The organism is Halobaculum saliterrae (assembly GCF_009831625.1).
Taxonomy (GTDB): Archaea; Halobacteriota; Halobacteria; order Halobacteriales; family Haloferacaceae; genus Halobaculum; species Halobaculum saliterrae.
Genome location: NZ_WUUS01000001.1, coordinates 221,738 through 277,337 on the forward strand (window position 1 = coordinate 221,738; position 55,600 = coordinate 277,337).

Genomic DNA, 55,600 nt, shown 5'->3' on the forward strand with positions numbered 1-55,600 from the left:
CCGTCATCGACCCGCGAGTCACCGCGGGGGGTGAAGGCTGATGGCGGCAGAGACGGAAACCGGGTCGGCGCGGGTCCTCGACCGGTACCAGCGCGAGCGCCTCGTCAAACTCGCTCGCAGCATCCGGCGTAACACGAAGGCGCTCGTCGGACTCGCCCTCATCCTCGGACTGGTGGTGCTCGCCATCGTCTCCCCGATGCTGATCTCCGAACAGGCGGCCAACCAGATGAACGTCCAGGACCGGTTCGCGGCGCCGAGTCTCGAACACCCGTTCGGGACGGACAACTTCGGCCGCGACATGTTCTCGCGGACGCTGTTGGGCGTCCGGATCAGCCTCTACGTGGGCATCACGAGCGTCGCGATCGCGTCGTCCGTCGGCGTCCCGCTCGGCGGGCTCGCCGGCTACGCCGGGGGAGCGGTCGACGACCTCATCATGCGGACGATGGACATACTGATGAGCTTCCCGCCGATCCTGGTCGCGATGACGATCACCGCGGTGATCGGTCCGACGCTCAACAACGCGATCCTCGCGCTCGGCCTCGTCTACATCCCCTACTTCGCCCGGGTGACGCGGTCGGAGGCGATATCGGTCTCGCAGGAGGAGTTCGTCGAGGCCGCACAAGCGCTGGGCGAGCGGGACTCGTACGTCCTCTTCAGGGAGGTGTTGCCGAACGCGGCCGCGCCGATCATCGTCCAGGCGAGCATCAGCATCTCCTTCGCCATTCTCGCGGCGGCGGGGCTGTCGTTCCTCGGGCTCGGCGCGCAGCCGCCGACGCCGTCGTGGGGACTGATGCTCCAGCAGGCGAAGCAGTACCTCACGCAGGCACCGTGGATGGCCATCTTCCCGGGGCTCGGGATCGCGACGACGGTTCTCGGGTTCAATCTCTTCGGGGACGGCATCCGCGACATCCTCGATCCCGACGCGAACACTGAATTCGGTGTTACCGATGAGTAGCCACCCGACGCAACCCACGGACGACGTACCGGACGCGACGACGAGCGACAGCCAGGACCGGCTCCTGACGGTCGACGGGCTCGAGACCGTGTTCCGGACGGAGGAGGGAGTCGTCCGCGCGGTCGACAACGTCGACTTGCACCTCGATCAGGGCGAGATCGTCGGCCTGGTCGGCGAGTCCGGCGCCGGCAAGAGCGCCACCGCCGAGTCGATCCTCCGGCTCATCGATTCTCCCGGCGAGATCGTCGGCGGGACGGTCGATTTCAACGGGCGTGACGTGCTCGAGATGACCGAGGCGGAACTGCGGGAGTTCCGGGGCACGGAGACGGGGATGGTGTTCCAGGACCCGACCGGCACCCTGAACCCGACGATGACCGTCGGTAAGCAGGTCGCCGAGGCGGTGAAGTCGAACGACCCGTCGCTGTCGGCCGGCGCCGTCAAGGAGCGGTCGGTCGAGATCATGGAGCGCGTCGGGATCCCGAACGCCTCCGCCCGCTACGACGAGTACCCCCACCAGTTCTCCGGGGGCCAGAAACAGCGGATCGTCTTCGGGATCGCGATCGCGAGCGAGCCGGACCTGCTCGTCGCCGACGAGCCGACGACCGCCCTCGACGTGACGATCCAGGCGCAGATCCTCGACCTGCTCGTCGAGCTCCGCGACGAGTTCGGCATGAGCGTCCTGTTCATCACCCACGACCTCGGCGTCGTCCGGGAGGTGTGCGACCGGGTGATGGTGATGTACGCCGGCAGCGTCGTCGAGTCGGGGCGGGTCGAGTCCATGTTCGCGGAACCGCGCCACCCGTACACGAAGGGGTTGCTGGCGAGCAACCCGGGCCTCGACTCGGACGTGATCGAGGGCGAAGCGGCCGCCCCCGATCGCCTCCGGGTCATCGAAGGCTCGATGCCCGACCTCACCGGCGGAGACTTCCGCGGGTGTAAGTACGCCGACCGGTGTCCCGGCGCGACAGAGGACTGCCGGAGCGAACACCCCGCCCTCGAGAGCGTCGCCGTCGGCGACGAGCGCCGGGAGGTCGCCTGCTACCGTCACGAGGAGATCGACGACATAGAGTACACCTACGATCACGAACCGCGGAGCCTCTCGTGGCGTTCCGTGAGGGACGACGGCGCCGCCGGTGACGGGGCCGAACCGGGCGTCCCCGACGCCCGGCAGTCCGGTGAGCGCGACGGAGCGCCCGTCCTCTCGGCAGAGGGGCTGAAGAAGCACTTCGAGACCGGGAACATCGTCGACGATCTCCTCGGTCGCGGGGAGACTGTCAAAGCCGTCGACGGGATCGATCTGGAGATCGACGCCGGAGAGACGCTCGGACTCGTCGGCGAGTCCGGCTGCGGGAAGTCCACCGCCGCCCGAGCGATCCTCCAACTGCACAAACCGACCGAGGGAACGGTCGTCTACCAGGGTCGCGACATCACCGCCGCCTCGAAGCAGGAGCTCCGCGGGATCCGACGCGACCTGCAGGTGGTGTTCCAGAACCCGCAGTCCAGCCTCAATCCGCGGCGGACGGTCGGCCAGATCGTCCGCCGCCCGATGAAGCTCCACGGGCTCGCGGACACCGACGAGCGGCGCGAGCGAGCGAGAGAGCTGATCACGGAGGTCGGACTCGACGAGCGGCACCTGGAGCGCCGCCCGGGCGACCTCTCGGGGGGCCAGCAACAGCGCGTGGCGATCGCGCGGGCGCTCGCGGTCAACCCGGAGCTGATCGTCCTCGACGAGCCGGTCTCCGGCCTCGACGTGTCGATCCAGGCGCAGATCCTCAACCTGCTCTCGGACCTGCAGGACGACATGGGGCTGTCGTACCTGTTCATCAGTCACAACCTCTCGGTGATCGAGCACATCTGCGACCGCGTCGCGGTGATGTACCTCGGCGAGCTGGTCGAGACGGGGACCACCGAGGACGTGTTCGCACCGCCGTACAACCCCTACACGGAGTCGCTCCTGTCGGCGATCCCCGGCCGGGCCGACGCAGCCGACCGGATCATCCTCGAGGGCGACGTTCCCGACCCGTCGAACGTGCCCTCGGGCTGTCGCTTCCACCCGCGGTGTCCCCACAAGATCGGGGACGTCTGCGAGGAGGAGGAGCCGGCGGTCCACGAGGCGAGCGACGGCCACGGGATCAAGTGCCACCTGCTCCGCGAGGAGTACCGCGACCGCGTCGACTGGGACGAGATCTGAGTCGCCGGCCGCGGTCCGGCGGGCGCGGCCGCAAAGCGCCCGCGTACAGTTCCTCACTGGCGCCGCTTACAACTCCTCGCTGTGGCGAACGTCCACCGCGATCCCGCGCGTCGACGAGCGCATCTCCGCGCCGTGCATCCCCGCGCGGCCGACGGCGAACGCCCGCGGTCCCTCGACGACGACCTCGTCGCCGACGCGGATGTCGTCGTCCGCGTCGACGACACCCGGCGCGAGGACGCTCCCCTGCGGCACGAACGAGTCGATCTCCACCCGCTTGGTCGGCGCGTCGCCCTCGACCCACCGGCGGGCGCCCGCGAGGGTGAACGCCAGCGCGCCGTACGTCGGCACCATCGTCGCGAGCAGTTCCTCGTCGTCGTCGCGGACCTGGAGCTTGGGGTATCGCGAGCGCGTGTTCAGTTCGTCGAACAGGTCGTCGCCGGCGCCGTCGCCGAGCATGTAGTCGGCGATGGCGCGGACGGTGTTGTGCTGGCGCTCCCGCTTCGTGTACTTCAGCTCGCCGTCGAGCGTCGACATGAGGTTCCCGATGGACTCGGTCGTCGTCGGGTGATCCTCGACCGTGTACTCGAAGGGCACGTCGACCCGTTCCTCGACGCGCTCACAGATCTCCCGGTAGCCGTCCGCCGGAACGTGGGCGATGACGCGGGGATACTCGTTACGCTCCAGGTACCGCCGGAGCACCTCGGCGACGAACTGCTTCTCGTCCTCGGACCACCGGCCTGTCACCACCGTGTCGTAGTGTTGGGCGGGGTAGGTGAGTTCCAACTCCTGGGGAACGACGCCGATGGGCGAGGTCATCGACGCGAGGTGCGCGCGGAACTGGATGGCGTCGTGGAACTGCCCGTGGCTCTGGCTCTCGGAGTACGGCTTGCGGGCCGAACACGGAACCAGTACGAGCGGGTTGCGGAAGCGGTTGACGTACCGCTCGCTCACGCGCTGGGCGAACCGCTGGATCTCCGGCCGGCGGATCGTGTCGCTCGTCGCCGCCGCGAGTTCGTTGTTGCGGGCGACGGGCGCGCGCTCCTCGACGTACGCGTACTGCTGGTCCAACTCGCGGAACGCCGCGGTGAGCCACTGCTCGTGGCGGGCCTGCCCCTCGACATAGTCGCGGAGCCGGCCCTCACGGATGCGACGGCGGACGCGCCGGAGTTCGGCCTCCAGCGCGTTGACGTTGTGTTCCTCGCAGGCGGCGCGGTCGAACTCCTCGCGCGGCACCTGACAGGCGGGGCACGAGCAGGGGAGCTCGTCGAGATCCTCCAGAAACCGCTCCCCCTCGTCGGTGAGGTACTTCCCCTGCGATCCCTTCACCCGAGCCCGCTTCGCGTCGACGAGATCGACGCCGGCGTACACGAGCGTCGCGACGTTCAGCGGGGTGGCGACGCCCGAGAGATAGAGCGCGGTGTCGGCGGGTACCGCCTCACGCACGTCGATCACCGCGTCGGCGAACGCCGAGGCGTGGCCGACGACCCCCTGTGCGTTCGAGAGCACGTACGCGTCCACGGAGGCGTCGGCGGTGCCACCGGCGTTGGGTGCGTCGCCGGAGATCACGGCGGCGGTTGCCCCGTCGACGGCGGCGGCCGACTCGGCGTAGTCGGGGGCGAACGCGTCGACGACCTCCTCGCGGGTTCCGGCGGGGTACGCGCGGTGCGGGAGGATCGTGAGCGCGGCGTCGTCGTCCGCCGGAACGTCGCGCTCGGCGTTCCACAGCGACCCGGCGTCGCGGACGACGTCGTCCGCGAGTGCCGGGGTCGTGAGGGGCGTATCGAGGCGGAGTTCCCCGAGACGGGCGGCCCCGTCCCGCTCGTGGACCTCGAAGTAGTCGGTCATGTCCCGAGGTGTGCGGCCCGGGCGTTATTCGCTTTCGCTTCGAGATTCGGCGGGTTCGTCCGCGTCGGCCTCCGGGGAGTCCGCGTCCCCACCGGCGTGTGTGTCGGCGTCCGCCCGGTCCGCATCGGCATGCAAGTTCTCCAGCGTCACGGACTCGGGAACGGCACCGAGCGCGTCCGCGTCCCAGCCCTCGTGCGCGAGCGTGACCTCCGTTCCGGGGTTCGCCTCGACGAGCGCGCGGATGCCCTCGGCGGCGGCGCGCTCGGCGGCCGCGTCGGTGCGGTCGGGCACCTCGGCGGTCAGCGGGTACGTCTCCGAGAGCGCACGGGGGAACGGCCCGAACGGCGGCACGACGCGCCAGACCTCGTCGTAGTCGTGCTCGGAGGGCGTGCCGTACTCGGTGCACAGCAGGGAGTCGGGCACCGACAGGCGCGCGAGCCGGTCGTGGTGGCGGCGAACCTCGGGTCGCCGCGCGGACTCGTGGGAGAGCCCGAAGAACGTCCCCTTGGAGGCGCTGTCGATGCGCTCCAGTTGGTCGGCGTGGTCCAGCAGCGCGCGGTAGCCGTCGGCCATCGCGGGGTGACCGCGGGCGCGCTTCTCGACGAGTTCCAGCAGGTCGCCGTCGCGGATCGCCTGCTTCACGCGGCGTAGTTCCTCGAAGGTGACGTGGAGGTTGTGCTCGGCGAGCAATGCCTCCTGTTCGTCCGCGTCGACCGCCCGGAGCTCATCGGGCGTGTACTCGTGACAGATTGGGCACGAACACGGGAGGTAGTCGAGGTCCTCCAACTGCTCCGTTCCCGAGACCGTGAGGTAGCGGCCGTCCCGCGCCATCAGCGCGTACGCGGCCGAATCGAACAGGTCACAGCCGAGCGCGACCGCCAGCGCGAACATCATCGGGTGGCCCGCGCCGAACAGGTGGACCGGGCAGTCCTCCGCGAGCCCGCGCTTGGCGGCGGCGACGGCGTCGACCATGTCGTCGTAGCGGTAGCTGTTCATCATCGGAACGACCGCGCCGACCGGGAACACGTCGAGGTCGGTCGCCGCGGCCTCTCGTCCGGCCTGTTCGCGCAGGTCCGGGTACGTGCTCCCCTGCACGGGCGCGTTCACGAGCATGTCGCCCACGTCGACCGCCTCGGCGTCGGCGAGGGCCTGACGGGTCACGTCGAGGTCGGACGCGGCCTGCTCGCGGCTCGCGTCCGGCGGCGTGGGGATGTCCACCGGGGTTCCCACGTCGCTGCCGATGTCCCGCTGGAACTCCAGGATCTCGGTCGTCGTGGTGTCGATCTCGCCGTACTCGGCGAGCTGGAAGCTCCCGGAGTCGGTCATGATCGCGCCGTCGAAGCCGAGCATGTCGTGGAGGCCATCCTCCAGTGCCCGCTCTCGCACGTCCTCGGTCGTGCGGATGATGTAGGAGTTGGTGATCAGCATGTCGGCGCCGAACTCCGAGCGGAGTCGACTCGGATCGATCGTCTCGATGTTGGGATTGATCACCGGGAGGAGCGCGGGAGTCTCGACGGTGACGCCCGCACGGGGGACGGTCAGCTCCCCGATGCGACCGGCCGCGTCGTGGTCCCGGATCTCGAAGTGGTCGCGCATGGCCGGGGTTCCCGGGGCGCGCGAGTAAGGGTTCCGCTCGGCGGTCGCGGGTCTCCTCTCGCCCTCGACCGTGGCGGTTGTGACGGTTGTGGCGAACGGACGACACGCGATCAATCCGGTGAGGCGGTCGGCGGCGATCGCCGGAGACCGGCGGCCACGGGGCGGGCGTGTCGTCGCGTCGCGGCACGCCCCGCGGCGGTTCAGTGCACGGGCGCCCCGGAGTGGCCCCGGGATCACGGAAGAACGTTCGGACGATCCACGGCTCCGAGCGACGAGGTAGCGCCCCCGGGCAGCGAGGGAGAGGTGCGCCGGCGATCAGATCGCCGGGAGCAGCGTCAATACGTCCGCGAGGACGAGGGACGCGGTCTCGCTGGGAGAGCCCGCCTCGGGACCGTACACGACCACCACGTACAGTCCCGCGAACAGCACGGCGTCGTAGGCGCCGTGGATGAACGACGGGACGACGAGGTTGTCGGTGTACTCGTACGTCGCCCCGAACACGAGCGTCAGCGTCGAGAGGATGCCGATCGTGACGATCCGGCCGGAGGGCGCGCCGGTGAGCGCGACGTAGTGAACCGCGCCGAAGATGACGCTCGCGAGCGGGATCGCGACCCACGGCGAGAACGCCTCCCGGAGGCGGCTCTGGACGACGCCGCGGAACAGGATCTCCTCGCCGGGCCCGATAAAGATGAACGCCGCGGGGATGAGCAGCAGCAGCACCTCGGGGTTCTCGGCGCCGAACTGTGCGATCTCGTTTTCGGCGGTCGGCGCGTCGGCCTGCTGGGCGAGCGTGCTCGCCGCGACCAGGATCAGCAGCGACCCGAAGAAGCCGCCGACGGCGACGACGACGTCGCGAAGCGTGGGGACGCCGAACAGCGACAGCGGCGGGCGCCCCGTCCGGATCAGGTAGGCCGAGGCGACGCCGCCGAAGGAGATCCCCTGCACGAGCACGAGCGACAGGCCGATGAGCACCAGCGGCGACGGCTGATAGCCGACGAGGCCGAGCGCGAGGAACACGACGAGGACGATGACTCCCGCGGCGACGATGCCGGAGAACCCGATCGCGGGCGCGACGACGAGGGCCTGTATCCGCGGGTCCAGCGACCGGAACCACGCGGTCAGCGTCTGGAGCGGGCCGAACGAGACCATACCCGACCTCCGGGTGCCACCCTGAAAGACCTGACCCAGCGACGGCGGCCACGTCGCCCCGTCGTGGTCGGCTCGATCACCCGACGTCGGCACCTCGAATCGGCTTCCCCGTGCCGATCACTCCGGGCCGGTCCCGTCGCGTGCGTGTTCGTACATCGACACGCCGAGGACGCTCCGGCCGTCGCGGACGTCGCCGGTGAACACGGCGTCGCGGAACCGAGCGTAGTCGGCTGTCGTCGGGCGAATGCTCTCGTTGAAGTCGAGATCCGCCGTCGCCGACGGGGTGCACCCGCGCGCGAGGAAGTAGTGGTGCACGGAGTTGGCGAAGCCGTTCGCGGGTTCGACCGCGTGGAACTTCTCGATCGACTCGGCCTCGTAGCCGGTCTCCTCGCGGAGTTCCCGTCGCGCAGTCGCGGCGAGGTCCGCGTCGTCGTCCTCGACGCCGCCGGCGGGGAGGCCGCGATTCACCCGCCCGACGGCCTGCCGCCACTCCTCGACGAGCACCACGTCGCCGTCGGGAGTCAACGGGAGGATCACCACCGCCGGCGGTTCCTCGAGGTAGTGGAAGTCCGTCTCGGTGCCGTCGGGGAGCCGTACGTCGTCGCGTCGGACGTCGAAGCCGGGACACGAGTAGTCGATGTCGCTGTCGAGCGTCTCCCACGCGAGGTCGTCGTCGGGGTCGTCGCCCATGGTGTACCTTCGCGTTCACGCGCGCCGGCAAAAGCGTGGCAGAACTCGCGTCGTCAGCGACCGAGGCGCGTCCGGACCGCGGAGGCGCCGCCCGCCAGCACGAGCGCCAGCGACACGAGCGTGAGCGCGACCTGCGTCTCACCGAACCACACCGGCGCCCACGGCGCGGCCGCGCGAACGCCGACAACGAGCGTCGAGAGGACGGGGATCCCGGACTCGCTCGACCCGTCGTCGAGGTTCACGCCGTCGCTCGTCGCCAGCGGGAGGTCGCGCTCGGTCCCCTGGAACTCCCGCGGGACGCGGTCGGCCTCGTACGGGATACGCTCGGTCGGGTACGTCCAGACGGCGGTGCCGTTCTCGTCGATCTCGACGACCCGCTTGTTCAGCGTGTCCGTGATCAGCGTGTGGCCGTTCTCCAGTCGGTCGGCGTCGCGCGGCCAGTGGAGCGAGCGGCCGTCGACGCTCCTGACCACCCACGCGATCTCCCAGTCGCCGTCGTCGCTCCGGTGGAGTTCGACGACGCGGTCGTTGTCGGAGTCGGCCACGAGAACCGCGCCGTCGCCGAGCCACTGCGGGTTGTGCTGGTGGTCGAGGACCGACGGGTCGCCACAGCGCACGTCGCCGTCGCCGTCGGTGTCGCGCAGTTGTCCGTTGCCGGTACAGGACTCGTCCGAGGAACCCTCGGCGTCCTCGTTGACGATCTCGACGACCTCGCTGCCCCCGTCGTCGGTGCGCTCGACGATCACCAACTGGTTCGCGTTGCGCACGGAGACCAGGAATCGATCCTCCCCGATACGGTCGATGTCGTTGATGTGGAGCCAGTCGGTCCGGGTGGGATCGTCGGGGGCGTCGTAGATGGTGGAGGCGTTCCACGTCCACGTCACCTCGCCGTCCTCCACGACCATGATCCGCTCGTTGTCCATGTCGGTCATGGCGAACCCGCCGCCGGGAAGGGGCTCGGCGTCGTGGATCTCGCTGTTCGACTGCGAGCGCACGGGGAAGCTGTACTCCTCGACGACCGCCGCGCCGCCGTCGGCGTCGGGATCGATCAGTCGAACGCCCGTGTGGGCGCACGGCGACTCGTAGGGGCCGCACTCCTCGTAGCCGCTGTCCATGAATCCCGCGAGCACGCGGCCGTCCGAGAGCCGCTGCACGTCGAAGTAGCTGTCCGCGGAGTCCTCACGCCACTCGATGTCGGTGCCGTCGAGCAGGTAGGCGCTGCCGTGTTCGTGCCACCCGGGCCCACCGCCCTGCGATCCCACGAGCGTCGCACGCTCGGCGCCGTCGTCGACGGCGGCGGTCGAGCGATCCGGGGCGACCAGCGCGCTTCCGGCGACGGTCAACCCGAACAGGAGCACGCCCGCGAGGACCAACTCGACCGCGCGTGTTCTCATCGGTGAACGCGAGCCATGCGCCGAGCAAAAGCCTTCGGTCTCGCGGTGTCGTTCCGGGCCGTCAGAACAACGCCCGCACCCGATCGAGCGTCGAGTCGAGGTCGCCGGAGTTGTCGACGACGACCGGGTCCTCGACCGGCTCGAACTCCTCGCGGAGCAGATCGTACACGCCGACGTCCGCGTCCGACGGATCGTCCGCTCGCGACCGGATGCGATCCTTCGCGGTCTGCTCGTCGCAGCTTACTCGCACCAGCCGGAGCGCGGCGTCCCGGCGCTCGGCGAGATCGCGCGCCTCCCGCCGGCGGACCGCGCGACGGAACGTCCCGTCGAGGACGACCGGGTCGCCCGCCCCGAGGCGCTCACTCGCGCGGTCGAACACGGCCTCGTACGTCAGGCGCGACTCCTCGTCGGTGTAGGACGGGTCGGGGAACAGATCCTTTCGAACCACGTCGGTGCGGACGATCGCGGCGTCGAGGCGGTCTGCGATCGCCGCCGCGACCGTCGATTTCCCGGCACCCGGGAGCCCGCAGACGACGACGAGACGCGTGGTGTCCGACATCGATGTCCGTTCGACGGGTCGGCGCTCGGGACCGAGTATCCGTCGGTTCACGCTCACAGAGAAATCATCGTTGATATCTGGAGGTGTAGATACTATACGACGATCCCGGTACGTGTCGATATCCCAGAGCTGGGAGCAACCGAAGACACAATGTTCGAATTCATCACGGACGAGGAAGAGCGCGGGCAGGTTGGTATCGGGACGCTCATCGTGTTCATCGCGATGGTGCTGGTGGCGGCGATCGCCGCCGGCGTCCTCATCAACACCGCCGGCTTCCTCCAGAGCAAGTCGCAGGAAACGGGACAACAGAGCAGTAAACAGGTCAGCGACCGCGTGCAGGAGGTCGCCACCGTCGGCAACGTCAACAGCGCCGGAGACGCAGTCAATTTCGTTAACGTGACGGTGACGCAGGCCGCCGGCGCCGGCGAGATCGACCTGCAGAACACGACGGTCACCTGGATCGGTCCCAGTGGGACCTACCAGCTGATCGCCGCCGCCGACTTCGACAACACACCGGCTGCTACCGGCGAGACGTTCACCTACGACATTATCAAGGACAGCGACGGCAGCGCGCCCGTCCTGAACGACAACGACGACCGGCTTCAGTACATCTTCGACGTCGACCAGTTCGCCGGAGGCAACCTCAACGAGGGCGAGGAAGTGACCATCAAGATCAACACGAGGGCCGGCGCGACCACCGAGATCCGGTTCTCGGTCCCCGAGTCGCTCGGCAACAAGGAAGCCGTCGAGCTGTAAGTCGGCTCACTTCCTTTCTCTCGATTCTCCTCGATGGGTAGTGGCGACGACGGCCGCTCGGTCCCCCGCCGTGTGGTGAGGATCCGACCGGTCGGTCGTCGACGGCGCGTTCGTCCCGCGAACCCATCGGCGTCGCAGGCGCCGGCTAACGAAGTATGGCGTCCCCGTCCCCGGACGGGAGATGAGCGAGGACGACGACGGGGGCGGCGGTCGAGCGTGGTACAGACGGGACGCCCTGCGAGCGACGGGAGCGCTTGCCGCCGCAGCGGCGATCGGCGAACCGACGGCGGCCGTGGACCCGGCGGCGGAAACGTCGTACGTCGTCGAGCAGGGGTCGACGTGCGTTCCGGTTCGTCCAGTACAGGGGTCGCTCACGGCCGAAGAGTTCTACGAGTACCGGCTGCCGCCGCGGTACGTCTCCGAGGAGAACGGCGCGGTCGTCGGTGACGAGGACCGATACAACTCGGCGGGAACGCGCGATCTTCAGCGCCCGGACACCAGCATCCTCCTGCTGTACGACGGTCCGGGAGGCGTGAGCTTGGTCGTCGTTCACGGCGGCCCGGACAGTCGCGACGGCGGGTCGGCGACGTTCACCTTCGGCGGCATTCCGATCACCGGCGAGTGGGCCGTCAGGGACGACCAGTACGACGGGTCGTCGAACTACGACCGGTGGAGCGTCGACGGCGAGCCGCAGCGTATCGACTGGACCTGGGCGGCCGGTCGCACGGACGGCGGCGTGTTCCGCCCCCTCGGCACCGAGGTCGACGTGACGATCGATCCCGCGTTCAACGAGGCCGCCGAGCTGTTCGGCGTCAACTACGAGGGCACCGTGACCGACTGGGAGCTCCTCTCCGCGACCGAATCCGGCATCGAGCGCGCGGCGCTCGCGCTCGATGAACCGATCCGCATCAGAGCCGGATCGTGCGGCTCCGATGGGACGACTGACAGCGGGGGCGACAACACCGATTCGGACACTCCGGACGACAGCGAGGGTGACTCCGACGAACAGGACGAAAGCGAGGACGACGAGACGGGAGACGGGAAATCGGGCCCCGCGGACGACAGTGGTCCGCCCGAGGACGCCGGACCGCCTGACGACGCGGGTCCGCCTGACGACGCGGGACCGCCCGATCACTCGAACGCACCGGACGATGCCGGTCCGCCCGACGACGCCGGCCCGCCCGACGATGCCGGACCACCCGACGACGCCGGTCCGCCCGGTAGCGACCCCGAAGACGATCGGGATTCGGACGAGGACGACGACGAGAACGATGACGACGATGGGAGTGACGACGACGAGCACGAACGTGAGAAGGGAGACGACGAAGAGGGGGATGACGACGAAGACGACGACGCCGAGGAAGAAGACGACGACGAGGACGATGAGGACTGAATCACGCGGTTGAGTCGACGGATCGAGAGAGTTCCGCACTCACGGACCCGTCGCCCACGACAGCTCGACGGAAGCAGCTGCCGGTTCCGCGGTCGTCTCGAAACCGACGGTGACGACTCTCCGAAGCGTAGAATGCGGGAAGTGGGCCGGCGCGAATTTGAATCGCGGTTACGGCCACCCGAAGGCCGAAGGATACCAAGCTACCCCACCGGCCCGCATCCCGAGGAACGCCGGGCGTTCTGTTAAGGCTTCCGAACGCGGGGCAGTCCCCCGATCGCGTGCCCCCGCCGGAGACCGACTCCGGACCGACGCTCAGTACCGCTCGTAGCCGTCGGTGTCGAGATAGTTGTTGGCGACGCTGATAGCGTGATCCGCGTGGATCGCCTCGGGGCCGAGCCGAACCCGGCGGTCGGCGCGGTCGGCGAGGAGATCGGCCTCCTCGGCGGTGAAGTCCGAGTGGTCCGAGAGGACGAACACCGGATCCTCGGGCGGTTCAGTCTCGACGATCGGATCCCCCTCCTCGTGCAGTTGGACGAGCGTACCGTCGATCGCGTCGAGCGTCTCGGCCACTCCCATCCGGTACAGTTCGACGCCCGGAGACACCTCGGCCGGCATGTGGCCGATCGCGTTCTCGCGTGCATCGAGCGCGTCGCGAACCCGTGCGGCGGTCGTGCGCTCGTCGGGATGGAGCCCGCGGGCCGTCGCGCCCGAGAACCGGACGGTGTACTCGTCGCCGAGCACGAGGTGGACGCGGCTGTCCTCGCGGATCCCGTGCGAGAGGAACAGCCCGGCGTTGACACAGCGACACAGCAGATCCAGTCGCCCCGCCCCGCCGGCGAGGTCGTCGAGACTGAACTCGGGCGTCGTGGGGGCGTCGTGACCGCAGACGACGAACTGGCGCATGCACGGCGTCGATCCGCGGAGACAATCGGCGTTCCGATCGGGGTCGGTCCCCTCGGTGGCGGACGTTACCGACACCAACAGCAATAAGTATAAATAGTGTTGTAAGCCATGGATCCATATCCCGCTTTGGGTAGAAAAACCATGACAAAAGACGACATCACTCGCGTATTCGACCGAATGAACCGGCGCACGTTCCTAACTGGAACCGGCGCGGCGGGCGTCGCGGCCGTCTCCGGCTGTCTCGGCGGCGACAGCGGCCAGAGCGACGACGAGACGACCGACTCGGGCTCCGACGGCGGCTCGGACACCGATTCCGACACCGACTCGGGCGACGACTCGGGAGGCTCGAGCGGCGGCACGCTCAACCTCGCGCTCGTCAAGAGCCCGCTAGAGTTCGACCCGATCGTGCTCAACGACGTGCCGTCCGATCAGGTGGCCAGCCAGATCTTCGAGGGGCTGTACACGTACGACGAGGGGACCGGCGTCGTCCCCGAGCTCGCGACGGGCGAGCCCGAAGTCAACGACGACGGCACCGTGTACACGGTGACGATGACGACGGACGCGACGTTCTCGAACGGCGACCCCGTCACCCCCGAGGACGTGAAGTACAGCTTCGAGGCCCCGGTCGACGAGGAGACCGAGAACGCCTCGGAGTTCAACATGATCGACTCGATCGAGACGGAGGGCGACGACACGATCGTGTTCAACCTGAAGTACCCGTACGGGCCGTTCATGAACACGCTCGCCGCCGGCCGTATCGTCCCGATGTCCGTCCGCGAGGACGACAAGGACGCGTTCAACACCCAGAACCCCGTCGGGTCGGGGCCGTTCGTCTTCGACGGCTGGCAGGAGGGCGACTACGTCGACCTCGTGCGCAACGAGGACTACTGGGGCGAGCCGATGGCGAACCTCGAGAAGGTCCACTACACGCCGATCACGGAGGCGACGACCCGCGTCACCACGCTCCGCAACGGCGAGAACGACGTGGTCGAGGAGATCCCGCCGAAGCTGTACTCGACGGTTCGCGACATCGACGACGCGAGCATCGACGAGGTGCCCGGGATCGGCTACTTCTACCTCGCGTTCAACTGTAACGAGGGCCCGACGTCGGACCCGATGGTCCGCGAGGCGATCGACTACTGCTTCTCGATGGACAGGGCCGTCGAGCAGTACGTCGAGCCGACCGGCGTCCGCCAGTACGCGCCGACGCCCGCCTCGATCACCGAGGACTGGGGCTTCCCGATCGACGAGTGGGAGCAGATCCCCCACGACAAGAACATCGACGAGGCGACCGCCCTCTTCGAGGAGGCCGGCGTCTCGATGGACTACAACTGGAAGATCATCGTCCCGCCGGACGACAAGCGCGAACAGATCGGTATCTCGGTCTCGAACGGCCTCAAGGAGGCCGGCTTCAACAACGTCTCGGTCCAGCGGCTCGACTGGGGCGCGTTCCTCGAGGCGTACGTCACCGGCAACGAGGACGACTACAACATGTACACGCTCGGCTGGTCCGGCACCCCCGACCCCGACGCGTTCACGTACTACATGTTCGGCCGTACGGACGACACGCTCGGCGTCACCAACGGGTCGTACTACGGCGCCAACAGCCAGCGGGGCAAGGACGCCGCCCAGAAGATCGTCGACGCCCGACAGTCGGCCGACCGGGAGGAACGCAAGCAACTGTACACCGAGGCGATCACCACGATCCTCGAGGACCGCGCGCACCTGCCCGCGTACAACCTCAAGAACAGCTTCGGCGTGAAGGACTACGTCAACGACTTCACGTCGCACCCGGTGGACTCGTTCCACCTGGTCACCGACGACAACAACGTCTCGGTCGACAAGTAGATCGAATTCCCGAACCGGGCGTAAACTGACGGGAGCGGCCTCGAACCCCGCTTCCGCGAACTTATATATCCCCGTGCGAAACGAAGCCACACGACACTAGAGACATGGGACGCGCACAGTACACGATCCGACGGGTCCTGCAGGCGATACCGGTCCTGCTCGGGGTCGTCACGATCACGTACTTCCTGATGGAGGCGATGCCGGGCGACCCCGTGAGCATCATGCTCGGGCCGTCGCCCAGCGCCCAACAGGCCGCCGCCATCAGAGCGAAGTACGGACTCGACCAGCCGCTGTGGCTCCGCTACCTGAACTACCTCTGGGACGTGGTACAGCTCGACCTGGGAACGAGCCTGTACTACGAGGTTCCCGTCACCCAGAAGATCCTCGAACGGATGCCGGTGACGATCCTGTTGCTCGTGTCGAGTTTCACGTTCGCGATCGTCACGTCGGTCCCGCTCGGGATCATCTCGGCCCAGCGACGCAACAAGCCCACGGACCACGTCGCCCGGGTCGTGGCCCTGCTGGGCGTCTCGACGCCCTCCTTCTGGATCGGCCTGGTGCTCATCATCGTGTTCGCCTATCAGGTCAGTTGGTTCCCCGCGACCAACCTCGTGCTCCCGTGGGCGTCGCCCGCGGAGGTGGGCGTCGACAGTCAGCTCGACGTGCTCGTCACGTCGCTGCACCACCTCGTGTTGCCGACGATATCGCTCGGCACGCTCCAGATGGCGGCGCTCACCCGGATCGAGCGGTCCTCGATGCTGGAGGTGCTCGGCGAGGAGTACGTCAAGCTCGCGCGAGCCTACGGCGTCAAGGAGACGACGATCCTCCGCAAGCACGCCTTCCGTAACGCACAGCTCCCGCTGATCACGCTGTTGGGGCTCCAGCTCACCAGCGCCATCGGCGGGGCGGTGTTGACCGAGACCGTCTTCTCCATCAACGGGATGGGGACGCTCATCATCACCGCGATCAACAACCAGGACTTCGCGCTGGTCGTCGGCACGACGCTCGTGCTCGGCTTGGTGTTCGTCGTCGGGGTCATCATCACCGACCTCTCGTACGCGTACATCGACCCGCGGGTCACCTTCGAGGACGCAGACTGATGGCGACGACAACCGGATCCGACACCGACTCGCGAACCGAGAGCGACGCACAGGCCGTCGAGTCCGACCCCGAACAGCCCGCCGCGAACGTCGGGTGGCGCTACACCGTCTCGCAGGTCCGTCGCGACCCGACGGCGCTGGCGGGGCTGGGGATCATCGGGGTCGCGACGCTCGTCGCGGTTATCGCGTTCCTCGATCAGACCGTTCTCCCGATGTTCGGGATCGAACAGTACGCCATCGCGCAGGCGGTGTGGATGAGTCCCAACGCCGAGGTCGCCCCCCAACTGCTGCCGCCGGCGTGGACGACCAACGTCTTCGGCGAGGGGACGTGGGCCCACCCGCTGGGCACCGACGACCGCGGACGCGACATCCTCGCACGGGTGTTCTACGGCACGCGGATCGCCATCTCCGTCGGCGTCATCGCGACGACCATCGCGCTGGTCGCCGGGACGGTCGTCGGGTCGGTCGCCGGCTACTACGGCGGCCGCATCGACGACGTGCTGATGCGCGCCGTCGAGACCCTGTACGCCATCCCGTTCCTCGTGCTCGTCATCGTGTTCATGGTCGCGTTCGGTCGCGACCTCACGTTCGCGATGATCGGCGTGGGGATCGCCAACATCCCGACGTTCGCCCGGCTCATTCGCTCGCGGGTGCTGTCGGTACGCGAGGAGGACTACATCGAGGCCGCGCGGGCGGCCGGCGTGCGCGACCGCAACATCATCTTCAGACACGTCATCCCGAACAGCTTCGCGCCCGTTCTGGTACAGGCGACCCTGCAGATCGGCGTGGCGATCCTCATCGTCGCCGGGCTGTCGTTCCTCGGCTTCGGCGCACAGCCGCCCACGCCGTCGTGGGGACAGATGCTCTCGCAGTCGCGTGACTACATGCTGCCCGACCCGTGGTTCAGTATCTGGCCCGGGCTCGCGATCCTCATCACCGTGGTCGGCTTCAACCTGCTCGGCGACGGGCTTCGCGACGCGCTCGACCCCCGTATCAACAACTGATGTCCGAACCACTACTCACAGTCGAGAACCTGAAGACCCAGTTCTTCACCGAGGAAGGCACCGTCCGCGCGGTCGACGGCGTGAACTTCGAGGTCAACGAGGGCGAACTCGTCGGCCTCGTCGGCGAGTCCGGCGCCGGGAAGTCGGTCGCCGCCCAGTCGATCATGCGGCTCGTCGAGGAGCCGGGGCGGATCGTCGACGGCACCGTCACGTTCGACGGGAAGAAGCTGGTCGACATCGAGGAGACTCCCGACGGCCGGATGGAGGAGTCCGACGAGATGCTCTCGAACCGGGAGATGCGCGAGCAGGTCCGCGGTCGCGAGATCGCGATCGTCTTTCAGGACCCCATGGAGTCGCTCAACCCCGTGTTCAAGGTGGGCGCCCAGCTTCGGGAGTTCATCGAGTTGAACCGGGGCGTGAACGAGTCGGAGGCGAAGACGATCGCCGTCGACATGCTCCGGGAGGTCGGCATCCCCGAACCCGAGGCTCGCTACGACGACTACCCGCACGAGTTCTCCGGCGGGATGCGCCAGCGCGTGCTGATCGCGATGGCGCTGGCGTGTGAGCCGCGGCTCATCATCGCCGACGAGCCGACGACCGCGCTCGACGTGACCGTCGAGGGGCAGATCCTCGATCTGGTCAGCGACCTCCAGGAGCGGTACGACACCGCGTTCCTGTGGGTCACCCACGACATGGGCGTCGTCGCGGAGATCTGCGACCGCGTGAACGTCATGTACCTCGGCGAGGTCATCGAGGAGGCCGAGGTGGACGACCTGTTCCACGACACGAAGCATCCGTACACCGAGGCGCTGCTGCGGTCGATGCCTCGCCCCGACCGATCGGTCGAGTCGCTCGACCCGATCAAGGGGGTGATGCCGGAGGCGATCAATCCCCCCTCCGGGTGTCGATTCCACACGCGCTGCCCGGAGGCCCGGGAGGCGTGCAAGGAGTTCCACCCGGAGTACCAGGACGTGAGCGACGCCGACGAGGCGCCGCACGCGGTGTCGTGTATCAAGTACGAGCGCGTCGGCTACGAGGACAGCGACCCGCTCCAAACGGAGGCGACGGGCGCCTTCGCGGGCGGGCTCGCCGACATGCGCGGCGACGACGACGGCCGGGACCCCGCCGGCGTTCCCGGAGGTGAGGCCGATGAGTGAGGCCGACGGAACGGGCGCGCTCGGCACCGGCGCCGGCGGGACCGACGACGACACGATCCTCAGCGTTCAGGGACTGACGAAACACTTCAGCCAGTCCGACGGAATGCTGTCGGCGCTGTTCGACGAGCCGCCCGTTCGCGCCGTCGAGGACGTGAGCTTCGACGTGAAGCGCGGGGAGACGCTCGGGCTCGTCGGCGAGTCCGGCTGCGGGAAGTCGACGCTCGCGCGCACCATCCTCCGACTCGTCGATCCCACCGACGGCGCCGTGTACTTCGAGGGCGACAACCTCGCGGAGCTGTCCGGGTCGAACCTCCGCGAGCGCCGCCGCGACCTGCAGATGATCTTCCAGGATCCCCAGTCGAGCTTGGACCCGCGGATGAAGGTCGGCCCCATCGTCGAGGAGCCGATGAAGGCCCACGGCCTCTACAAGGGCGAACGCGAGGAGCGCGCCCGCGAGCTGTTGGAGAAGGTCGGCCTCGACCCGCACCACTACAACCGGTACCCGCACCAGTTCTCCGGCGGGCAACGCCAGCGGATCAACCTCGCGCGGGCGCTGTCGGTGAACCCGGACTTCATCGTCTGCGACGAGCCGGTGTCGGCGCTCGACGTGTCGATCCAGGCGCAGGTGCTCAACACGATGCAGGAGCTGCAGGACGAGTTCGGCCTCACCTACCTGTTCATCGCCCACGACCTCAGCGTCATCCGGCACATCTCCGACCGCGTCGCCGTGATGTACCTCGGGAAGCTGGTCGAGCTCGCCGAGACCGAGGAGCTGTTCGAGCACCCCGAACACCCGTACACGAAGGCCCTGCTCGATTCCATCCCGGTCCCGGATCCGCGCTCGGAGGGCGCCCGGAGCGTGCTGGAGGGGGACGTTCCCTCGCCGATCGAGCCGCCGTCGGGCTGTCGGTTCCGGACCCGGTGTCCGAGGCTCATCCAGCCCGACGAGTTCTCGATGGACTCCGACACGTGGAAGGCCGTCCGCGAGTTCGCCCGCGCCGTGGACCGGCGCACCTTCGAGGCCGACGACCGCGCCGCGGTCCGTGCGGAGTTCTTCCCCGACGGAACCCCGTCGGGACGCGCGGGGACCGTCGTCGACGACGCGCTCGATCGGGTCGCCGACGACGAGTGGGAGGACGCGGCCGAACAGCTCATTTCCACGTTCGCCGACGCGAGCATCTGTGCGACCGAGGAGCCCTCCTACTCGGTCGACCCGACGATCGGCGACGGCGAACACTTCGCCGCCTGCCACCTCCATCGCGATGACGTGGAGGCGCCCGCCCCGGCGGACGACTGAGGCGTCCCGCACGCCGACGACTGAGGCGACCGGCCGTCGGTCACGTTCCCCGCGTTCTTCGGTTCTCTCGACTCGTTCGACGACGACGCCACGGCGCCGTCGCCATCACTCGACGCGGAACGTCGTTTTCCCCTCGGGTCGCTCTCGCTCGGTCGCGACGAACGCGCGTATCTCGTGGTCGCCGCGGTCGAGCGGCGACGAGCGAAGGCCGCGGTCGTCGCGACGGGTCACCCGGCCGTCCCACGTCCACTCGCGGGTCTTGCGCTCGCGGGCGCGAAACGAGAGCGTTCCCGACCCGCCGGGGTCGCGGCGGGGTTCCTCGCTGGCCTCCAGCGCGCCGTCCACCTCCCACCCCCACAGCCGACGCGACGGGGTCGTCACCGCGACCGGCACGGGGAGGCGGTTGCGAAGGACGACTCGCACCGACACGGGATCTCCCGGCGCGTACACCTCGCGGTCGGTGTCGACGGCGATCGAGAGCCCGCGGGCGACCAGCGACGCCGGGAGGAGGGCGGCGACGGCGGCGCCGAGGTAGTCACGCGTCTCGTCGAAGCCGAGGCGATCGCCACCCTCTCGACTCCGCGGGGACTGTGGCACGGGCGTCGGAAGGGACGAGAGGCGAATGAGCGTGTCGGTTCCGTGCGATCGCACGACAGTTGCCCGTCGGCGGTCGGCGACCGTTCGGTGCCCTTCAGTACCCCTGCGCGTTGCCGTCCTTTCGAGGCTCGGTCGCGGCCGAGAGGACGCCGTCGGCGCTGCGGACGATCTGTGCCCCGCCGAACAGCGCCGGCGGGAGCGTCTTCACGTCGTGGCCCTTCCGGACCAACTTCGCGGCCGTGTTGCCGTCGAACTGCGGCTCCAGCGCCAGGCTACCATCCTCCCGGTACCGCCACCGGGCGCTGTCAAGCGCCGCCTGCAGCGGCTGGCCGTAGTCGACGACGTTCGAGATCACCTGCACGTGCCCCTGCGGCTGCATGTACCCGCCCATCACGCCGAAGGCCGCCCAGTCGTCGGTGCCGTCGTCGTCGGGCGCGAAGTCCGCCAGCGCCGGGATCAGTGTGTGGAAGGGTCGCTTGCCGGGCGCAAGCGAGTTGGGGTGGTCCGGGTCCAGCGAGAACGACGACCCGCGGTTCTGCAGCGCGATCCCGGTGTCGCCGGCGACCAGCCCCGAGCCGAAGCCGGCGAACCGGGAGTTGATGAAGGAGACGACGTTGCCCTCGTCGTCGGCGACGCACAGCAGCACCGTGTCGGCGTCCTCGGCGTTGGCGTCGGGCACGCCGAAGCTCACGTCGTCGTTGCACTCCTCGCCGACCTCCTGTGCACGCGTTGCCGCCCACTCCTTGCTCGCGAGCGGCGGATGCTCCTCGAAGTCGGGGTCGGTGATGTAGCGGTGGCCGTCGTGGAACGCGAGCTTCAGCGCCTCCGAGAAGTAGTGGACGCGCTCGGGGGAGTCGTAGTCGTGCTCCCCGGCACCGAGCTCCTCGGCGACGTTCAGCGCCTCCAGCGCGATGAGCCCCTGGTTGTTCGGCGGGAGCTCGTACACCTCTGTCCCGTTGTACGTCGTCGAGACGGGGTCGGGGAACTCCGGCTCGAAGTCCGCGAGGTCGTCGGTCGTGAGGAAGCCGCCGTGTTCCTGGACCTCGGCGGCGATCTGCTCGCCGATCTCGCCCTCGTACACCACGTCGGCGCCCTCCTCGGCGATCCGTCGAAGCGACTCGCCCAGCCGGGGGAGCGTCACGTGTTGGCCCACGTCCGGCGCCTCGCCGTCGAAGAGGAACGCCTCGCGGGCGTGGTCCGTCTCGAACAGCTCCTCGCCGTGCTGCCACTGCGCGGAGACGACCTCGGAGACCGGATAGCCGTCGATCGCGTACCGGATCGCCGGCCGGAGCAGCTCCGAGAGCGACTTCTCGCCGAACCGCTCGGCGGTGGCCTCCCACCCGCGGGCGGTGCCGGGGACCGTCACTGCGTGGGCACCCGTGGCTGGCATCTCGGCGTCGGCAGGGTCGACGTCCTCCTCGTCGGCGACGGCCTCGCGGACGTTCTCGATCGTCGCCTCGGCCGGCGACGGGCCGCACGAGCGCATCGCGCCCACCTCGCCGTCGGCGGTGCGGTACAGCGCGAACACGTCGCCCCCGAGCCCCGTCGAGGTCGGTTCGACGACGTTCAACGCGGCGGCGGTCGCGACCGCCGCGTCGAAAGCGTTTCCGCCGTCCTCGAGCACGGAGATCCCCGCCTGCGACGCGAGCGGCTGGCTCGTGGCCACGACGCCGCGCTGGCCGTACACCGTCGACCGGCGGGAGGAGAATCGATCGATATCAGGGTCCTGCATGTCCGACGAGTCGCCCCCGACGGCGGAAAAGGTGCCACCGTATATATTTGGGAAACCGGTTTTGTTGGGGGCCTTACAGCCCATGGCATGACGTTTTCACTGTGTGTTCGCGAGGAGACGCCCGCGGGACCGGCCTTCGGGGTCGGCGTCGCAACCGACGCCCCGGCGGTCGGCGCGCTCGCGCCGTACGCGAGCCATCGAGGCGCGGTCAGCACCCAGAGCTTCGTCAACGTGCGCCTGGGTCGACGCGGGATCAGGCTGCTCGACGACGTCGGGGTGGAGACAGCTCTCCCGGGCCTCCTCGAACGCGACGACGATAGCGACATGCGACAGCTTCACGGCGTCGACGACGAGGGGGGAGCGTTCGCGTTCACCGGCGACAGCTGCGAGGGGTGGTGCGGTCACCTCGTGCGCGAGGAGGAAGGGGTCACGGCCGCGGGGAACATGCTCGCGAACGGTGACACGCTCGATGCCGCCGTCGACACGTTCCTCGACGGCGCCGCCGGCGCCTCGAACGACCCCGTCCCGGACGCGGATCTCGTCCCCCGGCTCATCGACGCGCTCGAGGCCGGCCGCGACGCCGGCGGCGACAAGCGCGGCCACAGCTCCGCGGCGGTGCTCGTGAAGGCGCCGAAGACGACCGCCTACCACGACCTCCGCGTCGACGAACACGACGACCCCATCGCGGAGATACGCCGAGTGTACGAGGCCGCCGAGGACGCCAGCGGCGATTTCACCGAGGAGAAGAAAGGGCGGATCTTCGACTGACGACGCCGCTGCCGCGCTTCGACGACGGCGGGTCGGTGCCTCGATCGCGACGAACGTTTCCCACGGAGAGCGGGGCCAGCGTTCCCGATGACGTGGCCGGCCGCCGCGCGGTTCACGCGATTACACGGGAGCCGGTCGAGCGGAGCCCTCGACGCGGGCGATCGCGTCGCCTGCGGTCCCGTCCGTTCGCAACAACGGAGCCAAGCGGCGTCGAGCAGACGGGTCCGGACGGGGCCGAACCCGCCCGGGACGACCGGAGCGTTCGAGAGGAATCGACGGCGTTCGGTCCGGGATCAGTCGCCGACGCGCTCCTCGCCGGGCGCGTCGGGGTCGACCCGATGACAGGCGACGGTGGCGGCGTCGACGGTCTCGACGGTCCGCGGCGCCTCGTCGACGCAGGGGGAGGGGCACGTCTCTCGCAGCAGGGCCGCCGCGTCGTCGTCCTCGCCGGCGGCGACGAGCCGACCGGCCTCCCGGAGCGACTCGGTCACCCCGGCGGGGAACGCGTCGACGGCGCCCGGGAGCGCCGTCTCCAGCAGCCGGGCGGCGACGGTCTCGTCGGTGGCGGACGCGTCCGACTCGGCCTCGAGGCGGTCGCGGACCGCGTCGGGTTCGAGCTCGCCGCTCTCGACCCGCGTCCGGAACGAGAACGCCCGCCGGAACGACTCCTGGTCGCCGTCCCATCCCGCACCCGGAATGACCTCCGGGCATCGGGTGTGAAACCGACAGCCGGCCGGCGGGTCGATCGGTGAGGGGACCGACCCCCGGAGGACCGTCCGGTCGGATCGGTCGCCGGGGTCGATCCGGGGCACCGCCGACAGCAGCGACTTCGTGTACGGGTGGCGCGGCTCGGCGAACAGCTCGTCGACCGGCGCCGTCTCGACGATCTCGCCGAGGTACATCACCGCCACCCGGTCGGCCACCTGCCGGACGACCGAGAGGTCGTGGCTGATGAACAGCAGCGACAACCCCAGCTCCGTCTGCAGCTCCTCCAGCAGGTTGAGGATCTGCGCCTGCACGCTCACGTCGAGGGCGGAGACGGGCTCGTCGGCGACGATGAGATCCGGTTCCACCGCCAGCGCGCGAGCGATACCGACCCGCTGCTGCTGGCCACCGGAGAACTGACTCGGGTAGCGGTCGAGGTGCCCACGTTCGAGACCGACCCGCTCCAGCAGCGCCCCGGCACGGTAGCGGCGGAGGTCGGGAGTCGACGCGTCGACCGATATCCGGACCTCGTAGCCGTCGGCGGTGCGGTCGACGGTGGCCGCCAGCACCGCGCCGGCCTCGCCGAGATCGACCTCGATCCCCTCGCCGTCCGTGGCCGGACCCACCTCCACGTCGACGGCGGCGACGCCCTCCACGCTCCCGACCGCCCGGTCGACGTCGTCGTCGACGCTCACCGCGACCGGCTCCGTCACCGCTCCGTCGACGCGCACCTCGGCGGTCGTCGTCACGTCGGGGTCCGTCGACGGCTCGTCGTGGACCTCCATCGGTCCGATGACGATGTCGCCGACCGTCTTTCGCGGGTTCAGCGACGCCAGCGGGTCCTGAAACACCATCTGTAGGTGGCGACGGTACGGTCGCATCGCGGACCCGGAGAGGCCCGTGATCTCCTCGCCCCGGTACCGCACCGTGCCGTCGGTCGGCCGATGGAGGTTCAACAGCGCCTGTCCCAGCGTGGACTTGCCGCAGCCGGACTCGCCCACGACCGCGAGCGTCTCCCCCTCGCGGACCTCCAGGTCGACGCCGTCGACGGCCTTCACCGTCCCGCCCGTGCCGAGCAGCCGGTCGAGGAAGCCGTCGGACTGCTCGAAGTGTTTCTCCAGTCCCTCAGCCGACAACACCGGATCCGCGTCGTCGGCCGCCCCGTCGTCGCCGGGCGTCGCCGCATCGCGGTCGACCGAGTCGGGATCCTCGGAGTCGGGATCCTCGCTCGGCTCCGCGCCGACGGGTGTGTCCGCGCTCATAGTCGCTCACCGTCCGGACCGCGCCGTAGGCAGGCGGCCTCGTGGGTCCCGCCGTCGCCGGGAGCGTCCGAGTCGCCGACCGGGCGGAACTCCGGTTCGATCTCGAAACACTCCCGCTCGGCCTCGGGACACCGCGGTGCGAAGTGGCAGGCGTACGGAATGTCGATCAGGTCGGGGACGTTCCCCTGGATCGGTTGGAGGTCCCGATCCGGCTCGTCGAGTTGGGGCGTGCTGGCGATCAGTCCCTGGGTGTACGGATGTTGCGGATCGGCGAACAGCGCCTCGGTCTCGGCACGCTCGACGATCTCTCCGGCGTACATCACGTTGACCCGGTCACAGGTCTCGGCGACGACCGCGAGGTCGTGGGTTATCAGCAGGATGGACGTGTCGAACTCGTCCTTCAGCCCCTCCAGCTCCTCCAAGATCTGTGCCTGGATCGTCACGTCGAGCGCGGTCGTCGGCTCGTCGGCGACGAGCAGGTCCGGCTCACAGGACAGCGCCATCGCGATCATCGCGCGCTGACGCATGCCGCCGGAGAACTGATGCGGGAAGTCGGCGGCCCGCGCCTCGGGCTCGGGGATCTCCACGGCCTCCAGCATCTCGATCGCCCGGCGCCACGCGTCGCCGTTCTTCGCCGCGCCGACGATCTTCCGCTTCAGCTCGGCCGGGAGCGACACCGACTCGCCGACGTCCTGATGGAGGCGGACGGTCTCGGCGATCTGCTCGCCGACGGTCAGCGTCGGGTTCAGGCTGTTCATCGGGTCCTGAAACACCATCGAGATCCGACCGCCGCGAACCGCCTGGCGTCGGGCGTCCGACATCGCGAGCAGCGACTCGCCGTCGAAGCGCACGTCCCCCTCGACGATCTCGCCCGGCTCCTCGACGATCCCGACGACGCTCTCGGCGAGGACCGACTTGCCGGAGCCGGACTCGCCGACGAGCCCGACGATCTCGCCGGACTCGATCGTCAGGTCGACGCCGTCGACCGCCCGCACCACGCCCCGGTCGGTCGGGAACTGCGTGTGGAGGTTCTCGACCTCCAACACCGGGTCGCCGCCGTCGTCGCGCTCGGCGGCGACATCGATCGTGGCCATCTCAGTTCACCTCGCCCTCGGAGATGTCGAAGGCGTCGCGCAGGCCGTCTCCCACCGTGTTGAACGCGAGCACGGTGAACATGATCGCCAACCCGGGCATCACGGATATCCACCACGCCTGCGAGACGAACTGGCGGCCGTCGGAGATCAACAGTCCCCACGTCGGCGTCGTCGGTTTGACCCCGAGACCGAGGAACGAGAGCCCCGCCTCCGCGAGGATCGCGAACGGGATCATCAGCGTCGCCTGCACGATCAGCGGCGCGACCGCGTTGGGAAGCATCTCCTTGAACATGATGCGCGCGTCGCCCATGCCGACGGCGCGGGCGGCGGTGATGTACTCCTCCTCGCGTATCGACAGCACCTCGCCGCGGATGATCCGGGCGAAGTCGTCGATGAACGCGATCCCGATGGCGACCACGACGTTCAGCCACCCGAGGCCGCCCATCACGGCGATGATGCCGACCCCGAGGATGATCGTCGGGAACGCCCACTGGAAGTCGATGTAGCGCATGATCACCGAGTCGACCCAGCCGCCGTAGAACCCGGCGAGGATGCCGAGGGTGGTCCCCACGGTGAACGCGAACGCAACGGTCGCCAGGGCGACCCCCATCGAGATCCGCGCCCCGTAGATGATCCGGGTGAGGATGTCGTGGCCGAAGGAGTCGGTGCCGAGGTAGTGCGTCACCGTCTCGGTCGTCCCGTCGCCGTCGACGTCGGCCGTCGACTGGCCCATCGGCTCCTGCATGAAGCCGAACTGTTGTTCCGGCCCGTACGGCGCGACGTACGGGGCGAAGACGGCGACGAGCACGAGCGCCACGATGGTGACCGCCCCGGCGAGCGCCAGCTTGTTGTCGGTCAGCGCCTCGACGATCCGCTCGCCGGTCGACCGGTGGGCCGTGACGCGCTCGCCAGTCTCGTACTCCTGAGGCACCTCTCCGACGCCGAACTCGCCGGTGTTGCGAGCGTACGCGGGAGTTCCCCCGTCCGGGCGCGCCGCGTCGTCCGCCTCGGTGTCGGCCGACGCGTCGGTCGCGTCGGTCACGCCTGTTCACCTCCGTACCTGACCCGCGGATCGATCGCGGTGTATGCGATGTCGACGAGGAGATTCATGAAGACGAATATGCCGGATATCAGCAGGATGGCCACCTGCGTCACCGGGTAGTTGCGCTCCAGGATCGAGTCGACGAGCAGTCGCCCGAGCCCCTGGATGCCGAAGACGATCTCGACCGTGACGGTTCCCCCCAAGACCAGCGCGAGCTGGATGCCGGCGATCGTGACGACCGGCATGAGGGCGTTCTGCATCGCGTGTTTGTACAGCCGGACGCTGTCGCCGACGCCCTTCGCGCGGGCGGTCCGCATGTACTGCTCGTCGAGCGTCTCGATGAGCGACGAGCGCATCATCCGGGTGACGCCGGCCGCGTACGGGAGGCCGACGGCGATGCCCGGGAGGACGATCCCGCGCAGCCACGGCACGACGCCCTCCGAGATGTTCGTGTAGCCGACGACGGGGAACCAGCCCAGCCAGACGCCGAAGACGACGGCCAGCAGGATCCCGACGAAGAACGCCGGCATAGAGATGCCCAGGAACGCCGCGATCGTGGCGGCGTAGTCGGCCGGCTCGTTGCGGCGGGTCGCCCCGATGACGCCGGCGGGGATCGCGACCAACAGTCCGAGCGTGACGCCGAAGGCGGCGATCGAGAGCGTCTTCGGGACCGCCTGGGCGACGAGCGTGCCGACGGCCTCGCTCGAGGTGATGCTGGTGCCGAAATCGCCGACCAGCAGGTCCGTCATCCACTCGACGTACTGGACCGCCAGCGGCTCGTCGAGCCCGAGGTCCTCTCGCAGGCGCGCGACGGCCTCCTCCGTCGCCTCCTGACCGAGCATCCCTCTGACGGGGCCGCCCGGAACGGCCCGAAGCCCGAAGAACACCGTCGTGGCGACCATCCACATGACGAGGACGGCGTGTGCGACCCGTTTCGTGATGTACCGCCACATGAGCTACTCGTCGAGGTAGACCGTGTGGAAGTTGCGGAGACCGGGGATGTGGTTGAACCCCTTCACCTCGTTTCGGACGCCCGCGATGTCGTCCTGGTGGACCAGGTACGCGTGGGGGACGTCCTCGATGAGCTGGTCCTCGATGTCGTGGAGGATCCCCTTGCGCTCCTCCCGGTCCATCGTGCTGCGCTGCTCGGCCAGCATGTCGTGGACCTCCTGGCTCTCGTAGTCGACCCAGTTCCACACCCCGCCCTCGTCGGGGAGCCGGTAGAAGTTCCACAGCCCCTGTTCGGGGTCGGGATCGATGATGCTCCCGGAGATCGTCACGTCGTAATCGAGCTCCGCGTAGCGGCTCCAGTACGTCGAGGAGGTCACCTGGTCGATATCGACGTCGAACCCGGCGCTGTTGAGCTGCTGGCGCATCGCCTTCGCCGCACGGAGGTTTCCGGAGTTGGCCAGGATCGAGAAACTGGCGCCCTCCGCGCCGCTCGACTCGAGGAGTTCCTGCGCCTCCTCCGGGGCGTGCGCCTGCGTGTCCGGCTTGTCTTCGCGCCACGCCCAGGCGGTTCCCTTGGAGATGACGCCGTTGTCCGGCAGCGCGTTGCCGAAGTACGCGGCCTCGACGAACGCCTCGTTGTCGATGCTCTTGGCGATGCCCAGCCGGGCGTCCCGGGAGCCGAACGGCTCGCGGTTCTGGTTCATGGCGAACCCGGTCCAGTTGATCCCCGGCTGCGCGCTCGCGACCGCCTCGTCGGAGCTCTCGATCTCGCTGAGGTTCTGGAGCGGGAGGAGGTTCGAGAAGTGGATGTCGCCCGAGCGCAGCGCGTTCACGATCGACGACGGCTCCGGGATCGGCTGCACGTCGATCCCGTCGAGGTACGGGAGCGCGTTGCCGTCCTCGTCGGTCTCGAAGTAGTCGTCGTACGCGTCCAGCGTGACGCTGGTGCCGACCTCGTGGTCGACGACCTGGAACGGGCCCGTCCCGACGGGAGTGACGTTGTACTGTTCGGCCCCCATCTCCTCGATGGCGTCCTGACTGACGATCGTCGCCGCGCGGCCCGGTCCGCGGGAGAGGTACACGAGCGCGACGGCGTTCGGATCCTCGAACCGGACCGTCACCTCGTAGTCGCCGCCGACCTCGACGCCGCCCTCGTCGATCGGCTGGAGCGTGGAAAGCTTCGACGCCGCCGGCGCCTCCTCCTCGATGGTCCGACGGATCGTGTACAGCACGTCGTCGGCGGTGAACTCCGCCCCGTTGTGGAACGTGACGTCATCGCGCAGCTGGAAGGTGAACGTCGCGCCGCCGTCCTCGACGGTCCAGTCCTCGGCGAGGTCCCCCCGGATCGTCAGGTCGCTGTTGAACGTCGTGAGTCCGCTGAACACGTTCGCCGCGAGCTGGAAGTACTGGCCGACGCTGATGTACGGCGGGTCGAGGTCCTCGATGGACCCCGTGAACCAGCCCGCCTGCAGCCGGCCACCCTGCTTGTCCTCCGGCGGGGCCGTCGTCTCCTCGGTGTCGCCGCCGTCGTCGCCCCCGGAGTCGCCCCCGGAGGCGTCGGTCTCCCCGTCGCCGCCGTCGTCGCCGCCGCCGCCGAGACAGCCCGCGAGGCCGCCCAGTCCTGCCGCCCCGAGGAGGGCGGTCGTCGTCCGGCGGTCCACCACGGGACCGCTCAGCGCTTCGTCCGTGAGCTCGTCCGATGCCATACATCATTGATACAGAGTAACAAGGTTCAAGGTGACCCCAAAAGGATTCGGTGTATGGTGACGAACGTCGCCGGGGAGGGAGCCGAACAGCCGATGCGGGAGGTGACGCTTCGGATCAGACACAACGGACAACCGGAGTGTGAGGTATCCGCACGGTACCCCAGCGTGACCATGCGCTCGATCTCTTCGATGACGGGGCGGACGACCGAGCGCAAGCGGATCATCGAGCTGAGCGGCGACCCCGACGAGGTGGCGGCGTTCATCGACGACTTCCGCGACGGCGAGCCGATCATCGCCGCCGACCCGGTGACGCCGCTGGGGGAGCCGACGGTGCTCGTCGCGCTCACGTTCAACGCCGAGGAGTGGGACAGCATCGGCGAGCAGTTCGCCGAACTCGGACTCCACTATCACACCGGCACCGTCATCAGCGGCGGGTGGGAGCGCTGGACGCTGTACCTGGAGCCGGACGACGACCTCTCGGCCGTCATCCGGGCCGTCGAGGCGGACGGCAACGACGTCGAGCTCGTCCGTCAGGTGGAGATGGACGACATCGAGCCGTCCTCGCGGTTCGAGACGGTCGGCGCGCTCCACGAGCTCACCCAGCGCCAGCGCGAGGCGCTCGCGGCGGCGATCCGGGCGGGGTACTACGGCCACGAGAAGGACGCCGGGGTCGAGGACGTGGCCACGGAACTGGACGTCAGCACGACGACCGCGTGGGAGCACCTCGCGCGCGCCGAGGGGAAGGTGATGGACGACCTCGGCGAGTTCCTCGGTCGCGACGACCGGTCGGAGTGAGCGCCGGACGGAGGACCCGCACGGACCCGGCGCGTCGGCCGGACTTCGGCCTCGCCCGCTCGGGGCCCGTCCCTGCTCCAGGTCCGCGTCCTACTCCAGGTCCGCGTACGGCCAGCGCCCGCCCATCCGCAGTTCCTGTTCGTACCCCTCGTCGATGGCGTCGCGCATCTCCGTGCGGGTTCGACCCGGCGTCTCTACGTCCGCCGAGGCGACGCGCGCGACCGCCTCGGCGACCTGAACGGCCACGTCGCGCAGGTCCCGCGAGTCGAGCTTGTCCAGCGTGTCGGCGTGGGTGTGTCCCCAGCCGCGGCCGGACTGCTCGGACGTGGTCGAGGTCATCACGGCCGGGACGCCCTCCTGCACGAACGCCCACTGGTCGCCGTGCGGGGAGATGGTGTCGTCCGTCGAGAGGCTGGCGTCGAGGTCGTCGGTCACCGCCTCGAACACCGCCCCGACCTCCTCGAACTCGTTCGTTCCCACGCGGAGGTTCCGGGACGAACAGGCGCCGTCGAGGTTGACGACGCACTTCGTGTCGTCGAGATCCGTCGTCTCCGCGCAGCGATACGCCCCCCACAGGCCGATCTCCTCGGAGCCGAAGGTGACGAGGCGGACGCGCGTGTCCAGTTCCACGTCGTCGCGGGCGAGGATCCGGCCGACCTCCGCGACCAGCGCGGAGCCGGCGCCGTTGTCGTTGGCGCCGTCGGCGATGTCGTGGGCGTCGACGTGGGCGGTGAGGAGGACGTGCTCGTCGGTGTCGGGACCGACCTCCGCCTCGACGTTCACCGAGGTCGTCGGCTCGTTGCGGCAGTCCACGGAGACGGTCGCCTCACAGCCCTCCTCGGCGTAGCGCGCGAGCCGCTCGCCCACCTCGCGGGAGACGCCGACGGCCGGGATCGGCCCGGGGCGCTCGTGGTAGCCGACCTCGCCGGTCGGCGGCACCGACCCCTCGACGTGGTTCCGGAAGACGAACGCGACGGCGCCGTGGTCGGCGGCGTTGACGTACTTCTCCATCCGGTGGATCCAGCGGTCGACCGACTCCGGCGTCGCCGACGACGCCATCGCGATGGCCCCGTCCAATTCGTCGGCCCGCTCCTCGAACTCCTCGTAGGTGCCGTCGCCCACGTCGACGACGCGGCCGGTCGCCTCACCCGCGGGGCAGCCGGGGAGCGCGAGCACGTCCTGTCGCCCGTCGTGAACGCGCTCGTGGGGCTCGTGGATCGACAGCGACGAGTCGCCGCGCCACCAGCCGGGGATCTCGAACTCCTCGAGCCGGGCGTTCCGGGCGCCGGCGCGCTCGAACGCGTCGCGGACGACCTCGGCGCCCTCGCGCTCGCCAGCCTGCCCGGCCATCCGGCTCCCCACGTCGACCAGGTCGGTCAGCACGTCCCAGCCGAAGCCGCTCGTCTGTGCGTCGCCCACGGCCGCGTTCGACAGTCGCATGCCCCCGGCTTCGACGCGACCGACTTGAGTTCCCGGATCCCGGCCGACGCCGCCGGTCGATCGGCCGTACCCGAGACGGCGATCGCGATCACGGCTGCACCCACGGCGGAGGCGCCGACGGCACCCGCGACCGAGGCCGACGACCACGACCACGACCACGGCGGTCGCCCCCGAACTCGATCGCTCGGCCTGCGACAAGTTCATGTGGTGTGGTACCGAATACCGCAAAAGATGCCCGAACCCACGGACCTCTCCGACGCGGACGAACGAGTGTTGCGCCACCTGGCCGACACGAGCGCCGACTACCCGGCGCTGGTGGCCGCCAACACCGGCCTCCACATTCCGCTCGTGGAGCGGCGGATGGCGACGCTCGCGGAGCGTGGGTTCGTCGAGGTCGCGACGGCCGAACGGCTCTACCGGATCACCGAGGCGGGCCGCCGCGCGCTCGACGGCGGCTCGCCGGCCCCGTCGGGCACCCCGACCCCCGACGAGACGGTCGCCGACGGCGGGACCACCCCAGACACCGGTTGACGCCGGTCCCCTCCCGACTCACGCCTCAGTCGACGCCAGCGCCGTCTCGAACGCCAGTTCCGCCGCCCGCTCGTCGAGGTCGATCGGGAGGCTCGGCCGCACGCTCCCGCCGCGGGCCGCCTCCCCCTCGGCCGCCGTCGCCGCGGCCTGCTCGGGCGTCGCGGGGAGGTGGAGGAACCCCGCAGGGGTGCCAGTCCCCTCCAGCAGCGCGAGCGTTCGATAGAGGATGCCGTTGCAGAGGTGGGTCCCGGCGGTGTTGGAGACGCGGGCCGGGACGCCCTCCGCCAGACACGCCTCGACCGTCTCGCGCACGGGCAGCGTCGCGAGGTGGGCGTCCCGACCGGCCGGGTCCAGCGGCTCGTCGACGGGGTCGTTCCCGGCGTTGTCGGGGACGCCGACCGTGTCCGCCACGTTGATCGCGACGCGCTCGACGCACACCGCCGAGCGCCCCGCCGCGAGCCCGGTGGCGACGACGGCGGCCGGGTCGTGCTCGTCGATCAGGTCGGCCATCGCGGGTCCCGCGGCGTCGAACGCGACCGGGAGAATCCGGCCGATCACCTCGTGGTCGGCGACGGTCCGACCGTCCAACGCCTCGGCGACGGTCCCGGAGGGGTTCACGTCGTGGTCGCCGAACGGCTCGTAGCCGGTGCAGAGTACGGTCATAGCCGGCGTCGTCGCCGACGACCCCTAAGCGTTCGCGTCGCCCGAAGGGGTCGCCGGTACGGCTCCAGTCGAAAGTGCTCGCTCGCCCTCGGCCCGCCGCTACTGGGCGAAGCGGACCGGGGACCGCTCCGCCGTTCCTCCGGGACGGTCACCTCGCTCCGCTCGGTTCGCGTCTCGCCTCAGTCGTCGCCGGCGACGGCCGCCGCCTCGGCCGCCGAGTCGTCCCGAAGCGTCGTCGCGGCGACGACGCCGGCGACGATGACGAGTCCCGCGCACGCGAGGTACTCGCCCGAGAGGCCGATCTCGGCCGCCAGCGGCAGCGCCACCAGCGGGCCGAGCGTCGATCCCAGATCGCCGAAGACGTTGTAGACCCCGCCGAGCTTTCCCACGTCCCCGCCGGGGGCGATGTCGCCGAGGTACGCGAGCAGCGGCGGGCCGGTCAGACCGGCGCCCGCGCCGACGAGGCCGACGCCAGCCAGCACGCCCGGCGCGGTCGGCACCAGCGCCGTGAGCGCGAACCCCGACCCGAACACGGCGAGTCCGGGGACGACCGTCGTGAGCCGGCCCATGCTGTCGGAGAAGCGACCGACCGCGAGGTTCGACACCGCCAGCGCGACGACGGAGACGGCCATCACGAGGCCGCTGGTGCCGGCGCCGGCGAACCCGCCCAACGAGATGTCGTTGGCCTCGGTGTACAGCACGACCGTCGACAGCAGGACGCCCGCGTAGAGGAACCGGATCGTGAAGTTGACCGCGCCGACGGCCCCGATCCGGGGATCGGCGCGGACGAGCGCCGGCACGTCGCGCAGGCGGCTCTTCTCCCCGACCTCCGGCGACACGTCCGGGAGCACGCGGTAGGCGACGGCCGCCGCGAACAACCCCGCGGCGCCCGCGACCGCGAACGCCTCGCCGTAGCCGTACAGCTCCGTGACGACGCCGCCGAGGATCAGCCCCGTCGGGAAGCCGAGGCTCTGCCCGCCGCGCATGTACCCCACCCAACGGCCGCGGTTCGCCGACGTGGTCACGTGCGTCACCGTGGAGAACGCGCCGACGAACACGAACGCCGAGCCGATCCCCCACGCCGCCCGCGACACGAGGAAGACGGCCGACGATGGGACCCCGAACGGCGGGTTCAGCCCGACGAGGTAGCCGAAGGGGACGAGCCCCTGCACGACGAACCCCGCGATCATCGGCCGGCGCGTCCCCATCCGGTCGAGGATGCTCCCCGCCGGCGTCGACATCACCAGCCGCGTGAAGCGGTTGATCGAGAGGATCAGCCCGACGAGAACCGGCGCGATGCCGAGCACCGACCCCAACGCCGGGATGGTCGGAAACGCGACGCCGCCACCCACCCCCCCGAAGAACACGCCGGCGACGAGGCTGAGAACGACGGTCCGCACCTGCTGCTCGGAGTAGGCGGGCGCGTCGTTCGGGGTGTCGGTCGGGTCCGTCGTGTCGGTCATGTCGATGCTCGTGTCTCGGCTGTCGAGATCGGTCGGTGGCGCGGTCGGCGGCGTCGCACCGTCGTCCCCGTCGCGCGAGTTCGAGTCGAAGCGGAGGGTGAACCGGTACGTGAGCGATCGGGACGCCGGAACGATCCGATCAGTAGTCGGACGCACCCGACCGCTCCGACGTACCGGACTGCCTCCGACGTATCGGACGCTCCGGAGTTCGATGGGCTCCCGCTCACGTCGGTTGTCCGAGCACGTCGGTTACTCGCTCACGCCCCGTTCGGCACTGTCGCGCTCACCACGCGTACTCCTCGCGCGGGTCCACGTCGTCGCGCTCGCGGTCGAACACGACCTCGCCGTCGACGACGACGAACTGGCTGCGGGTGTCCATCTCGTGGAACGGGCCGTCCCACACGACCAGGTCGGCGTCGGTCCCCTCGGCGAGGTCGCCGACGCGGTCGCCGATCCCGAGGATCTCCGCCGGGTTCGTCGTCACCGCGTCCAGCGCCGCCTGCTCGGGGAACCCCTCGCGGACCGCGAGGCCGACGCACACGTCGAGGTGCTGTTGGGGGAGCACCGGCGCGTCGGTCTGGATGGCGACGGTGACGCCCGCCTCGTGGAGGATGCCGGGCGTCTCGAAGGTGATGTTCCGGAGCTCGTACTTCGAGGCCGACGAGAACGACGGGCCGACGATGGCGGGCACGTCGCGGTCGGCGAACTCCTCCGCGATCACGTGGCCCTCCGTGGCGTGCTCGATGGAGAGGCGGTCGATGCCGAACTCCTCGGCGATCCGGAACACGGTCATGATGTCGTCCGAGCGGTGCGCGTGGACGCGCAGCGGGAGGTCGCCCTCCAGCACGCGCGCGAGGTTCTCCCGGCCGAGGTCGCGCTCGAACGGCTCGCCGTTCTCGCGGGCGTGCTCGCGCGCCTCGACGTAGTCCTCGGTCGCCATGAGTTCCTCGCGGAGGGTGGCGGCGACGCCCGGCCGCGTGGACGGCTGTCGGCCCTCGCGCTCGCCGTGGAAGCGCTTGGGGTTCTCGCCCATCGCGGCCTTCATCCCGTCCTCGGCGATCAGCATTCGGTCGGCCACGTCGCCGTAGGTCTTCATCGAACAGATGACGCCGCCGATGACGTTGCCCGACCCCATCCGCGCGGAGACGGTGGTGACGCCGTTCTGGAACGCGCCCTGCAGCTCCTCGTCCCGCGGGTGGAATCCGTCGAGCGCGTTGACGTGCGGCGTCGTCGCGCTCGTCCCCTCGTTGAAGTCGCCGTCCTCCGGTTCCCCCCACTCCGCCATCCCGGCGTGGCTGTGGGCGTCGATCAGCCCGGGGGTGACCTCCATCCCCGTCGCGTCGATCTCCGTCGCGCCGTCGGGGGCGTCGACGTCGCCGACGGCCGCGATCTCCCCGTCGACGACGAGGACGTCGCCCTCGATCGTTCCTCGCTCGGTCTGCGTGTGCACCGTCCCGCCCCGGACGACGAGCGCGTCCGCGTCTGCGTCGCTCATTGGCTCGCGGTTGGCGAAGCGCTCGGAAAGCGTTTCGGTTCGAAACGGCCGGACCGTTGGGACGGTGACCGGGTCGAACCGCGAGCAATGGAGGACTGGGAGACGCGAGCGGGAAGGAGTCGACCGCGGCGACGGGCGGAAACCGATGCTGTCAGACGGAGCCGGACCGGCCTACAGCTGTCGACGCACCGTCTCGGCGAGGTCCGTGACCGGACCGGGGCGGAACGTCCAGACGCCGCGCCACACGTTCGGCTCCTCCTCCAGCGCGAGGAGTCCTGCGGGCGTGGTGTCGGGACCGATCGCGTCGGCCGGCGGGTCGAACACCACGAACCAGGAGTCGCTGTAGCCGTGGCCGTAGCCGGCGTGAGCGGTCACGTCCAGCCGCGGCTCGGGGTCCCAGTCCGGCTCGCCGTACACGTGTACGTCCACGTCGCCGTCGGAGAGGCGTTCGTACGCCCGCATGGTGCCGGTTTCGTCGTCGATCCGCGAGAGGCGCTGGAAGGAGGCGTGGAGTTCGCCCCGGTCCGCGCGGTGCGCGCGCAACTCGATCTGCCTGCTCATCGCGATGAGCAGGAGCTTCTCCTTGTGTGCGAGCGGATACCCCCGCAGGCGGAAGGGCACGTCCGCGAGCTCGGTCAGCACCGAGGGCAGCGCCGCGTCGTCGAGGTCGAGCGTCCCGGTGGTGTAGATGTCCGAGTTGACCATGAGGATCGCACGCTCGAGCGACGCCAACGGCGAGGTCGCGACGACCTCGTCGTTCTCGACGAGGACCGCGACGTCGTCGTCGACGCCCTCGACGTCCGACGAGTCGACGGTGACCGTCACCGACTGGTCGGCGAACAGCCGACGGAGCATGGAGTCGAGGGGCGTGCTGCCGTCGCGACGAACCACCGCGAGGCGCTTGTCGGTGGCCCCGTCGGACGCGAGCTTCTCGAACTGCGCGTCCAGCCTCATGTACGCCGGTCGAGTTCGAACCGACATATAAGCCTGATTCTGTTGCAATCAACGACGAGAACTGAGGCGACGACGTGGTGAGGCCGACGGCGTTCGTCCGGATCGCGTGTCGGTTCAGAGCCGCGACGACTGTCGCGTCCGCCACGTCGCGACCACCGTGACAACTCCTGTCACTGCGGAGGAACAATTAAGCATTGGGCCCCCATCGGCGGAAGTACGACGAACCACGGAGGCCCCCCAATGACCGACCACACCACTCCCGCACTCCGCTCGCCGCTCGGTAGCGGCGGGGACGGGTGGTCGGTCGCCGGCGCCCCCGCGGCCGTCCCGACTGTGGTCGCCGCCCCGAAGGCGACCGCGACCGGGACCGGCGTGGGTACCGCCGCGGGGAATATCGCCCCCGTGTACGGACCGTCCGTCTCCATCGCCGCGTGACCCGGCGACGCGTCTCGGGCTCGACCCGAGCGGAGGCGGACGCCGTTCTCCACCTACCGTTCAGGTCCCCGTGACCCCGTCAGCCGGCTCGCGCGGCCGACCCGCTCCCCGGGAAGGCCCGCAGTCGCGTTCGAGCCGCGCAGGGAGTCTATGTCGGTCCACCGACAGCGACTGGCCGACGCCAGCATGACCATCGCAGTGTCCAGATCCGCGCCCGGCGATCTCGCCGACGGCGCCGAATCGAAGCTCGCCCGCGCCGACGCGGTCGGCGCCGTCGAGTCGCTCGACATCCGCGGCCTCCAGCCCGGCCTCAACGACCTCACGGTCGAGGCCGAGGCCACCGTCGCGCTCGCGAGCGACGCGAGCGAGGACCGGGAGGCCGTCGCCGACGCGCTCGCCGAGACGTTCGGCGTGACCGACGTGGCGGTGACGGCCGTCCGCTCGGTCCCGCCCGATAGCGCCGACGGCGCCGCCGTCGCCGGCGAGTAGCGTCGGCGACGGCGACCGGCGGCGACAGTCGCCGTCCCGTCCGCCGGAGCCACCGTCGAGCACGACGGGGGACCGCGGGACCGAAAGTGCCTACCGCCCGCCGCGACGACTCGGGGTATGACCGACTCCGACGCTCCCGCGGACGCCGACGGCGACGACGCCGGCTCCTCCGGGGAGAGCGCCGTCCCCGACGTTCTCGACACCGCCCGGGCGCTCCTCGCGACAGGGCCGCTGTGTGACCACTGCCTCGGCCGCCCGTTCGCCGAGCGCTCGTTCGGCCTCGGCAACCACGAGCGCGGCCGCGGGCTCCGGATCGCCGTCGCCCTCGCGGACGACACCGACTACGAGAGCGGTGCGGCCGGGGACTGCTGGGTGTGCGAGGGCGTGTTCGAACGCGTCGACGAGTTCGCCGAGCGCGCTGCCGACGCGGTCGCCGACTACGAGTACGCCACGTACCAAGTCGGGACGCGCGTCCCGCCGCTGGCGGAGGAGAACGACCGACTACTCCGGGAGGATGCCGGACTGGACCCGGAGACCGGCGAGCCGCTGCGCAAGGAACTCAACCGCGAGGTGGGCAAGCGCGTGGGGCAGGTGACCGACACCGAGGTCGACTTCGAGCGCCCGCACGTCCAGTTCCTCCTCGACGTGGACGCCGACCGCGTCGAGGCCACGGTCAACTCCGCGCACGTGTACGGCCGCTACCGGAAGCTGGAGCGCGACATCCCCCAGACCGAGTGGCCCTGCTCCGACTGCCGAGGCTCCGGCCGACAGGGCCGCGAGCCGTGCGACACCTGCGGCGGCTCGGGCTACCTGTACGACGAGAGCGTCGAACAGCTCACCGCGCCCGTCGTCGAGGAGGTCATGGAGGGCGTCGACTCGACGTTCCACGGCGCGGGCCGCGAGGACGTGGACGCGCTGATGCTCGGCACCGGACGGCCGTTCGTGATCGAGGTGGACGAGCCCCGGCGCCGCGATATCGACGCGGACCGGCTGGAGGCGGACATCAACGCCTTCGCCGACGGGAAGGTCGAGGTCGAGGGCCTGCGCCGCTGTACCCACGACATGGTCGAGCGCGTGAAGGAGCTCGACGCGACGAAGCGTTACCACGCGGCCGTCGAGTTCGGCGCCGACGTGACCGCCGAGGAACTGGCCGACGCCGTCGACGAGCTCGACGGTGCGACCATCGAGCAGTACACGCCGAACCGCGTCGACCACCGGCGCGCCGCGAAGACGCGGACCCGCGTCGCCCACGACGTGACCGGCGAACTGGCGGACGCCCGCCACGCGGCCGTCGAGGTTCACGGCGCCGGCGGCCTCTACATCAAGGAGCTGATCTCCGGCGACGAGGGGCGGACGGAACCGAGCCTCGCGGGCCTGCTCGGCGTCGACGCCACGGTGACGACGCTGGACGTCCTCGCCGTCGAGGGGCGCGACGAGCCGTTCGAGCACTCCGGGTTCTTCCTCGACGACGAGGATCGCGACACCGACGCCGACGGGGAGTGAATCATGCTCGGCGCAGACGAGGCCGGAAAGGGACCGGTGCTGGGCCCGATGGTCGCCGGCGCGGTCCGCGCCGATCCCGCGGCGATCCCCGAGGACGTGGACGACTCGAAGCGCCTCTCCGCGACGAGACGCGAGGAACTCGACGCCGTCCTCCGCGACGACGACCGCGTCGGCGTCTCGGTCGCCGTCGTCTCCGTCGACCGGATCGACGACCCCGCGACCGACATGAACACCCTCACCGTCGCGGGGCAGGCCGAGGCGCTCGCGGCGGTCGCCCGCGACGGCGACCGCGCGGTCGTCGACGCCGGCGACGTGAGCGAGTCCCGGTTCGCCGATCGCGTCGCGGACGGGATCGCTGACGCCTTCGCCGACGACGGCACAACCGACGACGGTGGTGACCGCGACCGCGTCGGCGACCGCGATGGCGACGGTGCCGGCGAACACGGTTCGGGCCCGAACGTCGACGTGACGGCCGAGCACGGCGCCGACGAGTCGTACTCGATCGTCGCGGCCGCGAGCGTCGTCGCCAAGGTGGAGCGCGACCGGATCGTCGCCGGGTTGGACGCGACCTACCGCGACCGCGGCTACGACGGGATCGGCAGCGGCTATCCCTCGGATCCGAACACTCGCGAGTTCCTCCGGGAGTACGTTCGCCGCGAGGGCGACCTGCCGGAGTGCGCCCGCACGTCGTGGAGCACCTGCGACGACGTGCTCGCGGCGAGCGAGCAGTCGGCGCTCGGGGAGTTCTAGGGCGGACCGTGCGCTTCGGGGTCGGAACGACGGTTGTGCTGACCAGCATCGCCAGGGCCACAAAGCGGAGCCGCCGGCTCACCGGAACGGCGGCAGCCGCCAGCCGTAGGCGACGAGCGCCGCGGCCGCGAGCAGCGCCGCGGCCGCGAGCAGCGGGATCGGAACGCCCGCGTCGGCCAGCGCGCCGACCACGGCGCCCGACAGCGGGACGAGCACGAGCAGGCCGACGACGGCGCCCGCGAGGACGGTCCAGACGGAGCCGGAGCGGTCGTCGCGCGCGGCTAACTCCTCGCGGACGGCGCGGCGGGTGATCCGCTCGACGTCGGCCTCGGTCAGTCGGTCGCCGCGGTCGGTTCCGTCGCCGTCGCTCGATCGGTCGTCGGTCGGGCCGTCGAGGCCCGGATCGCCGTCGCCCGGACTGGCGGACTCGGAGGGCATGGTCGGCGACACACACGACGAAGCGAAAAGCGGTTCGGCGCGACGGGGGGAACCGGAAGCGCCGCGCCGCGTCGGGCTCAGCGGTCGGTCAGCAGCGCACGGAGGATGTCGCCGTACGCCGGTCGGGTGATGAGCACGCCGACGAGCACTCCGAGGATCGTGAAGATGGCGAAGCCCTGGAGGTCGCCCAGCGAGAGCCACGGCGAGGCCAGCGGAGCCATCGCGACGATCGTCGTCGCGGCCGCGGCGCCGACGACCCAGAACGCCTTCCGGAAGCGCGACTGGAAGACGCGCCGGGAGTTCACGTCGCCCTCGGCCATCACCTCGTCGGCGATGATCACGAGGTCGTCGACGCCGGTCCCGATGACCGCGATGAACCCCGCGATGACCGAGAGGTCCAGCGGGTACTGGATGAACGCCGCGAACCCGAGGAGGATCAGCACCTCGGAGAACGCGGTGACGACCATCGGCGCGGCGACCTTCGGGTCGCCGTAGCGGAAGAACACGACGCCCGCGACCGTGAGCACCGCGAGGAGTCCGATGATCAGGGAGTCGCGCTTGAAGTCGTCACCCTGTGCGGCGCTGATGGAGGTCGCGGTCCCCTCGTCGAGCGCCAGCCCCGCCGGGAGCGCGCCGGCGCGGAGGTCGACCGAGACGTCCTGCGCGCGCTCGAAGGAACCGGTGACGAGGATGAACTGCGGGTCCTGCGCCCACTCGCCGTTTCGCATCGACTGCGCGAGCGAGGGGTTCATCCCGAACGAGGAGACGACGGTCCCGTCGCGGATGATCAGGATACACGGCTCCGTGGTGCTCGGCCCGTTCTCCTGACTGAAGGTGCAGTCGGTGCCGCCCTGTCCGGCGACGCCCGTCTCGACGAACAGCCGCTGGACGCGCTCGGCCTCGCTCTGTCGAACCGAGACGGGGACGTTCGGGCCCGGACCCTGCTCTCCTTGCTGGGCGGTGCCGACCGTCTGGAAGTCCTCCTGCCGGATGACGGTCGTGTTCACGTACTCGGTCGTGTTGTTCCGCTGGACCTCGTGGTACGCCGCGATCTGCACCGTCCCGCGGGAGTTCACCAGGTCGCGCACCTCGCTGAGGTCGTCGTTGGGGACCTCGATGAGGACGAAGTCGCCGTTGCCGATCGTCCGGACGCTCCCGCCCGAGAGGCCGGCGGCGTTGATCTTCGACTCGAGCACCTCGATCGTCTGTTGGCGCGTCTCGTCGGTGACGCCGTCGCGGACGGTCTCGTACTCGTAGCCGGCGGCGTCGAGCGCGTTCCGGAGGTCGGCCTGCGTGGCGTTCTCCGTGACGAGTTCGACCGTCCCGCTGGAGTTCGTCGAGAAGCGGGCGATCACGTCGGAGCTGTCGCCGGTTTCCAGCTCCGCGGCGACCTGGCGTTCGACCTCGGCGGTGTCGCGACCCTCGAACTGGACCTCCTCGGCCGTGACGCCGACGAGGGGCGCCCGGATCCGCGACCCGCCAGACAACTCCAGCCCGTACTGGAGGTTCGTCGCGCTCTCCTGGGCGGCCGGTCCCTGGCTCCCGGACGGCTCGAACGCCGGCGCGAACAGGAACAGCGTCGAGAGGACGAGCATGAACACGAGCATGACGACCCGCCAGTTTTCCTTGATCGTCTCCCAGGCGCTCATCGTGCCACCCCCTCGAACTTGTACCAGCGAAGCAGCGACACGTTCAGCAGGTACGTGTTCATCAGGTCGGCAGCGAGCCCGAACACGAGGATCGTCCCGATGCTCGCGAGCAGCCCGATGCCGAAGAACGACGCGACGACCGCCATCACGGCCATCGCCGCGATGGAGGTGAGCGTCATCGTGACGCCGGTGCGCATCGCGCGGTACGTGGACTCATAGAAGTCGCCCGAGCGCCGGAGCACGCTGTTGTTCAGGAGGATGTCGGAGTCGACGGAGTAGCCGATGAGCATCAACAGCGCCGCGACCGTCCCGAGCGTGAGTTCGATGCCGAGGAGGTTCATCAGCGCGACCGGGATGACGATGTCCGAGAACGCCGAGACCACGACGGCGATGCTCGGGACGAAGGTCCGGAACAGCGCGAACACCAGCGCGGCCATCCCGGCGAAGGCGGCGACGACCCCGATCAGCGCGCGTTGCTGGGTCTCGGACCCGAAGGCCGCCCCGACGCCCTCGATCGACCGGACGTCGAACCCGGCCGCGTCGGCCTCCGACTCGAGCTGTCGGGTGAGCTCGCTCTGTTCGGTCTCTGATCCCTCCGTCTGGAAGGTGGCGATGTACACGTCGCTGTTCCCGACCCGCTGGATGCTGTTCGGCGTCGCGGTGAACGCCTCGCGGATGTCTTCGCGTGCCTGTGCGTCGCTCGGGGCGTCGACGGCGACACGCATCTCCGTGCCGCCGGTGAAATCGAGCCCCGGATCGACCGGCGTACCGGTCGTCACGTACGCCCCGCCGATGACGAGGATCGCGACGGCCAACACCGCGAGCGGTATCGCGGCGAGTTGCCGGTTGGTGTACCGGGTGTAATCGACCTCCGGTACCTCGAATCGAGCCATGGGTTCCGGTCCCCCCGCGCACCGAATAAGCCTTCTTCTTCGCGGCCACCGGTGTTTCAGCGGTATTCGCCGTTGAGGGTCCTGCTCCCGCCCGATCCCGGTTGGGGCCCCACACCGGTTCTCCCGTGGTCGCCTGGTCCACCGTCGAGTTCGCGCTATCGGAGTTCCGCAGACGCCCTCGCCGAGCCGGAGCGATACAGCGCGTCGTGGATACGGAGCGAGCCGCGGACCTGAACCGGCTGGGCCGCCCCGCCCTGCACCCGGAACTGACGGGGCTGACCCGCCCGCCACCCGGACCGACGCGCCCGTGTCCGCCGATCCTCGCGGCGGGGTCCGCTCCGGTGTCCCGCGAGCACACGGACGACAGACCGATGTGTCGACGGCCCGTAGTCGGCCTATGGGTGAGGACGTGACGCGCGTGGTCCTCTCGTTCCCCGACGGGTTGAGCGAGTGGGGCCGCGACCAGATCCGGACGGACCGCTACCGGAACTACCTCCGGCGGATGCTCGACGAGCCGCGGGTCGGCGACGAGCGCGAGGAGTTCGTCGACGTGGGCTGTTGCGGCGACTCGCTGGATCTCACGTTCCGCGTCGAGGCCGTCGAGGGGGGCGCCCGCATCGGCGACGGGACCGTCGTCGAGTTGGTCGAACGCACGGGCGCGGTCGATGGCGGATGGCGCGTGCAGTCTGCCGCCGGACCGAGGGAGTGAGTCGGGCACTGCGCCGCGGTCGGTCCCGCGCCCGCCGGGTCGACGCCGAACCCCGTGTCGGCGCCACTCGCGTGCCGGTGCGTCGCTCCGGCGAGTGAGAGTCAATCGTCGAGCATCGTCTCTATCGCCTCCCGGTCGATCCGTCTCGTTGCGTCCGGCGAGGACAGGATCCGAGCGATCGACCAGAACTCGACGTCCGTCGCCTCCTCGCCGGGGGTCGGGGTCCCGTCGGTCTCCGAGTAGTCGACGACGTACGTGATCATCGTGTAATGCCGATCCCGATGCGTGCTGTGGACCGCCGAGAGGAGATCGAGGGAGGACGGGTCCGCCGCGATCCCCGTCTCCTCCTCGAGTTCTCGAACGGCCGCGTTCGCGGGTTCCTCGTCGAACTCGGGATGTCCCCCGGGAAGCTCCCATTCGTCCCGGGCGACCGGGTCGATCAGGAGCACGGCGTCGTCGGCCCGAACGACGACGTCCACCGCGGGAACCGCGTTTCGAAAGTGACGGTGGCCACAGTCGGGACACGACCGTCGCTCTCGGCCGTGGATCTCCCGGCGCGTCAACTCGGCCCCGCACTGATGACAGTAGGACGGCTCGATGGCGACGATAGAGACGATGCCCGTCTCGTCCACCATAATCGTGGGGGACGGACGGTACTCGGAGCAGTGGCCGGTACTGAAGCGAGCGACGGCGCTCCGCCCGGACGGATCGTGAGCAGTGGCGTTCGCGAGACGACTCGAACGGGTTGGGCACACGCACCCGATCACAGGTCTCCGGCGAGTTGATATCGCGATATGAAATTTACGACAGGGGGCAGCGGACCCAGTGGTTCTACGGGATAAGTGCCGAGGATCGGCCGAGAGGACGGTAGCAGCGGGTTACGGCATGTACCGCACGGCGACGACTCCCGGAGCCGACCGTATCTCCACGCGGTTCACCCCGAGGCGTGCCGCGCGGGTTCGGCTGGCGTCGGCGTCGGCGAGCACGTCGGCGACCGCCCGATCGGTGTCGTCCTCGGGTACGGAGATGACGTGGATCTCGCCGGTCCCGGCGCGTTCGGTGCGGGCGAGCTCGCCGGTCTCGCGGTCGGCGGCGAGGTCGAGCGAGTGCTGCGTCGGGGGCTCCTCGCTCTCCTCGACGGCGATCTCCCGACGGTCGTGGACCTCGACGAGCTGCCAGGAGACGTTCATCGGCGGATCGGGTGCGACAACACCCTCGACGGCCTCGCCCTCGGCGACGCCGGGGTTCGAGGACAGCGTGTGCACCTGCCCGGAGTCGACGTCCCGAAGCACGGCCGAGCCGTCGTCCGCGTGGGTGACGAGGAAGACGCCGTCCCGCTCGCCGCCCGCGGTGTCGGCCGGGCCGGCGTCGCCGGCGGCCGCCGCGAGCGCGTCGCGGACGGCGTCCAGTTCGGATCCATCGGGGTCATCGTCGGTCATGGGCGGGATACGTGGGGAGGGGTTTTCCGGGTTTCGTGACCGGCGAGGGCGAGCGAACCTCGTGAGCGAGCCCTCGGAGGACGACGGAGCGAGGCAGTCCGTCAGCGACGGAAGTAGTGGACCAGCGGGACGAGCAGCGCGGCCCCCGCGGGGATCGCGAGCCCGGACAGCCGCGGCAGGTCGTACAGCACCGCGATCAGCGGCGCGAACGCGCCGGACGGCGGCGGTCGTGCGACCGTCTCGCCGTCGAGGACGAACGTCTCGGGAAGGGCGGCGACCAGACCGAGGTACAGCGACGCGAGGAACAGGTACCCGGCCAGCGCGAGGCCGAGTTCGTAGCCGGGGCGTCCCGGCGTTCCGCGGCGGCGCGAGCGCGCGACGAGCAACACGGGCGTGATCGTCGGGGCGACGGCGCCGAGCGCGACGACGACGTAGAACGCCCGGACGATCGAGAAGCGCGCCTGCGCGGTCGCACCGAACAGCGTGATCAGCGCGAGCGTGAACAGCAGGGTCAACAGCGCCGCCGCGAGGCCGCCGACGAGGACGTACGACTTGAACGTCAGCGACTCGCTGGCGCGTGCGGCGTACGGGAACGCGCCGAACACGCCGCGGTACCCGTCGTCGCTCCCGCCGGACTCGACTCCGGCGGGGTCGTCCCCGCCGGACGCCGTCGCGGCCTCGGGCGTCGCCTCGGCGTCTGTCATCGCCCGTGGTTGGGTCGCGGCGGTGTTAAGCGCGCCGTCCGCGGTTCCGGGTTCCGCGGTCGTCGGATCGGCACACGCGACGGAACGACGGCGCGGCGAAGGCGGCATCGTCGTCGCGAGCCGTCCCGCGTGGCGTCGGGAGGGTGGCGAGGACGGCAGGGTTTTGCCGGCGGCGGACGGCGGTTCCCGCATGAACGTCGACATCGGCAACGCCCTCGGCGGCGACCTCGGGCTGGAACGGGGGGACCTCGACACCCTCGACGAACGCGTCGCCGACGCCCACGAGCGCATCGAGCGCGGACGCGCCCGGTCGGAACACGGGTACGCCGCGTTGAACCTCCCCGACACGTGCGACCCCGACGCGATCCGACGAGCGGCCGACGGCTTCGACCCGGAGCACCTCCTGACGGTCGGGATCGGCGGGAGCGCGCTGGGAGCCGCGACCCTCACCGGCGCGCTCGGGGCGGGCGTCGACTGCCGCTACCTCGACAACGTCGACCCCGTGTGGGTCCGCGCGATCGTGGACGAGGTGGACCTCTCGTCGACCGTCGTCAACGTCGTCTCCCGCTCCGGGACGACCGCGGAGACGCTCTCGAACTTCCTCGTCGTCCGCGAGGCGATGGAGGCCGCGGGCGTCGACTGGACCGAACGCACCGTCGTCACCACGGGCACTGAGGGGAACCTCCGGTCGATGGCCGCCCGCCACGACCTCCCCGCGCTGGACGTGCCCGACGGCGTCCCGGGCCGCTTCTCCGCGCTGTCGACCGTGGGGCTGTTCGCCGCAGAGGTCGCCGGCGTCGATCTGGACGCGGTGCTCGCGGGGGCAGCCGACGAGGCCGACCGCCTCGCGGGATCGCTGTTCGAGTCGCCGGCGTACGCCTACGGCGCGACGACGTACGCGCTGGCCGAACGCGGCGCGGCGACGAACGCCGTGATGCCGTACGCCGAGTCGCTGGAGCGGTTCGCCGAGTGGTTCGCCCAGCTCTGGGCCGAGTCGCTCGGGAAGGACGGACGGGGACAGACGCCCGCGAGGGCGCTCGGCGCGACCGACCAGCACAGTCAGCTCCAGTTGTATCGCGCCGGCCCGGCGGACAAGCTCGTCACGCTCGTTCGACCTCGCGAATCGAACGACGTGGGCATCCCCGAGACGGATCTGGAGGGGCTGTCGTACCTCGGCGGCTCGTCGCTCGGGGAGCTGCTGGACGCGGAGTTCCGCGCGACCGAGGCGAGCCTCGCGGCCGCCGGGCGCGAGAACGTCCGGATCGAGATCGACCGGGTCGACGAGCGCGGGCTCGGCGAACTGCTGTACGGGATGGAGGCCGCGTGCGTCCTCTACGGCGAACTCGCCGAGGTCTCGACGTTCACCCAGCCCGCAGTCGAGTGGGGGAAGAACGCCGCACGCGGCCTGCTCGGCGGCGGCGAGTTCAGTGAGGCCGACGCCGTCACCGAGAAGCGGCGCCTGGAGGTGGAGTGAGGTGAGCGTCGAACTCGGCCCGCCCGACGGGACGATCGAGGCCCGGGCGGTCGCGATCCGCGGGGGGCAGGCGCTGCTCGCGGTGTTCGCCGGCGTCGTCGCCGTGGGCGCCATGGTTCCGGCGTTCGAGTGGGCGGCCCTGGCGGTCGGATTCGGGGCCGAGTCGGCGGCGACGGCGGTGTTCGTCACCGTCGGCAACGCCGCCGGCTTCACCGCCGCGGCGCTGTTGTTCCTCCTGTACGCCGGCGACCTCGACGTCCTGCGCGTCCGGCGGCCGACGGGCCGCGACGCCGCGGTCGCCGTCGGCGGCGCGATCGGTCTCATCGTCGCCGGCTACGGGATCCTCCTGGCGTTCTCGGCCGCGGGGCTGTCACCGAGCACGAATGAGGCGCTCACCAACCCGCCGGCGTACTTTCTGGCGATGATCCCGCTGTCGTTTCTCACGGTCGCCGTCGGCGAGGAGCTGCTCTTCCGGGGCGTCGTGCAGGGCGAGTTGCGGCGCGCGCTCGGCCCGGCTGGCGCCATCGCGGGCGCGTCGCTGCTGTTCGGGCTGTTGCACTACGTCGCCGGGACGGGGACGCCGGCCGAGAAGCTCGTCTACGTCGCCGTCGCGGCGACGCTCGGGATCGGGTTGGGCGCGCTGTACGAGTACACCGACACCATCGTCGTACCGATCGTGGTCCACGGCGCGTACAACGCCGTCCAGTACGCTGTCCAGTACCTGGAGACGGCCGGTATCTGAGGCGCCGTCTGGTTCTTCCGGGAGGCTATGCCGGGTTCTTCCGGGTCAGGTCGCTCCCGCAGATCCGACAGCGGTCGCGGTTCTCGTCGAAGGTTCGGCCACAGCCCGTACACTGGAACCGCCAGTCGCGCTCCTCCTCGATGCCCTCGCGGGCGATGACGCGGACGCGGACGTCCATGTGCTCGGCGACGTTCTGCATGGCGTAGTCGTCGGTGACGAGCGTCGCGTCGAGCTCGAACGCCGCCGCGAGCAGGCGCAGGTCCGTGTCGGACAGCTCCGCGAGGTCGCCGGTCTCCTCGGCGGCGCTGCGGACGCGGCCGACGGCCCCCTCGCCGGGGACGTGGATGTGCATCCCGGCGCCCTCCTCGGCGTCGAACCGGAGCGCGGTCTCGCCGGTGAGTTCCGCCTGGACCGCGGGGATCGAGGCGGTTCGGTCGTCGCTGTCGTACCCGTGGATGAACGCGGACGAATCGAGGACTTCCATTACGTGCGAACGACGATGTAGTCTTTCACGGCCTGCACGTCCGCGACCGGGACGTGGAATCGGCCCGACTCGTCGCGATCGAACGGCACCTGCGCCGGCGAGAGCTCCTCGTTCGGCGTGACGAGCAGGTCCGACAGCGAGCCCGTCTTCAGGTCCATCGTGATGTTGTACAGCATGCCCAGCTCGGTGCCGTCCGAGCCCATGACCGCCTTCCCCGAGAGGTTCTCGGCGAGGATGTCTGCCATACGTGCGGTCACTGACGCGACGAGCATAAACGCCACGCTGGCGTCCGACGCGGGGCGGACACCACGCGTTCGGGGGAATCGGATCCGTCGGCGCCCCCGCCGGCCACGCAGTATCCGCCGCCGCTAGCGACGCCGCGTTCGTCGCCGGCGACGAGCGCGGTCGCCCCGCTTTCGACGGAGTCGAAGCCCTTACTTCACGCGGCCGTCCAGTACCGACAAGAGCCGTTCTTCGCCGTAGAGAGGATCTCAGCCATGTCAGACACGAATTCCGACGCCGATACCGAGGAGACGTTCGACGCCGGCTCGCTCCGCACGCCCATCGTTGCGGTGCTCGGCCACGTCGACCACGGGAAGACGACGCTGCTCGACCGCATCCGCGGGTCCGCCGTTCAGGAGGGCGAGGCGGGAGCCATCACCCAGCACATCGGCGCGACCGCCGTGCCGCTGTCGACGATCTCCGAGATGGCCGGCGCGCTCGTCGACCCGACCGACTTCGACCTGCCCGGCCTGCTGTTCATCGACACGCCCGGTCACCACTCGTTCTCGACGCTGCGCTCTCGCGGCGGCGCCCTCGCCGACATCGCGGTGCTGGTCGTCGACGTGAACGACGGCTTCCAGCCGCAGACGGAGGAGGCGATCAACATCCTCAAGCGGACCGGCACGCCGTTCGTCGTCGCCGCGAACAAGGTCGACACGACGCCCGGCTGGAACCCGCAGAACGGCCAGCCGATCCAGCAGTCCCTGGAGCAGCAGTCCGAGCGCGCGACCTCCCGCCTCAACGAGAACCTCTACGAGCTCATCGGCGACCTCTCGGACGAGGGGTTCTCGGCGGACTTCTACTGGCGCGTGCAGGACTTCCAGTCCAACATCGGCGTCGTCCCCCTCTCGGCGATGACCGGCGAGGGGATCCCCGACCTGCTCACCGTCCTGATGGGCCTGTCCCAGCGCTACATGAAGGAGGAGATGTCCGTCGACGTGGCCGGCCCCGGCGTCGGGACGGTGCTCGAGGTGAAAGACGAGCAGGGGTTCGGCGCGACGCTGGACGTGGTGCTGTACGACGGCGTCGTCCGCGAGGGCGACACCGTCGTCGTCGGCGGCCGCGACGAGCCGATCGTGACGGAGGTGCGCGCGCTGCTCCAGCCGCGCCCGAACGCCGAGATCCGCACGGAGAAGCGCTTCGAGCGCGTCGAGGAGGTCCGCGCGGCCGCGGGTGTCAAGATCGCCGCGCCCGACCTGGACGACGCGATGTCGGGCGCGCCGGTCCGCGTCGTCCGCGGCGACGACGTCGACGCCGTGACAGAGGAGGTCAGGAAGGAACTCGCCAAGATCGAGGTCGACACCACGGAGGACGGGGTCGTGGTGAAGGCCGACACGCTCGGGAGCCTGGAGGCGATGGCGAACGCCCTCGACGAGGCCGAGATCCCGATCCTCCGTGCGGAGGTCGGCGACGTGGCCCCGCGCGACGTGACCGTCGCCCAGACCGCCAAGGAGGACGTCCACAAGGTGATCCTCGGGTTCAACGTCGACGTGCTCCCCGACGCCGAGGAGGCGCTCGAACACGGCGACGTGCGCCTGTTCGACGACGACGTGATCTATCAGCTCGTCGAGGAGTACGACGAGTACGTCGAGGAACTCGAGCGCGCACAACAGGAGACGGTGCTCGACAAGATCACCAAGCCCGCGCGCTTCCGCATCCTCCAGGACCACACCTTCCGCCAGAACGACCCCGCGGTCGTCGGCGTCGAGATCCTCTCGGGGACCGTCCAGAACAACCGGCCGGTCGCGAAGTTCGAGGGCAGCGAGCCGAACCGCGTCGGCACCCTCTCGGGCATCCAGCATCAGGGCGACGACGTGGAGTCGGCGCAGGCGGGCGAGCGCGTCTCCGTCGCCATCGACGGGCCCACCGTCGGCCGCCAGATCGAGGAGGGCGACGAGCTGTGGGTCGAACTCCCCGAGAAACACGCGAAGATCCTCGAACAGGAGCTCGCCTCGGAGATCCGCGCCGACGAGATCGAGGCGCTGAAGGCGTACCTGGAGAAGCGACGGAAGGCGGACCCGTTCTGGGGGAAGTAGTCCGCGGGACCCGCTCCGACCCCGGTCGCGTCCGATCTCGGACGCGGTCTCGTTTCCGATCCCGTTCGCCGTCTCCTCCCCGCGACCAGCGCCGGCGCCACGATCCCCTCGGCCGACGTGACCTCGTGGTCACCGGACAACCGGAGGAACAACACTCGTCACTCACAGAAATTATTCTCGTATTATTTCAGACGTAACAGATTTTACGGCCCGGATAGTACCGTTAAGCTGGTGAGAGTCGATGAGTGTCCGAGACCCATCCAGCGACGACGTCGTCCCCGGGGCCGACCGCGTCGGTCCCGTATCGCCGTCGAAGTACGACCTGCTGCTCGCGGCCGTGCCTGCGTTGCTCCTCGCCGGGGCGGCCGCGGCCACGCGGTTGGCGCTGCCCGCGTCGGTCGGGACGGGGCTCGGCTCGCTGCTCGCGGCGCTGCTCGTCGGCTACGGCCTGTTCGTCGACCCGCCCCTCGGCGGCCGCGACACCTGACCGCACGGGCGACGCGCCGATCCGCTCGGCATCGACCAGCGTTCCCAGATCCGGCGACGGTCAGGCTCCGATCCGTCGTCACGCCGGGCGATCTCCGTTCAATCGCTCTGCACAGCGAAACCGCAAGACGACAGTTCGGATCGGAGTAGTGCCGACGACCGATCCACTTGTCGGTCGGCGAGCGCGCGGATCGGCGGACGGCGTCCCTCACCGACGGGACGGAGAACGAGTCCGAGCGGCCGAAGCGCCTATCGCGCGGTCGGTTCGAGGTCGTCGCCGACGGCGGACATGACCTGCGCGGCCGCGCTGGCCGCGAGGCCGCGGGCGACCTCCTCGCGGTCCTCGTCGTCGAGGCCGGCCTCGATGTCCTCCAGATCGGGCGAGAAGCCCGCGCTGACGGCGTGACCGATCGGCGGCTGGACCGCGACGGTGGCCTGCGCCCCGTTCGTGCCGTAGGAGAGTTCGGAGCCGACGGCGTAGCCGTCGGGGAGATACGACTCGGTTCGCGTGACGATGGTGGCGACCGCCCGGCGAAGCGCGTCCTTCTGGTCGGCCGTGAGGTCGACCTCCTCGGGACGGCCCGCCTCGACGACGCCAGGCGCCCCCGCATAGGGGTTGTTGCCGTTCATTAGGGTCGGCGATGATATGGGTGGTCCGCGTAAAAAGGCGTCGGCGATCTGTCGGGTGAATACACTATCGAGCCCCCGAGAGCCGGGGCGGCCGGCTCACGCGATCGGTTCGCTCTCGCCGTAGGCGGCGACGACGACCGCGGCGACGTACGCCGAGTCGTCGGTCTCGACGGTCGCACACCGGGTCCCCTCGTGGTCGAACGTCCAATCGCGGAGGTCGCGGCCGGCGTCGAGGCCGGTCGAGACGGTCTCGCGGACCGCGTCGGCGTCGCTGCCGTCGGCCTCGTAGAACAGCCCCGGACCCGGACCCGTCGCCCACCCGAGGCAGGCCGTGACGCTCTCGGTCTCGTGGGCGTCCTCCGGCGAGGCGGCCGCGTGCGCCTGCACGACGGTGAGGCGGTCGCCGGCGGGCCCGAGATCCGGGGCGGTGTCGACGGCGCGGACGGTCGCGTCGGCGGGAACGACCGACGAGACGGTGACGAGGTTGAAGTCGCCGACGCCGGCGTCGGAGAGCGCGGCGTCGTAGGCGGCCAGCTCGGTCGGCCCCCGGCCGATGCCGTCGGCGACGTGGATGTCCATATCGGGAGTGGTGTGTCGGGGCGAAAGTGGGTGTCGATAGCGAGGCGTGAGGGAGTGAGCGAAGCGAACGACCGAAGGCCTCGGCGACCGGCGTTCACGAATCGCTGCGCGATTCGTGCGCTCATGGGACCGCAGGTCCCGTGAACGGCGAGGTTCGAAGGGCCGAGCCGCTCAGAAAACAGTGAGCCGTGGGGAAGGCAACGAAACGAGATCGAAAAACCGCCGGACGCGACCGCGAATCGGAGCCGAGTCAGTACTGGTAGCGACCGAACTCGCCGTCGTTGAACACCGGACCCTCGGTGTCGGTTTCGATCTTCTCGCGGGCGTCGTCGAAGTCCGCGCGGCGGACGGTCGTGCGCTCGTCGCGGATGGCGAACATCCCGGCCTCGGTCGTGAGCGCGGCGATGTCGGCGCCCGAGTAGTCGTCGAGGTCCGCCGCGAGGTCGGCGAAGTCGACGTCGTCGGCGATCGTCATGTCGGCGGTGTGGATCTCGAGGATGCGCTCGCGACCCTCGGGACCGGGCTTGGGCACCTCGATGAGGCGGTCGAAGCGGCCGGGCCGGAGGATCGCCTCGTCGAGCATGTCGAAGCGGTTCGTCGCCGCGATGATCCGCACCTCGCCGCGGTCGTCGAAGCCGTCCATCTCCGAGAGCAACTGCATCATCGTGCGCTGGACCTCGGCGTCGCCGGAGGTCTTCGAGTCCGTCCGCTTGGCGGCGACGGCGTCGATCTCGTCGATGAAGATGACCGCGGGCTCGCGCTCGCCGGCGAGATCGAACAGGTCGCGCACGAGGCGCGCCCCCTCCCCGATGAACTTCCGGACCAGCTCCGAGCCGGCCATCTTGATGAACGTCGCGTCGGTCTCGTTGGCGACCGCCTTCGCGAGCATCGTCTTGCCCGTGCCGGGCGGTCCGTGCAGGAGGACGCCGCTGGGTGGGGTGATCCCGACCTCGCGGAACGCGTCGGCGTTGACGAGCGGGTCCTCGACGGCCTCGCGCACCTCGCGGACCTGGTCGTCGATGCCGCCGATGTCGGCGTAGGTGACGTCCGGGGAGGCGTCGACCTCCATCGCCTGCGCGCGGGCGTCGGTCTCGTCGTCGAGCACCGTCTGCACGCTGAAGGAGTCGTTGATGGCGACCCGGTCGCCGGCCTCCAGTTCGTCCTCCAACTGGGGCGAGAGGTCGGTGAGCACCTCCTGGTTGTTGCCGTGCTGTTTGATCACCGCGCCGTCCTCGGTGAGCTCCTCGACGGTCGCGATGTACAGCGAGGCCGTCTTCAGCGCCTCGTTTCGGCGCTTGAGCTCGTCGACCTCCTCCCGAAGGTCCGAGCGGCGACTCTGAGCCTCATCGAGGCGGTCGTCCAACTCGTCGTTGACCTGGACGATCCGCTCGAAGTGCTTGCGAAGCGCCTCCAGCCGCTCGGCCTCGTTCATGTCGGGATCCAGATCGAGGCGGGGCCGGTCGGGGAGAGACGGACTCCGAGACATTTCTTGCCCGTCCTTAGGCACCGCCGGTAAAGGGGCTTTGGGTGCCGGGAGCGTTCGCCTCCGTGTTACGGTCCTCCCCGCCGTCCACGACATCCGCGTCGGACGGCGGCGCCGTCCGCTTACAGGTCCAGCAGCGCCTCCGCCTCGTCGAGGTAGTCGTCGTACACGCCGATCGCCGACTCGATCGGGCCGGACTCCGTCATGTCGATGCCGGCGATCTCCAGCACGTCGATCGGGTACTCCGAACCGCCCGCGCGCAGGGCCGCCCGGTACTCCTCGGCGGCGACCTCGCCCTCGTCCTCGATTCGGTCGACGATGGCCGCGGCCGCCGAGATGCCCGTCGAGTACTGGTAGACGTAGAAGTTGTAGTAGAAGTGAGGAATACGCATCCACTCGCGGCGGATGTGTTCGTCGACGTCGGCGTCGGCGTGGCCGTAGAACTCCGCCTTCAGGTCGCCGTACAGCTCGTCGAAGACGTCCGGCGTGAGCGGCTTGCCCGCCTCGTCGTGCTCGTGGATGGCCTGCTCGAACGCCGCGAACATCGTCTGGCGGAAGAGGGTGGACCGGAAGCGTTCGAGGTACTGGTCGAGCGCGTGGACCCGAAGCTCGTCGGACTCGGCGTTCTCGAGCAGGTGCCTCGTCAGCAGCGTCTCGTTCACCGTGGAGGCGACCTCGGCGACGAAGATCTCGTAGTCGGCGTACTGCCACGGCTGGGCCTCCTTCGCCAGCTCCGAATGCATCGAGTGACCCAGTTCGTGGGCCAGCGTGTACATCGAGGACACGTCGTCCTGATAGTTCATCATGATGAACGGCTGGGTGTCGTACGTGCCCGCCGAGTAGGCGCCCGAGCGCTTCCCGCGGTTCTCGTACACGTCGACCCAGCGCGACTCCAGCCCCTCGGCCATCCGCCGCTGGTACTCCTCGCCGAGCGGTGCGACCGCCTCGACCACGTGTTCCTTGGCCTCCTCGTAGCTGATCTCGGGGCCCTCGTCGCCCGTCAGCGACATGTACAGGTCCCACATCTCCAGGGTGTCGACGTCGAGCGCCCGACGCTTCAGGTCGGCGTGACGCCCCAGCGAGTCGAGGTTGTCGCGGACGGTGTCGACGAGCGTGTCGTACACCTCGACCGGAACGTTCGGCCCGTTCAGGGCGGCCTGTCGGGCGGAGTCGTAGTTACGGGCCTCGGCCATCTTCACGTCCTTCTTGACGCTCTTCGCGAGCGTCGTCCCCACCGTGTTGCGGACGGTCTCCCACTCGGAGTAGAACTCCTCGTGAACGCGCCGGCGGAACTCCCGATCCGGCTTCTGGAGCAGCGTCGTGAAGTTGCCCTGGGAGATCTCGACCTCGTCGCCGTCGG

The 55,600-nt window shown here is 69.8% G+C and carries 53 protein-coding genes and 1 tRNA gene (2 of these 54 cut by a window edge); 22 read left to right on the forward strand and 32 right to left on the reverse strand.

Annotation, left to right across the window (positions count from 1 at the left end; translation table 11 throughout):
* The 3 genes in view from GRX01_RS01130 to GRX01_RS01140 are tightly spaced (each overlapping or abutting the next) and all read left to right on the forward strand, a layout consistent with a single transcriptional unit that may run on beyond the window.
* On the forward strand, positions 1-41 hold the 3' portion of the coding sequence (locus GRX01_RS01130; protein WP_159662586.1) for an ABC transporter permease. It extends 919 nt beyond the left edge of the window; the window shows 41 of its 960 coding nt (coding positions 920-960); its start codon lies beyond the left edge, outside the window; the stop codon is at positions 39-41.
* Entirely contained in the window at positions 41-955 is a 915-nt protein-coding gene (locus GRX01_RS01135; protein WP_159662588.1) for an ABC transporter permease, read from the forward strand. The genes GRX01_RS01130 and GRX01_RS01135 overlap by 1 nt, the downstream gene beginning before the upstream one ends.
* Positions 948-3,146 carry a dipeptide ABC transporter ATP-binding protein gene (locus tag GRX01_RS01140; protein ID WP_159662590.1) on the forward strand — a complete coding sequence of 733 codons (2,199 nt, stop codon included), beginning with the start codon at positions 948-950 and terminating at the stop codon, positions 3,144-3,146. The genes GRX01_RS01135 and GRX01_RS01140 overlap by 8 nt, the downstream gene beginning before the upstream one ends.
* A 66-nt stretch (positions 3,147-3,212) precedes the next feature.
* Here the strand turns inward: GRX01_RS01140 and arcS are convergent, their stop codons facing one another.
* The 6 genes from arcS to GRX01_RS01170 all read right to left on the reverse strand — a co-directional run bounded on the left by arcS (position 3,213) and on the right by GRX01_RS01170 (position 10,379).
* Positions 3,213-4,991, reverse strand: a complete 1,779-nt coding sequence (arcS, locus tag GRX01_RS01145; protein ID WP_159662592.1) for an archaeosine synthase subunit alpha — start codon at positions 4,989-4,991, stop codon at positions 3,213-3,215.
* 24 nt (positions 4,992-5,015) lie between these two features.
* Positions 5,016-6,587 (reverse strand): tRNA guanosine(15) transglycosylase TgtA, encoded by a 1,572-nt coding sequence (tgtA, locus tag GRX01_RS01150; RefSeq protein WP_159662594.1) that lies wholly within the window; start codon positions 6,585-6,587, stop codon positions 5,016-5,018.
* A gap of 315 nt (positions 6,588-6,902) precedes the next feature.
* Entirely contained in the window at positions 6,903-7,736 is an 834-nt protein-coding gene (locus GRX01_RS01155) for a CPBP family intramembrane glutamic endopeptidase (protein WP_159662596.1), read from the reverse strand.
* Between the two features lie 117 nt (positions 7,737-7,853).
* The gene (locus tag GRX01_RS01160; RefSeq protein WP_159662598.1) at positions 7,854-8,426 is read right to left on the reverse strand and encodes an NUDIX hydrolase; all 573 of its coding nucleotides are present in this window, start codon (positions 8,424-8,426) and stop codon (positions 7,854-7,856) included.
* A 53-nt stretch (positions 8,427-8,479) separates the two neighbouring features.
* Entirely contained in the window at positions 8,480-9,820 is a 1,341-nt protein-coding gene (locus GRX01_RS01165; protein WP_159662600.1) for a hypothetical protein, read from the reverse strand.
* A 61-nt stretch (positions 9,821-9,881) separates the two neighbouring features.
* Positions 9,882-10,379, reverse strand: a complete 498-nt coding sequence (locus tag GRX01_RS01170) for an AAA family ATPase (protein ID WP_159662602.1) — start codon at positions 10,377-10,379, stop codon at positions 9,882-9,884.
* Positions 10,380-10,529: 150 nt separating this feature from the next.
* Between GRX01_RS01170 and GRX01_RS01175 the strand changes: the two genes are divergently transcribed.
* Together GRX01_RS01175 and GRX01_RS01180 are read left to right on the forward strand one after the other, a co-directional pair.
* Positions 10,530-11,135: an archaellin/type IV pilin N-terminal domain-containing protein gene (locus tag GRX01_RS01175; RefSeq protein WP_159662604.1), complete on the forward strand. Its 606-nt coding sequence runs from the start codon at positions 10,530-10,532 to the stop codon at positions 11,133-11,135.
* A 181-nt stretch (positions 11,136-11,316) separates the two neighbouring features.
* Entirely contained in the window at positions 11,317-12,528 is a 1,212-nt protein-coding gene (locus GRX01_RS01180) for a hypothetical protein (protein WP_159662606.1), read from the forward strand.
* Positions 12,529-12,670: 142 nt separating this feature from the next.
* On the opposite strand, the gene GRX01_RS01185 is transcribed toward GRX01_RS01180, so the two are convergent.
* Both GRX01_RS01185 and trmY read right to left on the reverse strand, forming a co-directional pair.
* Positions 12,671-12,743 (reverse strand) — tRNA-Pro (locus GRX01_RS01185).
* Positions 12,744-12,840: 97 nt separating this feature from the next.
* Positions 12,841-13,431 carry a tRNA (pseudouridine(54)-N(1))-methyltransferase TrmY gene (gene trmY / locus GRX01_RS01190; protein ID WP_159663225.1) on the reverse strand — a complete coding sequence of 197 codons (591 nt, stop codon included), beginning with the start codon at positions 13,429-13,431 and terminating at the stop codon, positions 12,841-12,843.
* A 177-nt stretch (positions 13,432-13,608) separates the two neighbouring features.
* Here trmY and GRX01_RS01195 point away from each other — a divergent pair, with 177 nt between their 5' ends.
* The 5 genes from GRX01_RS01195 to GRX01_RS01215 all read left to right on the forward strand — a co-directional run bounded on the left by GRX01_RS01195 (position 13,609) and on the right by GRX01_RS01215 (position 19,837).
* Entirely contained in the window at positions 13,609-15,279 is a 1,671-nt protein-coding gene (locus GRX01_RS01195) for an ABC transporter substrate-binding protein (protein ID WP_233740799.1), read from the forward strand.
* A gap of 104 nt (positions 15,280-15,383) precedes the next feature.
* A complete protein-coding gene (locus GRX01_RS01200; RefSeq protein ID WP_159662610.1) occupies positions 15,384-16,379 on the forward strand; it encodes an ABC transporter permease in 996 nt (331 codons plus the stop codon).
* Positions 16,379-17,383, forward strand: a complete 1,005-nt coding sequence (locus GRX01_RS01205) for an ABC transporter permease (RefSeq protein WP_159662612.1) — start codon at positions 16,379-16,381, stop codon at positions 17,381-17,383. Before GRX01_RS01200 ends, GRX01_RS01205 begins: the two co-directional genes overlap by 1 nt.
* Positions 17,383-18,540, forward strand: coding sequence for an ABC transporter ATP-binding protein (locus GRX01_RS01210; RefSeq protein WP_159662614.1), 1,158 nt, complete (start codon positions 17,383-17,385; stop codon positions 18,538-18,540). Before GRX01_RS01205 ends, GRX01_RS01210 begins: the two co-directional genes overlap by 1 nt.
* A complete protein-coding gene (locus GRX01_RS01215) occupies positions 18,533-19,837 on the forward strand; it encodes an ABC transporter ATP-binding protein (RefSeq protein ID WP_159662616.1) in 1,305 nt (434 codons plus the stop codon). Before GRX01_RS01210 ends, GRX01_RS01215 begins: the two co-directional genes overlap by 8 nt.
* Positions 19,838-19,942: 105 nt before the next feature.
* Here the strand turns inward: GRX01_RS01215 and GRX01_RS01220 are convergent, their stop codons facing one another.
* Together GRX01_RS01220 and GRX01_RS01225 are read right to left on the reverse strand one after the other, a co-directional pair.
* Positions 19,943-20,434, reverse strand: a complete 492-nt coding sequence (locus GRX01_RS01220; protein WP_233740800.1) for a hypothetical protein — start codon at positions 20,432-20,434, stop codon at positions 19,943-19,945.
* Positions 20,435-20,528: 94 nt separating this feature from the next.
* Positions 20,529-22,166, reverse strand: coding sequence for a gamma-glutamyltransferase family protein (locus GRX01_RS01225; protein WP_159662618.1), 1,638 nt, complete (start codon positions 22,164-22,166; stop codon positions 20,529-20,531).
* Positions 22,167-22,253: 87 nt separating this feature from the next.
* Here GRX01_RS01225 and GRX01_RS01230 point away from each other — a divergent pair, with 87 nt between their 5' ends.
* Positions 22,254-22,934, forward strand: a complete 681-nt coding sequence (locus GRX01_RS01230; protein ID WP_159662620.1) for a DUF1028 domain-containing protein — start codon at positions 22,254-22,256, stop codon at positions 22,932-22,934.
* Between the two features lie 293 nt (positions 22,935-23,227).
* Here GRX01_RS01230 and GRX01_RS01235 read toward each other — a convergent pair whose 3' ends face one another.
* Genes GRX01_RS01235 through GRX01_RS01255 form a run of 5 tightly spaced genes read right to left on the reverse strand, consistent with a single transcriptional unit; the run spans position 23,228 to position 29,694 of the window.
* A complete protein-coding gene (locus GRX01_RS01235) occupies positions 23,228-24,901 on the reverse strand; it encodes an ABC transporter ATP-binding protein (RefSeq protein ID WP_159662622.1) in 1,674 nt (557 codons plus the stop codon).
* Entirely contained in the window at positions 24,898-25,995 is a 1,098-nt protein-coding gene (locus GRX01_RS01240) for an ABC transporter ATP-binding protein (protein ID WP_159662624.1), read from the reverse strand. Before GRX01_RS01240 ends, GRX01_RS01235 begins: the two co-directional genes overlap by 4 nt.
* A 1-nt stretch (position 25,996) precedes the next feature.
* On the reverse strand, positions 25,997-27,037 hold the full coding sequence (locus GRX01_RS01245; protein WP_321167848.1) for an ABC transporter permease: 1,041 nt from the start codon (positions 27,035-27,037) through the stop codon (positions 25,997-25,999).
* Positions 27,034-27,990 carry an ABC transporter permease gene (locus GRX01_RS01250; protein WP_159662626.1) on the reverse strand — a complete coding sequence of 319 codons (957 nt, stop codon included), beginning with the start codon at positions 27,988-27,990 and terminating at the stop codon, positions 27,034-27,036. The genes GRX01_RS01245 and GRX01_RS01250 overlap by 4 nt, the downstream gene beginning before the upstream one ends.
* Positions 27,991-27,993: 3 nt before the next feature.
* Positions 27,994-29,694 carry an ABC transporter substrate-binding protein gene (locus GRX01_RS01255; RefSeq protein WP_159662628.1) on the reverse strand — a complete coding sequence of 567 codons (1,701 nt, stop codon included), beginning with the start codon at positions 29,692-29,694 and terminating at the stop codon, positions 27,994-27,996.
* A 54-nt stretch (positions 29,695-29,748) separates the two neighbouring features.
* Here GRX01_RS01255 and GRX01_RS01260 point away from each other — a divergent pair, with 54 nt between their 5' ends.
* The gene (locus GRX01_RS01260) at positions 29,749-30,489 is read left to right on the forward strand and encodes a helix-turn-helix domain-containing protein (RefSeq protein ID WP_233740801.1); all 741 of its coding nucleotides are present in this window, start codon (positions 29,749-29,751) and stop codon (positions 30,487-30,489) included.
* A 90-nt stretch (positions 30,490-30,579) separates the two neighbouring features.
* Here GRX01_RS01260 and GRX01_RS01265 read toward each other — a convergent pair whose 3' ends face one another.
* Positions 30,580-31,929, reverse strand: a complete 1,350-nt coding sequence (locus GRX01_RS01265) for a M28 family peptidase (protein WP_159662630.1) — start codon at positions 31,927-31,929, stop codon at positions 30,580-30,582.
* A gap of 231 nt (positions 31,930-32,160) precedes the next feature.
* On the opposite strand from GRX01_RS01265, the gene GRX01_RS01270 reads away from it, so the two are divergent.
* Positions 32,161-32,460 (forward strand): DUF2250 domain-containing protein, encoded by a 300-nt coding sequence (locus GRX01_RS01270; RefSeq protein WP_201289468.1) that lies wholly within the window; start codon positions 32,161-32,163, stop codon positions 32,458-32,460.
* Positions 32,461-32,478: 18 nt separating this feature from the next.
* Here the strand turns inward: GRX01_RS01270 and GRX01_RS01275 are convergent, their stop codons facing one another.
* The 4 genes from GRX01_RS01275 to GRX01_RS01290 form a co-directional block, all read right to left on the reverse strand.
* Complete coding sequence (locus GRX01_RS01275) at positions 32,479-33,123, reverse strand: pyroglutamyl-peptidase I family protein (RefSeq protein WP_159662632.1); 645 nt, start codon at positions 33,121-33,123, stop codon at positions 32,479-32,481.
* A 179-nt stretch (positions 33,124-33,302) separates the two neighbouring features.
* Positions 33,303-34,586 carry an MFS transporter gene (locus tag GRX01_RS01280; RefSeq protein WP_159662634.1) on the reverse strand — a complete coding sequence of 428 codons (1,284 nt, stop codon included), beginning with the start codon at positions 34,584-34,586 and terminating at the stop codon, positions 33,303-33,305.
* Positions 34,587-34,869: 283 nt separating this feature from the next.
* Positions 34,870-36,081: an amidohydrolase family protein gene (locus GRX01_RS01285; RefSeq protein ID WP_159662636.1), complete on the reverse strand. Its 1,212-nt coding sequence runs from the start codon at positions 36,079-36,081 to the stop codon at positions 34,870-34,872.
* Positions 36,082-36,252: 171 nt separating this feature from the next.
* Positions 36,253-37,035, reverse strand: coding sequence for a DICT sensory domain-containing protein (locus GRX01_RS01290; RefSeq protein WP_159662638.1), 783 nt, complete (start codon positions 37,033-37,035; stop codon positions 36,253-36,255).
* Between the two features lie 240 nt (positions 37,036-37,275).
* Between GRX01_RS01290 and GRX01_RS01295 the strand changes: the two genes are divergently transcribed.
* From GRX01_RS01295 to rnhB, 4 genes are all read left to right on the forward strand, one after another.
* Positions 37,276-37,470 carry a hypothetical protein gene (locus tag GRX01_RS01295; RefSeq protein ID WP_159662640.1) on the forward strand — a complete coding sequence of 65 codons (195 nt, stop codon included), beginning with the start codon at positions 37,276-37,278 and terminating at the stop codon, positions 37,468-37,470.
* Positions 37,471-37,620: 150 nt separating this feature from the next.
* Positions 37,621-37,959, forward strand: a complete 339-nt coding sequence (locus GRX01_RS01300; RefSeq protein WP_233740802.1) for a hypothetical protein — start codon at positions 37,621-37,623, stop codon at positions 37,957-37,959.
* Between the two features lie 117 nt (positions 37,960-38,076).
* Positions 38,077-39,462, forward strand: a complete 1,386-nt coding sequence (locus GRX01_RS01305) for a tRNA pseudouridine(54/55) synthase Pus10 (RefSeq protein ID WP_159662642.1) — start codon at positions 38,077-38,079, stop codon at positions 39,460-39,462.
* Positions 39,463-40,212, forward strand: a complete 750-nt coding sequence (rnhB, locus tag GRX01_RS01310) for a ribonuclease HII (protein ID WP_321167883.1) — start codon at positions 39,463-39,465, stop codon at positions 40,210-40,212. It abuts the gene before it with no gap.
* Positions 40,213-40,290: 78 nt separating this feature from the next.
* On the opposite strand, the gene GRX01_RS01315 is transcribed toward rnhB, so the two are convergent.
* The 3 genes from GRX01_RS01315 to secF form a co-directional block, all read right to left on the reverse strand.
* Complete coding sequence (locus tag GRX01_RS01315; protein WP_159662646.1) at positions 40,291-40,650, reverse strand: hypothetical protein; 360 nt, start codon at positions 40,648-40,650, stop codon at positions 40,291-40,293.
* A gap of 77 nt (positions 40,651-40,727) precedes the next feature.
* Positions 40,728-42,299, reverse strand: coding sequence for a preprotein translocase subunit SecD (locus tag GRX01_RS01320; RefSeq protein ID WP_159662648.1), 1,572 nt, complete (start codon positions 42,297-42,299; stop codon positions 40,728-40,730).
* On the reverse strand, positions 42,296-43,192 hold the full coding sequence (gene secF / locus GRX01_RS01325) for a protein translocase subunit SecF (protein ID WP_159662650.1): 897 nt from the start codon (positions 43,190-43,192) through the stop codon (positions 42,296-42,298). The genes GRX01_RS01320 and secF overlap by 4 nt, the downstream gene beginning before the upstream one ends.
* 397 nt (positions 43,193-43,589) lie before the next feature.
* Here secF and GRX01_RS01330 point away from each other — a divergent pair, with 397 nt between their 5' ends.
* Positions 43,590-43,901: a hypothetical protein gene (locus tag GRX01_RS01330; protein WP_159662652.1), complete on the forward strand. Its 312-nt coding sequence runs from the start codon at positions 43,590-43,592 to the stop codon at positions 43,899-43,901.
* A 101-nt stretch (positions 43,902-44,002) separates the two neighbouring features.
* Here the strand turns inward: GRX01_RS01330 and GRX01_RS01335 are convergent, their stop codons facing one another.
* From GRX01_RS01335 to GRX01_RS01345, 3 genes are all read right to left on the reverse strand, one after another.
* Positions 44,003-44,536, reverse strand: a complete 534-nt coding sequence (locus GRX01_RS01335) for an NUDIX domain-containing protein (RefSeq protein WP_159662654.1) — start codon at positions 44,534-44,536, stop codon at positions 44,003-44,005.
* 243 nt (positions 44,537-44,779) lie between these two features.
* Positions 44,780-45,340, reverse strand: a complete 561-nt coding sequence (locus tag GRX01_RS01340) for a DUF5812 family protein (RefSeq protein WP_233740803.1) — start codon at positions 45,338-45,340, stop codon at positions 44,780-44,782.
* Between the two features lie 101 nt (positions 45,341-45,441).
* Positions 45,442-46,044 carry a hypothetical protein gene (locus GRX01_RS01345; RefSeq protein WP_201289469.1) on the reverse strand — a complete coding sequence of 201 codons (603 nt, stop codon included), beginning with the start codon at positions 46,042-46,044 and terminating at the stop codon, positions 45,442-45,444.
* A gap of 190 nt (positions 46,045-46,234) precedes the next feature.
* Between GRX01_RS01345 and GRX01_RS01350 the strand changes: the two genes are divergently transcribed.
* Positions 46,235-47,518, forward strand: coding sequence for a glucose-6-phosphate isomerase (locus tag GRX01_RS01350; RefSeq protein WP_159662657.1), 1,284 nt, complete (start codon positions 46,235-46,237; stop codon positions 47,516-47,518).
* Between the two features lies 1 nt (position 47,519).
* Complete coding sequence (locus GRX01_RS19420; RefSeq protein ID WP_159662659.1) at positions 47,520-48,260, forward strand: CPBP family glutamic-type intramembrane protease; 741 nt, start codon at positions 47,520-47,522, stop codon at positions 48,258-48,260.
* 25 nt (positions 48,261-48,285) lie between these two features.
* Here the strand turns inward: GRX01_RS19420 and GRX01_RS01360 are convergent, their stop codons facing one another.
* Together GRX01_RS01360 and GRX01_RS01365 are read right to left on the reverse strand one after the other, a co-directional pair.
* Entirely contained in the window at positions 48,286-48,744 is a 459-nt protein-coding gene (locus tag GRX01_RS01360; RefSeq protein ID WP_159662661.1) for an NOB1 family endonuclease, read from the reverse strand.
* Positions 48,744-48,989, reverse strand: a complete 246-nt coding sequence (locus tag GRX01_RS01365) for a PRC-barrel domain-containing protein (protein WP_073307159.1) — start codon at positions 48,987-48,989, stop codon at positions 48,744-48,746. The genes GRX01_RS01360 and GRX01_RS01365 overlap by 1 nt, the downstream gene beginning before the upstream one ends.
* Before the next feature lie 252 nt (positions 48,990-49,241).
* On the opposite strand from GRX01_RS01365, the gene infB reads away from it, so the two are divergent.
* Positions 49,242-51,062: a translation initiation factor IF-2 gene (infB, locus tag GRX01_RS01370; protein WP_159662663.1), complete on the forward strand. Its 1,821-nt coding sequence runs from the start codon at positions 49,242-49,244 to the stop codon at positions 51,060-51,062.
* Between the two features lie 241 nt (positions 51,063-51,303).
* Positions 51,304-51,549, forward strand: coding sequence for a hypothetical protein (locus tag GRX01_RS01375; RefSeq protein WP_159662665.1), 246 nt, complete (start codon positions 51,304-51,306; stop codon positions 51,547-51,549).
* A 248-nt stretch (positions 51,550-51,797) separates the two neighbouring features.
* Here the strand turns inward: GRX01_RS01375 and GRX01_RS01380 are convergent, their stop codons facing one another.
* The 4 genes from GRX01_RS01380 to pepF all read right to left on the reverse strand — a co-directional run.
* Positions 51,798-52,178 carry a DUF5811 family protein gene (locus GRX01_RS01380; protein WP_159662667.1) on the reverse strand — a complete coding sequence of 127 codons (381 nt, stop codon included), beginning with the start codon at positions 52,176-52,178 and terminating at the stop codon, positions 51,798-51,800.
* Positions 52,179-52,274: 96 nt separating this feature from the next.
* Complete coding sequence (locus GRX01_RS01385) at positions 52,275-52,757, reverse strand: pyruvoyl-dependent arginine decarboxylase (protein WP_159662669.1); 483 nt, start codon at positions 52,755-52,757, stop codon at positions 52,275-52,277.
* A 250-nt stretch (positions 52,758-53,007) separates the two neighbouring features.
* Complete coding sequence (gene pan2 / locus GRX01_RS01390; RefSeq protein WP_159662671.1) at positions 53,008-54,243, reverse strand: proteasome-activating nucleotidase Pan2; 1,236 nt, start codon at positions 54,241-54,243, stop codon at positions 53,008-53,010.
* Between the two features lie 119 nt (positions 54,244-54,362).
* Positions 54,363-55,600, reverse strand: the 3' portion of a protein-coding gene (gene pepF, locus GRX01_RS01395) for an oligoendopeptidase F (RefSeq protein WP_159662673.1). It continues 565 nt past the right edge of the window; the window shows 1,238 of its 1,803 coding nt (coding positions 566-1,803); the start codon falls outside the window, past its right edge; its stop codon occupies positions 54,363-54,365.

What these genes read in the sequence shown, in the direction of transcription:
- GRX01_RS01335 (WP_159662654.1), bottom strand. Translation starts at nt 44,536, where the DNA reads ATGGTGGACGAGACGGGCATCGTCTCTATCGTCGCCATCGAGCCGTCC.
- GRX01_RS01365 (WP_073307159.1), bottom strand. Translation starts at nt 48,989, where the DNA reads ATGGCAGACATCCTCGCCGAGAACCTCTCGGGGAAGGCGGTCATGGGC.
- GRX01_RS01315 (WP_159662646.1), bottom strand. Translation starts at nt 40,650, where the DNA reads ATGCCCTCCGAGTCCGCCAGTCCGGGCGACGGCGATCCGGGCCTCGAC.
- GRX01_RS01205 (WP_159662612.1), top strand. Translation starts at nt 16,379, where the DNA reads ATGGCGACGACAACCGGATCCGACACCGACTCGCGAACCGAGAGCGAC.
- GRX01_RS01210 (WP_159662614.1), top strand. Translation starts at nt 17,383, where the DNA reads ATGTCCGAACCACTACTCACAGTCGAGAACCTGAAGACCCAGTTCTTC.
- GRX01_RS01195 (WP_233740799.1), top strand. Translation starts at nt 13,609, where the DNA reads ATGAACCGGCGCACGTTCCTAACTGGAACCGGCGCGGCGGGCGTCGCG.
- GRX01_RS01295 (WP_159662640.1), top strand. Translation starts at nt 37,276, where the DNA reads ATGACCGACCACACCACTCCCGCACTCCGCTCGCCGCTCGGTAGCGGC.
- GRX01_RS01350 (WP_159662657.1), top strand. Translation starts at nt 46,235, where the DNA reads ATGAACGTCGACATCGGCAACGCCCTCGGCGGCGACCTCGGGCTGGAA.
- trmY (WP_159663225.1), bottom strand. Translation starts at nt 13,431, where the DNA reads ATGCGCCAGTTCGTCGTCTGCGGTCACGACGCCCCCACGACGCCCGAG.
- tgtA (WP_159662594.1), bottom strand. Translation starts at nt 6,587, where the DNA reads ATGCGCGACCACTTCGAGATCCGGGACCACGACGCGGCCGGTCGCATC.
- GRX01_RS01380 (WP_159662667.1), bottom strand. Translation starts at nt 52,178, where the DNA reads ATGAACGGCAACAACCCCTATGCGGGGGCGCCTGGCGTCGTCGAGGCG.
- GRX01_RS01275 (WP_159662632.1), bottom strand. Translation starts at nt 33,123, where the DNA reads ATGACCGTACTCTGCACCGGCTACGAGCCGTTCGGCGACCACGACGTG.
- GRX01_RS01375 (WP_159662665.1), top strand. Translation starts at nt 51,304, where the DNA reads ATGAGTGTCCGAGACCCATCCAGCGACGACGTCGTCCCCGGGGCCGAC.
- GRX01_RS01155 (WP_159662596.1), bottom strand. Translation starts at nt 7,736, where the DNA reads ATGGTCTCGTTCGGCCCGCTCCAGACGCTGACCGCGTGGTTCCGGTCG.
- GRX01_RS01290 (WP_159662638.1), bottom strand. Translation starts at nt 37,035, where the DNA reads ATGAGGCTGGACGCGCAGTTCGAGAAGCTCGCGTCCGACGGGGCCACC.
- GRX01_RS01175 (WP_159662604.1), top strand. Translation starts at nt 10,530, where the DNA reads ATGTTCGAATTCATCACGGACGAGGAAGAGCGCGGGCAGGTTGGTATC.
- infB (WP_159662663.1), top strand. Translation starts at nt 49,242, where the DNA reads ATGTCAGACACGAATTCCGACGCCGATACCGAGGAGACGTTCGACGCC.
- GRX01_RS01180 (WP_159662606.1), top strand. Translation starts at nt 11,317, where the DNA reads ATGAGCGAGGACGACGACGGGGGCGGCGGTCGAGCGTGGTACAGACGG.
- GRX01_RS01360 (WP_159662661.1), bottom strand. Translation starts at nt 48,744, where the DNA reads ATGGAAGTCCTCGATTCGTCCGCGTTCATCCACGGGTACGACAGCGAC.
- GRX01_RS01270 (WP_201289468.1), top strand. Translation starts at nt 32,161, where the DNA reads ATGCCCGAACCCACGGACCTCTCCGACGCGGACGAACGAGTGTTGCGC.
- GRX01_RS01305 (WP_159662642.1), top strand. Translation starts at nt 38,077, where the DNA reads ATGACCGACTCCGACGCTCCCGCGGACGCCGACGGCGACGACGCCGGC.
- GRX01_RS01225 (WP_159662618.1), bottom strand. Translation starts at nt 22,166, where the DNA reads ATGCAGGACCCTGATATCGATCGATTCTCCTCCCGCCGGTCGACGGTG.
- GRX01_RS01260 (WP_233740801.1), top strand. Translation starts at nt 29,749, where the DNA reads ATGGTGACGAACGTCGCCGGGGAGGGAGCCGAACAGCCGATGCGGGAG.
- GRX01_RS01250 (WP_159662626.1), bottom strand. Translation starts at nt 27,990, where the DNA reads ATGTGGCGGTACATCACGAAACGGGTCGCACACGCCGTCCTCGTCATG.
- GRX01_RS01235 (WP_159662622.1), bottom strand. Translation starts at nt 24,901, where the DNA reads ATGAGCGCGGACACACCCGTCGGCGCGGAGCCGAGCGAGGATCCCGAC.
- GRX01_RS01160 (WP_159662598.1), bottom strand. Translation starts at nt 8,426, where the DNA reads ATGGGCGACGACCCCGACGACGACCTCGCGTGGGAGACGCTCGACAGC.
- GRX01_RS01345 (WP_201289469.1), bottom strand. Translation starts at nt 46,044, where the DNA reads ATGACAGACGCCGAGGCGACGCCCGAGGCCGCGACGGCGTCCGGCGGG.
- GRX01_RS01230 (WP_159662620.1), top strand. Translation starts at nt 22,254, where the DNA reads ATGACGTTTTCACTGTGTGTTCGCGAGGAGACGCCCGCGGGACCGGCC.
- arcS (WP_159662592.1), bottom strand. Translation starts at nt 4,991, where the DNA reads ATGACCGACTACTTCGAGGTCCACGAGCGGGACGGGGCCGCCCGTCTC.
- GRX01_RS01215 (WP_159662616.1), top strand. Translation starts at nt 18,533, where the DNA reads ATGAGTGAGGCCGACGGAACGGGCGCGCTCGGCACCGGCGCCGGCGGG.
- secF (WP_159662650.1), bottom strand. Translation starts at nt 43,192, where the DNA reads ATGGCTCGATTCGAGGTACCGGAGGTCGATTACACCCGGTACACCAAC.
- GRX01_RS01385 (WP_159662669.1), bottom strand. Translation starts at nt 52,757, where the DNA reads ATGGACATCCACGTCGCCGACGGCATCGGCCGGGGGCCGACCGAGCTG.
- GRX01_RS01240 (WP_159662624.1), bottom strand. Translation starts at nt 25,995, where the DNA reads ATGGCCACGATCGATGTCGCCGCCGAGCGCGACGACGGCGGCGACCCG.
- GRX01_RS01140 (WP_159662590.1), top strand. Translation starts at nt 948, where the DNA reads ATGAGTAGCCACCCGACGCAACCCACGGACGACGTACCGGACGCGACG.
- GRX01_RS01280 (WP_159662634.1), bottom strand. Translation starts at nt 34,586, where the DNA reads ATGACCGACACGACGGACCCGACCGACACCCCGAACGACGCGCCCGCC.
- GRX01_RS01340 (WP_233740803.1), bottom strand. Translation starts at nt 45,340, where the DNA reads ATGACCGACGATGACCCCGATGGATCCGAACTGGACGCCGTCCGCGAC.
- GRX01_RS01135 (WP_159662588.1), top strand. Translation starts at nt 41, where the DNA reads ATGGCGGCAGAGACGGAAACCGGGTCGGCGCGGGTCCTCGACCGGTAC.
- GRX01_RS01330 (WP_159662652.1), top strand. Translation starts at nt 43,590, where the DNA reads ATGGGTGAGGACGTGACGCGCGTGGTCCTCTCGTTCCCCGACGGGTTG.
- GRX01_RS01200 (WP_159662610.1), top strand. Translation starts at nt 15,384, where the DNA reads ATGGGACGCGCACAGTACACGATCCGACGGGTCCTGCAGGCGATACCG.
- GRX01_RS01320 (WP_159662648.1), bottom strand. Translation starts at nt 42,299, where the DNA reads ATGAGCGCCTGGGAGACGATCAAGGAAAACTGGCGGGTCGTCATGCTC.
- GRX01_RS01285 (WP_159662636.1), bottom strand. Translation starts at nt 36,081, where the DNA reads ATGAGCGACGCAGACGCGGACGCGCTCGTCGTCCGGGGCGGGACGGTG.
- GRX01_RS01165 (WP_159662600.1), bottom strand. Translation starts at nt 9,820, where the DNA reads ATGAGAACACGCGCGGTCGAGTTGGTCCTCGCGGGCGTGCTCCTGTTC.
- pan2 (WP_159662671.1), bottom strand. Translation starts at nt 54,243, where the DNA reads ATGTCTCGGAGTCCGTCTCTCCCCGACCGGCCCCGCCTCGATCTGGAT.
- GRX01_RS01265 (WP_159662630.1), bottom strand. Translation starts at nt 31,929, where the DNA reads ATGCGACTGTCGAACGCGGCCGTGGGCGACGCACAGACGAGCGGCTTC.
- GRX01_RS01255 (WP_159662628.1), bottom strand. Translation starts at nt 29,694, where the DNA reads ATGGCATCGGACGAGCTCACGGACGAAGCGCTGAGCGGTCCCGTGGTG.
- GRX01_RS01300 (WP_233740802.1), top strand. Translation starts at nt 37,621, where the DNA reads ATGTCGGTCCACCGACAGCGACTGGCCGACGCCAGCATGACCATCGCA.
- GRX01_RS01170 (WP_159662602.1), bottom strand. Translation starts at nt 10,379, where the DNA reads ATGTCGGACACCACGCGTCTCGTCGTCGTCTGCGGGCTCCCGGGTGCC.